Source organism: Acinetobacter tandoii DSM 14970 = CIP 107469 (assembly GCF_000400735.1).
GTDB lineage: Bacteria > Pseudomonadota > Gammaproteobacteria > Pseudomonadales > Moraxellaceae > Acinetobacter > Acinetobacter tandoii.
Map to the genome: position 1 here is coordinate 531356 of NZ_KE007367.1, position 51556 is coordinate 582911.

General features: G+C 40.1%; 64 protein-coding genes and 3 pseudogenes (1 of these 67 only partly in view). 51 read left to right on the forward strand and 16 right to left on the reverse strand.

Features of this window, described 5'->3' with window-relative positions; translation table 11 throughout:
* Positions 1 to 297 carry the 5' end (the start) of a CDP-alcohol phosphatidyltransferase family protein gene (locus tag I593_RS11885; RefSeq protein ID WP_016167823.1) on the reverse strand. It extends 354 nt beyond the left edge of the window, so 297 of the gene's 651 nt are visible here — the first part of the coding sequence; it begins with the start codon at positions 295 to 297; its stop codon lies beyond the left edge, outside the window.
* A 156-nt stretch (positions 298 to 453) separates the two neighbouring features.
* On the opposite strand from I593_RS11885, the gene ybaK reads away from it, so the two are divergent.
* The 4 genes from ybaK (at position 454) to I593_RS11905 (ending at position 2648) form a co-directional block, all read left to right on the forward strand.
* On the forward strand, positions 454 to 921 hold the full coding sequence (gene ybaK / locus I593_RS11890) for a Cys-tRNA(Pro) deacylase (RefSeq protein ID WP_016167824.1): 468 nt from the start codon (positions 454 to 456) through the stop codon (positions 919 to 921).
* A gap of 142 nt (positions 922 to 1063) precedes the next feature.
* On the forward strand, positions 1064 to 1798 hold the full coding sequence (locus I593_RS11895; protein ID WP_154653742.1) for a hypothetical protein: 735 nt from the start codon (positions 1064 to 1066) through the stop codon (positions 1796 to 1798).
* A 248-nt stretch (positions 1799 to 2046) separates the two neighbouring features.
* Positions 2047 to 2268 (forward strand): transposase, encoded by a 222-nt coding sequence (locus I593_RS11900; RefSeq protein WP_154653743.1) that lies wholly within the window; start codon positions 2047 to 2049, stop codon positions 2266 to 2268.
* Positions 2269 to 2438: 170 nt separating this feature from the next.
* Positions 2439 to 2648: a cold-shock protein gene (locus I593_RS11905; protein WP_016167826.1), complete on the forward strand. Its 210-nt coding sequence runs from the start codon at positions 2439 to 2441 to the stop codon at positions 2646 to 2648.
* Between the two features lie 89 nt (positions 2649 to 2737).
* Here I593_RS11905 and I593_RS11910 read toward each other — a convergent pair.
* Positions 2738 to 3156, reverse strand: a pseudogene (locus I593_RS11910) (exodeoxyribonuclease VII large subunit); the annotation flags it as partial.
* 1229 nt (positions 3157 to 4385) lie between these two features.
* On the opposite strand from I593_RS11910, the gene I593_RS11920 reads away from it, so the two are divergent.
* From I593_RS11920 to I593_RS19795, 3 genes are all read left to right on the forward strand, one after another.
* Positions 4386 to 4823, forward strand: coding sequence for a hypothetical protein (locus I593_RS11920; protein WP_016167829.1), 438 nt, complete (start codon positions 4386 to 4388; stop codon positions 4821 to 4823).
* 61 nt (positions 4824 to 4884) lie between these two features.
* The gene (locus I593_RS11925) at positions 4885 to 5400 is read left to right on the forward strand and encodes a glycoside hydrolase family 108 protein (RefSeq protein WP_228130582.1); all 516 of its coding nucleotides are present in this window, start codon (positions 4885 to 4887) and stop codon (positions 5398 to 5400) included.
* Between the two features lie 446 nt (positions 5401 to 5846).
* Positions 5847 to 6308: a hypothetical protein gene (locus I593_RS19795; RefSeq protein ID WP_016167832.1), complete on the forward strand. Its 462-nt coding sequence runs from the start codon at positions 5847 to 5849 to the stop codon at positions 6306 to 6308.
* A 165-nt stretch (positions 6309 to 6473) separates the two neighbouring features.
* Here I593_RS19795 and I593_RS11940 read toward each other — a convergent pair whose 3' ends face one another.
* Entirely contained in the window at positions 6474 to 7055 is a 582-nt protein-coding gene (locus I593_RS11940) for a hypothetical protein (RefSeq protein WP_016167833.1), read from the reverse strand.
* 123 nt (positions 7056 to 7178) lie between these two features.
* On the opposite strand from I593_RS11940, the gene I593_RS11945 reads away from it, so the two are divergent.
* Positions 7179 to 7598, forward strand: a complete 420-nt coding sequence (locus I593_RS11945) for a hypothetical protein (RefSeq protein WP_016167834.1) — start codon at positions 7179 to 7181, stop codon at positions 7596 to 7598.
* A 191-nt stretch (positions 7599 to 7789) separates the two neighbouring features.
* On the opposite strand, the gene I593_RS11950 is transcribed toward I593_RS11945, so the two are convergent.
* The 4 genes and pseudogenes from I593_RS11950 to I593_RS11965 all read right to left on the reverse strand — a co-directional run.
* Entirely contained in the window at positions 7790 to 8344 is a 555-nt protein-coding gene (locus tag I593_RS11950; protein WP_016167835.1) for a hypothetical protein, read from the reverse strand.
* A gap of 126 nt (positions 8345 to 8470) precedes the next feature.
* Positions 8471 to 8950, reverse strand: coding sequence for an SMI1/KNR4 family protein (locus tag I593_RS11955; protein WP_026441141.1), 480 nt, complete (start codon positions 8948 to 8950; stop codon positions 8471 to 8473).
* Between the two features lie 210 nt (positions 8951 to 9160).
* Positions 9161 to 9379 (reverse strand): hypothetical protein, encoded by a 219-nt coding sequence (locus I593_RS11960; RefSeq protein ID WP_016167837.1) that lies wholly within the window; start codon positions 9377 to 9379, stop codon positions 9161 to 9163.
* Between the two features lie 48 nt (positions 9380 to 9427).
* Positions 9428 to 9940, reverse strand: a pseudogene (locus tag I593_RS11965) (DinB/UmuC family translesion DNA polymerase); the annotation flags it as partial.
* 261 nt (positions 9941 to 10201) lie between these two features.
* On the opposite strand from I593_RS11965, the gene I593_RS11970 reads away from it, so the two are divergent.
* Genes I593_RS11970 through I593_RS11985 form a run of 4 tightly spaced genes read left to right on the forward strand, consistent with a single transcriptional unit; the run spans position 10202 to position 12353 of the window.
* Positions 10202 to 10510: a hypothetical protein gene (locus I593_RS11970; protein ID WP_016167839.1), complete on the forward strand. Its 309-nt coding sequence runs from the start codon at positions 10202 to 10204 to the stop codon at positions 10508 to 10510.
* Positions 10507 to 11433 (forward strand): helix-turn-helix domain-containing protein, encoded by a 927-nt coding sequence (locus tag I593_RS11975; protein ID WP_016167840.1) that lies wholly within the window; start codon positions 10507 to 10509, stop codon positions 11431 to 11433. The genes I593_RS11970 and I593_RS11975 overlap by 4 nt, the downstream gene beginning before the upstream one ends.
* The gene (locus I593_RS11980; RefSeq protein WP_016167841.1) at positions 11430 to 11843 is read left to right on the forward strand and encodes a DUF1064 domain-containing protein; all 414 of its coding nucleotides are present in this window, start codon (positions 11430 to 11432) and stop codon (positions 11841 to 11843) included. Before I593_RS11975 ends, I593_RS11980 begins: the two co-directional genes overlap by 4 nt.
* Before the next feature lie 3 nt (positions 11844 to 11846).
* Positions 11847 to 12353: a hypothetical protein gene (locus tag I593_RS11985; protein WP_016167842.1), complete on the forward strand. Its 507-nt coding sequence runs from the start codon at positions 11847 to 11849 to the stop codon at positions 12351 to 12353.
* Positions 12354 to 12412: 59 nt separating this feature from the next.
* Here I593_RS11985 and I593_RS11990 read toward each other — a convergent pair whose 3' ends face one another.
* From I593_RS11990 to xseA, 3 genes are all read right to left on the reverse strand, one after another.
* Positions 12413 to 13258: an HNH endonuclease gene (locus tag I593_RS11990; protein ID WP_016167843.1), complete on the reverse strand. Its 846-nt coding sequence runs from the start codon at positions 13256 to 13258 to the stop codon at positions 12413 to 12415.
* A gap of 77 nt (positions 13259 to 13335) precedes the next feature.
* Entirely contained in the window at positions 13336 to 13530 is a 195-nt protein-coding gene (gene xseB, locus I593_RS11995; RefSeq protein ID WP_016167844.1) for an exodeoxyribonuclease VII small subunit, read from the reverse strand.
* Entirely contained in the window at positions 13523 to 14785 is a 1263-nt protein-coding gene (gene xseA, locus I593_RS12000; RefSeq protein ID WP_016167845.1) for an exodeoxyribonuclease VII large subunit, read from the reverse strand. The genes xseB and xseA overlap by 8 nt, the downstream gene beginning before the upstream one ends.
* Before the next feature lie 224 nt (positions 14786 to 15009).
* On the opposite strand from xseA, the gene I593_RS12005 reads away from it, so the two are divergent.
* From I593_RS12005 to I593_RS12180, 36 genes are all read left to right on the forward strand, one after another.
* On the forward strand, positions 15010 to 15825 hold the full coding sequence (locus tag I593_RS12005) for a hypothetical protein (RefSeq protein WP_016167846.1): 816 nt from the start codon (positions 15010 to 15012) through the stop codon (positions 15823 to 15825).
* Between the two features lie 303 nt (positions 15826 to 16128).
* Positions 16129 to 16311, forward strand: coding sequence for a type II toxin-antitoxin system HicA family toxin (locus I593_RS12010; RefSeq protein ID WP_026441143.1), 183 nt, complete (start codon positions 16129 to 16131; stop codon positions 16309 to 16311).
* Positions 16312 to 16357: 46 nt separating this feature from the next.
* Positions 16358 to 16762 (forward strand): type II toxin-antitoxin system HicB family antitoxin, encoded by a 405-nt coding sequence (locus I593_RS12015; protein WP_016167847.1) that lies wholly within the window; start codon positions 16358 to 16360, stop codon positions 16760 to 16762.
* Positions 16763 to 16895: 133 nt separating this feature from the next.
* Positions 16896 to 17120 carry a YodC family protein gene (locus I593_RS12020; protein ID WP_016167848.1) on the forward strand — a complete coding sequence of 75 codons (225 nt, stop codon included), beginning with the start codon at positions 16896 to 16898 and terminating at the stop codon, positions 17118 to 17120.
* Positions 17110 to 17376 (forward strand): DUF6953 family protein, encoded by a 267-nt coding sequence (locus I593_RS12025; protein WP_016167849.1) that lies wholly within the window; start codon positions 17110 to 17112, stop codon positions 17374 to 17376. The genes I593_RS12020 and I593_RS12025 overlap by 11 nt, the downstream gene beginning before the upstream one ends.
* A gap of 42 nt (positions 17377 to 17418) precedes the next feature.
* Complete coding sequence (locus tag I593_RS12030) at positions 17419 to 17895, forward strand: hypothetical protein (protein WP_016167850.1); 477 nt, start codon at positions 17419 to 17421, stop codon at positions 17893 to 17895.
* Complete coding sequence (locus I593_RS12035) at positions 17855 to 18496, forward strand: putative metallopeptidase (RefSeq protein ID WP_016167851.1); 642 nt, start codon at positions 17855 to 17857, stop codon at positions 18494 to 18496. The genes I593_RS12030 and I593_RS12035 overlap by 41 nt, the downstream gene beginning before the upstream one ends.
* Before the next feature lie 58 nt (positions 18497 to 18554).
* Positions 18555 to 19019 carry a DUF2280 domain-containing protein gene (locus I593_RS12040; protein ID WP_016167852.1) on the forward strand — a complete coding sequence of 155 codons (465 nt, stop codon included), beginning with the start codon at positions 18555 to 18557 and terminating at the stop codon, positions 19017 to 19019.
* Positions 19009 to 20415 carry a phage terminase large subunit gene (terL, locus tag I593_RS12045; protein WP_016167853.1) on the forward strand — a complete coding sequence of 469 codons (1407 nt, stop codon included), beginning with the start codon at positions 19009 to 19011 and terminating at the stop codon, positions 20413 to 20415. The genes I593_RS12040 and terL overlap by 11 nt, the downstream gene beginning before the upstream one ends.
* Positions 20416 to 20426: 11 nt before the next feature.
* The gene (locus I593_RS12050) at positions 20427 to 21896 is read left to right on the forward strand and encodes a phage portal protein family protein (RefSeq protein WP_016167854.1); all 1470 of its coding nucleotides are present in this window, start codon (positions 20427 to 20429) and stop codon (positions 21894 to 21896) included.
* Positions 21893 to 23098 (forward strand): phage head morphogenesis protein, encoded by a 1206-nt coding sequence (locus I593_RS12055; RefSeq protein WP_016166768.1) that lies wholly within the window; start codon positions 21893 to 21895, stop codon positions 23096 to 23098. Before I593_RS12050 ends, I593_RS12055 begins: the two co-directional genes overlap by 4 nt.
* Entirely contained in the window at positions 23099 to 23530 is a 432-nt protein-coding gene (locus tag I593_RS12060) for a hypothetical protein (protein WP_016166767.1), read from the forward strand.
* 55 nt (positions 23531 to 23585) lie between these two features.
* A complete protein-coding gene (locus tag I593_RS12065) occupies positions 23586 to 24566 on the forward strand; it encodes a hypothetical protein (RefSeq protein WP_016167855.1) in 981 nt (326 codons plus the stop codon).
* Positions 24567 to 24569: 3 nt separating this feature from the next.
* A complete protein-coding gene (locus I593_RS12070; protein WP_016167856.1) occupies positions 24570 to 24947 on the forward strand; it encodes a hypothetical protein in 378 nt (125 codons plus the stop codon).
* A 12-nt stretch (positions 24948 to 24959) separates the two neighbouring features.
* Complete coding sequence (locus I593_RS12075; RefSeq protein ID WP_016167857.1) at positions 24960 to 26036, forward strand: major capsid protein; 1077 nt, start codon at positions 24960 to 24962, stop codon at positions 26034 to 26036.
* 10 nt (positions 26037 to 26046) lie between these two features.
* The gene (locus I593_RS12080; RefSeq protein ID WP_016167858.1) at positions 26047 to 26406 is read left to right on the forward strand and encodes a hypothetical protein; all 360 of its coding nucleotides are present in this window, start codon (positions 26047 to 26049) and stop codon (positions 26404 to 26406) included.
* Positions 26407 to 26417: 11 nt separating this feature from the next.
* Entirely contained in the window at positions 26418 to 26855 is a 438-nt protein-coding gene (locus tag I593_RS12085; RefSeq protein ID WP_016167859.1) for a gp436 family protein, read from the forward strand.
* Positions 26856 to 26862: 7 nt separating this feature from the next.
* Complete coding sequence (locus I593_RS12090; RefSeq protein WP_016167860.1) at positions 26863 to 27408, forward strand: phage virion morphogenesis protein; 546 nt, start codon at positions 26863 to 26865, stop codon at positions 27406 to 27408.
* Positions 27401 to 27832 (forward strand): phage tail terminator protein, encoded by a 432-nt coding sequence (locus tag I593_RS12095; RefSeq protein WP_016167861.1) that lies wholly within the window; start codon positions 27401 to 27403, stop codon positions 27830 to 27832. Before I593_RS12090 ends, I593_RS12095 begins: the two co-directional genes overlap by 8 nt.
* A gap of 8 nt (positions 27833 to 27840) precedes the next feature.
* Positions 27841 to 28029: a hypothetical protein gene (locus I593_RS12100; RefSeq protein ID WP_016167862.1), complete on the forward strand. Its 189-nt coding sequence runs from the start codon at positions 27841 to 27843 to the stop codon at positions 28027 to 28029.
* Positions 28022 to 28759 (forward strand): phage tail tube protein, encoded by a 738-nt coding sequence (locus tag I593_RS12105; protein ID WP_016167863.1) that lies wholly within the window; start codon positions 28022 to 28024, stop codon positions 28757 to 28759. The genes I593_RS12100 and I593_RS12105 overlap by 8 nt, the downstream gene beginning before the upstream one ends.
* A 69-nt stretch (positions 28760 to 28828) precedes the next feature.
* Positions 28829 to 29422 (forward strand): hypothetical protein, encoded by a 594-nt coding sequence (locus I593_RS12110; RefSeq protein WP_016167864.1) that lies wholly within the window; start codon positions 28829 to 28831, stop codon positions 29420 to 29422.
* 48 nt (positions 29423 to 29470) lie between these two features.
* The gene (locus I593_RS12115; protein ID WP_016167865.1) at positions 29471 to 29977 is read left to right on the forward strand and encodes a YqaE/Pmp3 family membrane protein; all 507 of its coding nucleotides are present in this window, start codon (positions 29471 to 29473) and stop codon (positions 29975 to 29977) included.
* A gap of 225 nt (positions 29978 to 30202) precedes the next feature.
* Positions 30203 to 34090, forward strand: coding sequence for a tape measure protein (locus I593_RS12120; protein ID WP_016167867.1), 3888 nt, complete (start codon positions 30203 to 30205; stop codon positions 34088 to 34090).
* 5 nt (positions 34091 to 34095) lie between these two features.
* Positions 34096 to 34512 (forward strand): hypothetical protein, encoded by a 417-nt coding sequence (locus I593_RS12125; protein ID WP_016167868.1) that lies wholly within the window; start codon positions 34096 to 34098, stop codon positions 34510 to 34512.
* On the forward strand, positions 34502 to 36469 hold the full coding sequence (locus tag I593_RS12130) for a hypothetical protein (RefSeq protein WP_016167869.1): 1968 nt from the start codon (positions 34502 to 34504) through the stop codon (positions 36467 to 36469). The genes I593_RS12125 and I593_RS12130 overlap by 11 nt, the downstream gene beginning before the upstream one ends.
* Positions 36470 to 36472: 3 nt before the next feature.
* Positions 36473 to 38089, forward strand: coding sequence for a hypothetical protein (locus tag I593_RS12135; RefSeq protein ID WP_016167870.1), 1617 nt, complete (start codon positions 36473 to 36475; stop codon positions 38087 to 38089).
* A gap of 56 nt (positions 38090 to 38145) precedes the next feature.
* Positions 38146 to 39396 (forward strand): hypothetical protein, encoded by a 1251-nt coding sequence (locus I593_RS12140; protein WP_016167871.1) that lies wholly within the window; start codon positions 38146 to 38148, stop codon positions 39394 to 39396.
* Positions 39396 to 39686, forward strand: coding sequence for a hypothetical protein (locus I593_RS12145; RefSeq protein WP_016167872.1), 291 nt, complete (start codon positions 39396 to 39398; stop codon positions 39684 to 39686). The genes I593_RS12140 and I593_RS12145 overlap by 1 nt, the downstream gene beginning before the upstream one ends.
* Complete coding sequence (locus I593_RS12150) at positions 39683 to 40084, forward strand: hypothetical protein (RefSeq protein ID WP_016167873.1); 402 nt, start codon at positions 39683 to 39685, stop codon at positions 40082 to 40084. The genes I593_RS12145 and I593_RS12150 overlap by 4 nt, the downstream gene beginning before the upstream one ends.
* Positions 40085 to 40098: 14 nt before the next feature.
* Positions 40099 to 42078, forward strand: a complete 1980-nt coding sequence (locus tag I593_RS12155; RefSeq protein WP_016167874.1) for a hypothetical protein — start codon at positions 40099 to 40101, stop codon at positions 42076 to 42078.
* Positions 42071 to 42301: a hypothetical protein gene (locus I593_RS12160; protein WP_016167875.1), complete on the forward strand. Its 231-nt coding sequence runs from the start codon at positions 42071 to 42073 to the stop codon at positions 42299 to 42301. The genes I593_RS12155 and I593_RS12160 overlap by 8 nt, the downstream gene beginning before the upstream one ends.
* Positions 42302 to 42361: 60 nt before the next feature.
* Entirely contained in the window at positions 42362 to 42637 is a 276-nt protein-coding gene (locus I593_RS12165) for a hypothetical protein (RefSeq protein ID WP_016167876.1), read from the forward strand.
* Positions 42624 to 43151 (forward strand): lysozyme, encoded by a 528-nt coding sequence (locus I593_RS12170; RefSeq protein ID WP_016167877.1) that lies wholly within the window; start codon positions 42624 to 42626, stop codon positions 43149 to 43151. The genes I593_RS12165 and I593_RS12170 overlap by 14 nt, the downstream gene beginning before the upstream one ends.
* On the forward strand, positions 43152 to 43445 hold the full coding sequence (locus tag I593_RS20875) for a ubiquitination-like system serine protease family protein (RefSeq protein WP_016167878.1): 294 nt from the start codon (positions 43152 to 43154) through the stop codon (positions 43443 to 43445). It abuts the gene before it with no gap.
* Between the two features lie 2 nt (positions 43446 to 43447).
* On the forward strand, positions 43448 to 43825 hold the full coding sequence (locus tag I593_RS12180; protein ID WP_016167879.1) for a hypothetical protein: 378 nt from the start codon (positions 43448 to 43450) through the stop codon (positions 43823 to 43825).
* Between the two features lie 188 nt (positions 43826 to 44013).
* On the opposite strand, the gene I593_RS12185 is transcribed toward I593_RS12180, so the two are convergent.
* Both I593_RS12185 and I593_RS12190 read right to left on the reverse strand, forming a co-directional pair.
* Positions 44014 to 45348 carry an ISNCY family transposase gene (locus tag I593_RS12185; RefSeq protein ID WP_026441242.1) on the reverse strand — a complete coding sequence of 445 codons (1335 nt, stop codon included), beginning with the start codon at positions 45346 to 45348 and terminating at the stop codon, positions 44014 to 44016.
* A gap of 146 nt (positions 45349 to 45494) precedes the next feature.
* A complete protein-coding gene (locus I593_RS12190) occupies positions 45495 to 46820 on the reverse strand; it encodes an ISNCY family transposase (RefSeq protein ID WP_081401269.1) in 1326 nt (441 codons plus the stop codon).
* Between the two features lie 256 nt (positions 46821 to 47076).
* Here I593_RS12190 and I593_RS12195 point away from each other — a divergent pair, with 256 nt between their 5' ends.
* Positions 47077 to 47643, forward strand: a complete 567-nt coding sequence (locus I593_RS12195; protein ID WP_016167882.1) for a hypothetical protein — start codon at positions 47077 to 47079, stop codon at positions 47641 to 47643.
* A 275-nt stretch (positions 47644 to 47918) separates the two neighbouring features.
* On the opposite strand, the gene I593_RS12200 is transcribed toward I593_RS12195, so the two are convergent.
* The 4 genes from I593_RS12200 to I593_RS12215 all read right to left on the reverse strand — a co-directional run bounded on the left by I593_RS12200 (position 47919) and on the right by I593_RS12215 (position 50850).
* Positions 47919 to 48137, reverse strand: a complete 219-nt coding sequence (locus I593_RS12200; RefSeq protein WP_016167883.1) for a hypothetical protein — start codon at positions 48135 to 48137, stop codon at positions 47919 to 47921.
* Positions 48138 to 48140: 3 nt separating this feature from the next.
* Positions 48141 to 49436, reverse strand: coding sequence for a Y-family DNA polymerase (locus tag I593_RS12205; protein WP_016167884.1), 1296 nt, complete (start codon positions 49434 to 49436; stop codon positions 48141 to 48143).
* 14 nt (positions 49437 to 49450) lie between these two features.
* Positions 49451 to 50077 (reverse strand): LexA family protein, encoded by a 627-nt coding sequence (locus I593_RS12210; protein ID WP_016167885.1) that lies wholly within the window; start codon positions 50075 to 50077, stop codon positions 49451 to 49453.
* A gap of 128 nt (positions 50078 to 50205) precedes the next feature.
* Complete coding sequence (locus I593_RS12215; protein WP_016167886.1) at positions 50206 to 50850, reverse strand: SOS response-associated peptidase; 645 nt, start codon at positions 50848 to 50850, stop codon at positions 50206 to 50208.
* 58 nt (positions 50851 to 50908) lie between these two features.
* Here I593_RS12215 and I593_RS12220 point away from each other — a divergent pair, with 58 nt between their 5' ends.
* Together I593_RS12220 and I593_RS12225 are read left to right on the forward strand one after the other, a co-directional pair.
* Entirely contained in the window at positions 50909 to 51178 is a 270-nt protein-coding gene (locus tag I593_RS12220) for a hypothetical protein (RefSeq protein ID WP_016167887.1), read from the forward strand.
* A 105-nt stretch (positions 51179 to 51283) separates the two neighbouring features.
* Positions 51284 to 51556, forward strand: a pseudogene (locus I593_RS12225) (transposase); the annotation flags it as partial.

The following is a 51556-nucleotide window of genomic DNA, read 5'->3' on the forward strand; positions in this document are numbered from 1 at the left end:
CAATTCATTTAGATAAGCACCTAATTGTGATTGTTGATTAAATTCGCGTGCCAACATGCCATCAATTGCATTAAATGCCATCCGTATAAGCATCCAGATTGGAACAAGTAAAAAAAATGCGGCATTTGCCATCGGTTGCGCGTGGAATGTGTAAGCCAAGAAACTTGCGATCAGCAAAGAAATCAACATTGCAAACAAAGTTACCTGATTTGCAGTAATACCATGTTGATATAAGCGACGAACAAAAGGTCGTAAAAAATTCTGAAAAGCTGGTTTAAGCTGATAAATAGAAGGCATTGGCTTTTTTAAGTATCGTATTTTGCTTGGATTGTACCCATTTCAGGAAGTTGAATTCAAGCTAGATGAATTTCGAAACTAATAGCCTAAGTCGAATTCACATTTTGATTATGAAATGCCTATAATTATGCGGTTTATTTCAATTGTAGAAGCAAGATGACGCCAGCCTGCAAATTATTAAAAAGCAAAAAAATTGACTTTTCTATTCATGAATATGAGCATGATGCCAATGCGAAAAGTTTTGGTTTAGAAGCAGCAGAAAAGTTGAACCTAAAAGTAGAGGAAGTGTTTAAAACACTTTTAGTCACGGATGATAAGAGCTATTACGTTGCAATTTTACCCGTACATCATTTACTAAATTTAAAAAAAGTGGCAACAGCAGTTGGGGCAAAAAAACTGCATATGGCCGATCCTAAAGATGCCGAACGCTTAACAGGTTATTTAGTTGGAGGCATTAGTCCTATTGGACAAAAGAAAAGACTTAAAACTGTAATTGATAAAAGTGCTCAAACCCTGACCAAGATTTACGTGAGTGGTGGAAAACGTGGGTTGGATATTGGTTTAGCACCACAAGACCTGAGTGAAGTTTTAGGCGCTATTTTTGCAGATGTTGTTGATGAATAATCATCCTTTAAGGGAGATGTAAATATTATTTAATGATCTGATTTGTTCAGAGAAAGTCAGAATGATAATATGCGCGACCTTAATCAGTAGCGAACAGGGATGAAGTAAGATGGGGAAATTTCGGATTATAGCAACGCTATGCATGAGTCTTTTGCCTTTATGGGGATGTTCTGTAGCACCTGTAACAGCGCCTCCACCACCAGTTGCCATGATACCTATTCATGATTCAGACGTGATGACTCGACAATTTACGACATCATTGGCCGATTTAACGCCTGTTGCCCATAGTACTCGACCTTCCGCCGTGATTTTTTTTAATAAAGGTGTGAATGCAGAAAAATTTAACAAAGCGCTGTGTAAGGGATTTGTACAATTAGAAACAGCTCAAGATGTTGAATCCAATCAAGGTGTCGCTATTGAGAATCAGGTTGTAACAAAAGTTCCTGTAACAACGGATTTGTCACAAAATACTCGTGATTGCGATTTAATTTTAAGAGTATATGACTACAATCTTGCGGAAAGTGAATTGGTTAAGCTTAATCCTAAGTTACTCTATTCAACAGGTCCTTTTATTGCAGTATACAATCCTAACTCTTCTCAGATAGATCAGATTATAGATTTAAGAGGCACTTCTACTGCCGATTTGGAAAAATTCGGAAGAAATTGGAGTGCTATATTTACTCAGGCTGCTCAGCAATATGAGCAGGCGAATTCAAACATAGCAAATTCAGATGAAGCTAAAGAATTTAATATTTGGTTGTTCGTTCGAGATTTATTTCAAGCTTCGGTATGTGCTACAGATCCAAATTTGATCTACATTTTTAATGAGCCTGCAGGAAAAATAGCAGATATTGTTTGTAAAGGAACTAAGGCTTAAGTTGCTAAAAAGCCGCAGCCCATCATTAGATGGGCTTTTTTGTGCTGTTTGCTTCGTATGTCAAGATCGCGTAGTATGTAAGGTCAAAGTTGGATACGTTTTGATATCCATTCTACATGCTTTGCTGATGTAAATATTATAAGTTCATAGGCACAATGCCGCTTTATAGAATAAACTCCAAACTCCCCGAATGGTCTTATTTATGAAATACTTTTTGTTTGCAAAGGCTCAATATATGAGTAATTAAATTGATTTTTTTAAATGGCTGGACGACAGCAAAAGCCATAAATGGCGATGAAATACGTGTGAAAATTATCCCGCTCAAGCGCAAACAGAGTAATTTATCTGGAGTGAGCTGGGTTGAAGTGGGCAAACAAGTTGAATTTGAGTCTGGCGAAAAATGCTCTCTTAATCTCGATGGTAAATCGTTTTATACCGAGTTGAATAAGCTTTACAAGTTAAAGAGTTAAATCTGCTATCATTTCGTCAATAAAACGTATATATTGATACATACTAGAAGAATAATTTTATTGTGTTTACTGATTTTATTGTGTTGTTGATGTTCATCCTTCATTGTATTAAAGGTTTATGTTAAATAAATTATTTTCTATTCTCAGCTTAATCTTATAGGAAATATCTTATGTCTAATTTAACGACTGGTACTGTAAAGTGGTTCAACGAAACTAAAGGTTTTGGTTTTATCGCTGCTGACAATGGTGAAGACGTATTCGCGCATTTCAGCGAAATCCAAACCAACGGTTTTAAAACTTTGCAAGAAGGTCAACGAGTACAATTCACTGTAACTGCAGGGAAAAAAGGTGCTCAAGCTAGCGGCATCACAGCAATCTAAGTCTGACTTGGTTGTTTTTGTCAAAAAAAAGCTCGCATTAAGCGGGCTTTTTTCTTGATTGGCTAAAATACATGAATAACAACTATTTAGTTTACCAATCCATCAACAGTTAGCTTTTCAAGAATTTGATGATATCTCCGTGCAATGTCACCAAAAGTGTAACTTGAATCAATATCTTCGACATTGACTGAAAAAACCGTACTGGGGATCAAAGCGAAGCTTTCACCTTGATCAACACATTGAGATCTTTAGAAAGCTCAACTCCGCTTTCACGTTCAAACTTAAGAACAATTTTAGCTGTGGAGAATTTCCAAATGGTTGCTCTACAGCTGGCGACTACCTTATCCGTATGTTCATCCTTTTCAGCTAGCTCTAAATAATAATGTCCACCTTGGATACTCAAGTTGCGAATCTTAGCTTTTACCCATACTGGTTCATTGAAAGCAACTTGAATGACTTCCTGAACAGTAGATAAATATTCGCTTAAGGAAAATTGAGGTTCTGACATTAAATTTAGGTTTTAGAGCACTTGGTTGGATATTATAAAAGCATCCTTAGAAGTGCAAATTGAGTTTTAATAATTATTGACCTTGTACAAGGCATATGGCATATTTCTGCTATAGTGGAAGAAGTTGTATTGATTCACTAAATATTTAAAAGCTCATCGAAAGATGGTTTTTTTGTATTAGTAACAGAGAAAAGTGATGTTAAGAAAAATATATAATAACCTTCCAGTATTTGTTTTAATTTTAATTGTCTTATTTGTTCCATACCTTATGTACAAGTGGGGGAGATCTCGCCTCAAGTTGGCTATATAAAGGATTGCTCTGGTGTTCCAGTTCCTGAGAACTTAGAAAAAATAAGCTAAATAGCTACTGTGATTGTGTGAAGAATCCAAGCGATTTTAGAGCCAAAAAAGAAAAAATTGTTTCATGCATAGATGAAGTGAAACAAAAACTTTCGATATTTGATATTTTTAAAGACTAAATTTTTAATTCTTCAGAGTCTTAGTACAGTATTTAATACTCCAACACATTCACTTAGTATCTTTTAGAATCAAATGATTAATTACATAAAAAACAATTTTCCTATTATTGTTCTCTTTCTCATTGTAGTTGGTGGGTTTGCATATCCATTTTATTCTGGGAAGTGGTTGGTTGCTAATCGATTGTCAGATATTGACTCGAAATGTTATGGAGTAGATGTTCCTGAAAGTATTCCTTACAACAAGGCAATTTTATTTTGTTCCTGCGTACATGCTAATGGTCATGTAAGTAAGGAAGAGAACTATAAGTATTGTGAAAGGAAATTCGTGGATAAAGAAGATCAAAATTTCCTAAGAAGATAATGTCAAAACACGCCAAGCACTTCTTATACAAACCACTATTAACAGAATGATACTATATAAAAGAAATTGACCAATTCCTGAAGCTTGATCAAGTCTGTAATGGTATGCAATGAAGAGTAGAAACAGAATTGCAAATATATAAAGCATGGCGATTCGTAATTAAATTTAATATTTATGACATGATAAATATTGTACGGAGAATTGAAAACCTTATTTCATCTGTTCAAGATATTGATTGACCATGCCACATCCGTAACATTTACCGAACGCATTACGGCTTATAAAACCCCAGCTCAATTTTAGATATTGGCGGTTTTTTTCTTTTATTTAAACTATTTTTTATCTTTAGCGATATACTTTCTCAATAAAATTACCTTCCTAGAATTTTAATGAATATGAAACTGCATTTAATAATAAGTTTATTGCTTTTGGGACTTGTTTCATCTCAAGCATATCCAAAATCGAAATTAGAGTTTTTAAATGAGTTACATGAGTTATTCAATACACGTGAATATGCCATCAATAGATTTCAAACATTAGGAATATTTTCAGAAGAAAGACAACTTAACTTTAAAGAAGAGTTGGAACTTGCAAATTCAGTTTGTGATCTTGCTAATGCAAATGAGCAGATTAAAAAATTTTATAATGACAATTTTGAACAATCTCAAGAATTTGAAAAAGAGAAAACCACTCGTGAACAAATGAATCTGGAATTTGAAAAAGATAATCAGTCTTATCTTGATATTGCTAAACAATTAAAAGGTACTCCTTACGAATGCGGTAAGCAGAATTACAAAAATTGCTGTGATAGTTTTAATATTAAGTAACCACAGAAAGCTCTTTCTAGTTGAAAGTGGAATGAACATTGAATAATTTTTAAATGAATTAATTCAGCGCGAAGGTGGTTACGTGAATGATCCAACTGACCGTGGTGGTGCGACCAAATATGGCATTACTGAGGCGGTAGCCCGAGCAAATGGCTATAAAGCGCAGATGAAGGACTTACCAGTAGATGTGGCCAAAGCCATTTATAAAAAACAATATTGGACAGCGCCACGCTTTGATCAGGTGAATACCATCAATTCCAAAGTAGCGGAAGAGTTATTAGATACAGGCGTGAACTGTGGTGTTGTCTTTGCAAAGCCATTGTTGCAGCGTGCTCTTAACCTTTTAAACAACCAAGGTAAAGAAGGGTGGTCTGATTTGGCGGTAGATGGCATATATGGTCCAGCAACATTATCAGCGTTAAAAACCTACTTGGCTAAGTGTGGCAAAGACGGTGAGACCGCTTTATTGCGAGTGTTGAATATCTTACAAGGCAACCGCTATATTGAAATTGCTGAACGGAATCCAAGTCAAGAAAAGTACTTTTATGGATGGGTTTTGAATCGGGTGGTGGTTTAAAGAATGCCCTCTAAGAGGGCATTTGCCATAATCGCCAATATGTCAAATGAAGGATTCTTTGATATCTTTAAATCATATGATAATCTATTGATATCTTAATAAAAAATCTCAAGAAATGAGCATATATAACGACTTTAGCATTGATTATTTAAGCGATACTCAATATGAAAAGATTACTATAGAGATCTCGTATAAAGAACAAATACTTTGTCAATTAAATAAAGATAAGGGGAATGATAATATCGAAATTCAGTTTTTTCATGAGTCGAGAATATTACCAGATCAAGTAATATTCAAATTCCCATTAGAAGAATTTATCAGCCTATTAAATGAATTGAAGCAAGACTTAGTTTCTGCTTGATTTATACATACTTTTAAAGGAGTTTTTAGGCTATCAAAACTAGTCATTAGGATTTAATATCTGGATCAATTGACATGTATTTGATATGGAGTTTAATGCTTTGAAAGTAAAAGGTTCTTCAAAAAAACAAAATCCACCTTTTTTTGATGAAAATACAGATATTTTCAAGAACTCTCCAACACTAAAAATAGAAAAGCTCTGGGGGATGTGTAGTAGAAATTTTAGTGATGTTGCTAATAAAAACTACGCTAAAGTAATTCAATCTGTTTTTTCTAAATACAAAGTGAAGGAACAGGTTCGCTCATTTGAGTCCACTGGGAGAATATTAGAGTTTGATATTTCATGCTCTATGTATGACTGTTTGGCATATGAAGAAACCAATGGATTCTTCGATGAGTGCGATTGTCCACCCCCAGAATTCTGGATTGCCTATATTGACGATAAAATATTTGCTTATATTCCAAAAGAATACTTAGATATTGCAAATTTAGGTGTCGAAATATCTATGAGCGGAAGCTTGCAATGGGTCAAAACATTTGTGGATTAATTTTTTATACGTATATAAGCTTTCCTGAAATTCACGGAATACACCTTATATAAAATTATAAATTTATGAACCTTAGTCAGCATCGTAAGTAAAATCTTTGTTTTAGAGTCGCAAGCTTCAACATCGATTAGCTTAAATGGAGAACTTTGCATCCCATCCGAATTTCTACAATGCGAAATAGGTATGTTTAAGGCATTGTGTTGTAGTTTCATCAAGGTTATTTTCTATTTCGTTCCAACTGTCTAGATATTTCTGAAATTGATCATTCATAAAGTTTGGATCTAATGCTACCTGCATATAGTAGCCGTCAACAACCAGAGCTATAAAGCTTAGATTACTTTCAATAATGGCATACCCACCATTTTGCATTTGCAAGAAAGAACGAGAAGCATAGTCTAAATACTTAGTTTCGATTGGAGTCTTAGCAATCATTGCTGGAGTATATGCTGCAAAGGTATTTTTATTTTTTACACTATTTATGGGTAGCCAATAAAGATATCCATCTGTTTGCTTTAGACTCTCACATAGCAGTTGGTATAAATCTTGACTGCACTTTCCATTGTATTTATTTGAGTAGTCTAATAAATTTAATTTTTTATTTTTATGAATTACTGAAGGATCGATATGATTATGATGATTAATCCATAATGTAAATATCTTAGAAATATTGGTATATTCCTGATTACTTAATCTCCCATAGTAGGGCTTTAATGGATCACAATCCTCAATCCAAGGTTCAGTTTTCATACTTGTATAGATGCCTCATTCAAAAAAAACATACTTTACGTCATAAAACTAAATATCAAGTCTGTTTTTGAGTCGATGTTCAAAAAACCACTTAGAAAGTTAGAATATTAGAGTTAAATTTTCATGAATCAAATAGATGTAATTTTAAAACATTTTAAAGAATGGCACCCTTATGCGGGAATAGAATATTTATGGTATAGCTGTGATGGTGAGATAGATGATGAAAATTATCCAGACGTAAAATTTGAATTTAATCCTGATACTGCTTTTTTTATGGCCTTAGAAAGACTCTTAAAAAGAGGTGATGCATGTTTGTTTTACGTTGATTGTATTGAGCATCCGAAACGAGGGGAACGTTTAACAGAATCACCAGATGAGCAGCTAGCTTTACTTAAAGAAATATGGATTGGTAAGGAAAAAATGGACAAATTGGATGAAGAGCATGGTTATTTAGGTTGGTATTTTTTATCAATTTGTCCTTACTCATTAACTCAGAAAATGTTTGATGAAGATGGATATTTTTTAAGGTGGTATGTTAATTAATTTTTGTAGAATGTTCAAAAGATAACACTTTCGGAATTTAATATTTTTTCTATTGAATTGAATAAGTGCTTTAAAGTTTTTCTAAAATTAACATAATGCACGTTATATGAAATTTGAAAATAATATTATCTACTCGATATTTATATAAATTTAAAAATTCCCTATAACCACCATTATGTTAAATGGGAGAATTAGATCCATCCCCCAGTAATAAAATCTCCTGAATCATATCCAATAGAGTACCCAACTTTTCTCTCTGGGTAAGCGGTTTTATAATGATTCATTGACGCTTGTGCCAGTTTAAGTGCATAAGCTAAGAACAAAGGATATTCAGCATAATTATCTAGTTCTGTTTCATCTGCTAAATCTTCAATAGATCGTAAAATTTCAGAACTAAAAGTGCCTAGCTCAGGATAGTATGTTTTGGCCTCAGACATCCAATCAAGGTTATCTTCTTCTGCAATGTATTGATCTGATACTGCAAAATATAGATATCCATTATCAGAAAGACCAAACCAAAACCCTTGCTCAATAAAGGGAGAAGCCTCTTTTTCTAAAGAGTCAATTACGTGGGCTGCTAAACTTTCAACTTCTGTTGCGTAATCTAATGCTTTGAATAGTTCCCAGCTTTTATTTGGCTGCATTTCATGACAATGTTTGATGATCGTTGTCATGAAATTATCAATATCTAGATCATTTTTATGAAGATCAATTTCTTTAAAGATTTTTACGAAGTCAAATGACATAAACAGCCTATATCTTTCCAAAATTTAAATAAGTAAGACACTTTTTAGATCTCCTAAAATTAGCACAATGCACGTTATACGAAATCAAAAATGGGGGGCTTAAGCTTCAATTTTTACAGGAATTTTTTAATATTCAATATATTCATGTAGCGAGTTTATAAAGTGTTCAAATCTATCAGCTAAAAAAAGAATTTTTCTTTTATCTTGATTTGATCCGTAATCGTAGAAATTATCATGTAGAACTAAGACAATTTTAGGTTGATCTTTTGCCCATGGAAATCTGTAATCAAAGCAAATGGAATCGCCATTAGGTGTGCCACCAAATCCGATTAGCTTACCATCATAGTCATCATCACCTTCAGGGAACTGGAAACCTTCTATTCGAGGTGTATGCATATATCCACCAAATTCCACACAAGAAATATTTAGTTCTCCATCAGTGTCAATAAAGTCAAAGCTGCTAATTTTGGGGGTTAAACCATCATGTTGTGAAATAAGTTCTATATATTCAGGAGGAAATTCCACCCCCAAAGTATTAGCAAAATTTTTAATTATTTTCTTGTCAACTTTACCATTAGGGTATAAATCACCAATATCTTGCATTATTCATTACCTTTAATCATATTCACTAGTATTTTCTATATTTTAAATTATTAACATAATACACGTCATACGTAATACTTGAAATTTTCGTATAAGCATCAATATCTTGACCAAAGCCGTTCTAGGGTTCAATGCACTTGAACAGTTTTTTGATTTTGCGCAATTTTCATAGGTCAGAAAGAGGATAGTCTATTTTGAACATATGATAATTATCTAATTCACTGTTCCTAAAACAGGTATCAACTTAGGTCCAGCCATTCTCGCCTTACTGATGATTTCCAACAACTCATCATAAGTCAGCTCAAACTTATCCTCACTATCAAAAACATAAACCATGTTCTTGCCTTCAAGTTCAGGTGGAGTAGGTGGCGCAAAGCGTTTTGGGATAATGATCTGTGCAAGTTGTTCATCAGTTAATTTAAATAAGTGCATGTTTTATCCTACTCTTGGTAAGTCAGACCATTTTGTTAAATACGATGGTTATCTAAGGTTTTGATTCATGTGCCATGTGGCTTCTTGATTGTTAGCAATGCCAAGCGTGACGAGATTCTTTCCAAACCGTTCACTGATGGCTTCAATTGCATCGGATAGTTTTTCGCGCTCTTGCTTATGCGAATAGTCGGTAAATAAGTCGGGCATAAACTTGGATTTATTTGTGATTTCGAGCAGCACAATTCCTGCCTTTTTATACTTAAACCCTTCTTAAATATCTGATCGATGCCTTTCATTGCAGCTTTTGTGATGAGTAATAAATCATCTGTATGCTCATGCATCTGGACCACAATATAGGGCGAATAGCGCTCAGTCTTATCAAATCGACTGGTTTGAATATAAACCCCAATCATCTTGCAGATTAAGCCATCATCTCGCATTCGCTTCACCGCTCTGGCTACATAGAGTCGTACCGAGGTTGAGATCATCCACTTCATACACAGAGCTGCCATACGAACGACTACTGATGATTTGTTTCTTCGCTACTGCATCATCAGTCAAGTAGAATAATACAAATTTAGCACAACAAGTAATTGAGCACAATGAAGATTTTTTAATCGGGGATGTCGTTGTACTTGAGGGTATTCCACTTGATTTTGATGCGCTTTACCACGTGACAGAGGTTTATGAATACACAGTGGATTTTTTTATCGGCATGGGAATTTTGACAATAAATAAAAGATTTGTCCGTAGTGCTTCAACCACGGAACTTATGACAAAACGCCGTCTAACCGAAGCTGAACATTCAATAGCGGAGGTTCCATGATTACCAACAAAGTCCTTAAGAAACAACCTGAGCATAAACACGCTCAAGGTGTCCAGTCATGGTATGAGCCAGCACTTCGCACATTAGAGGGATTGCTAGAGATCCGTAAAGCCAACCTGCGTAGGATTAACAATGACGAATCAAAAGCTGCAGTGATGCGAAGTGAATTCATAGAAATGCTGATGACCGAACATCGAATCTCAGCTTGGTATGCAGGAGAGATCATTGCCAGCCTGTTACGTGCCGAGCGAATCATGATGTTTGGTCGCTTTATACAGATTATTGAAAAGGAAGGTGAAGCGTGAGCCTAGATGCAACGATATGGGCTTGGAAGGCAGATATTGAAAGTGCTACCCAACGCTTAATACTACTCTCACTTGCTGATCGCGCTGGTGAAAATCACAAGTGTTACCCAAGCTTAATGCGTATGGTGAAAGACACAAAAATGAATCGGAAAACCATCATCAAAGGATTGGACGATTTAGAGCAAAAGCAGCTTATCAGGTTCACTGGTGAGATTGTGGGGAATGGCGTAAAAGTCTATCAACTTATCGGCATTGTTGGACGTGAAGAGGAAAATGCCAGTACCAAAAAGGGGACTAGTGGTAAAAACGGTACTAGTTCCAATTTAGGCACAGGTTCCGAAATTGGTACTAGTACCGAAAATGGAACGGGGAGTAGTACCAAAAACGGTACCGAGACCAGTACCGAAATCGGTACACAGAATCTCCCAAGGAATCTCCCAATTGAATCTAAAAATAAAAAAGATTGGCTTTGCTTTAAAAAACTTCGAGAAGAAATTACTTTGGCCGATGACAGCATCGATCCAAAAACCATCCTGACAGCGAAATGGGCAGAACGGGAGAAACGAGCATTCGAGAATTACAACCGCAGTAAATCCCTTTGTGATGAACTCATGAACTTCCACTTTGCAGATTGGCTGCTGAACGCATATCGAAGTAAATATTCCCAAGAGACCAAAGCGGGATACAGCAAAACACCTACAGCCAATAATCCAAAGCACCTGACTGAAAAACAGATAGCCACTTTCGCGCAGAAACTTGCTCACCATCCAGAATTTTCAAGCAAGTACAGCGAACCAGGTGAGTCCTTTGAAAAACTTGCAGCTCGTATCGCCGTAAAACTTGAAGATCCAACACAGGCCAAAAAATGGGAGTCCTACCTGAAGCAGGTTGGTTTTAGTGGCAACTTACTGGAGGTGGCATGAGCTCAATCAGCGTTGCCCAGTATCGTGAAATGTTTCCACAGCCTACTCAACCAAAGGGAAAGAGCAAAGGCAACAAGTTTAAAGCCATGAAGGTTGAACTAGATGGAATGACCTTTGATAGCAAGAAAGAGTTTAAACGGTACATCGAACTTAAAGCGATGCAGCAACGTGGTGAGATTCGAGATCTAGAGCACCACACTAAATTTGAATTGGCACCAAAGACGAAAATTGAGGGGGAGAAACGGGCAAAACCAGCTTTGAGATACTTTGCTGATTTCACGTATTACCGCAGTACTGGAGAGTTTGTAGTGGAGGATGTGAAGTCAGTAGCGACAAGAAAATTAGCGAGTTATCGCCAAAAGAAACACTTGATGAAAACAGTGCACAACATAGACGTAAGAGAGGTATAGGGGATGAATTTAGCGGTAGATCAGCAACACATTATGCAGGTTATAGACTGGTCTCGTTTTGACTTGGAAGGATGGTTATATCAGTTTGGGGCATGGATGTTTTCAGCATCAGGTACATGTGGGAAAAGTATCAATCCAATTGCAGTTGCTATGGATAATGCGGTGAAAGCTCAGAAATACAAGAAGCTTACCAAAGCCCAGCAACAGCAAATTATCGTGGACTATCTTTCTGGTGACTTTGAGCCACCTAAAGCGAAACGTAGCCGTATTGCTTGCCAGATTAGCGATAATGAAGCTCGCGCCGTACAGCGTTTAATTCTGGATATACAGGGGCAATCCGAAATTCTGGACGACTGGATGGATGCAATTATCAGCCGCTACTTTTATGGCAACTCATGGGCTGAAATGGTGACAAATGAACGAAGCCAGATGGATGCACGTATGGATGTAAAGTGTGGTCTGGCTGCGTTGCATTGTAAAAATATGATAATAAAATTTAAAGGTAAATAATCTTTATAAAGTACATGTACTTATGTCTTATTTTTAAACTGGTAGGCTAAATTTCTGCTCTAGATTGATTTACCTGCCTCTTCTAAAAATGATTTTATAAATATTTTTTCACGATGCCATTTCATATATTTTGCATGAGAGGGTTGAAGAGCCACCTTAGTATCTTTCAGAATACCAAGCGTATTACGAACGTCATTAGATAAGGCTTTCGAAATAAGTATTTTGCCGTCATCTTTAAAGGAAATTAATCCTTTATCAAAAAGTGCATCCAAGTTAGGGGAAAGGAGCAACCCATTAAATTTATCAAGACGCTCTTCATTTGTAGAGTCTCTCCAAGGTTTAATATGAGAAGCACGTAAAATATCAACATAGTTACAACTACTCACACAACATTTACCCCACATATGAATTAGTTCTCTCCTAAAACTTCCTTGTCCAATACGAGCATTTATAAGTTGTTGCTTAACAGTTTTATTTAATTCTGGATTACTTCGGATTTCGTTTTCTGCATCAGCTTCAATAATAATTTTAATTTCATCAGTAACCCAATATTTCCTTTTCTTATTATCGGGTTTTACACCATGATTCTTACAAAATTCTAAGAATTGTATTTCTAAAGTAGAATTATGACTAGGAATGGATTTAAAAATTTTGGTTATGGCTACATTAGTTTCTCGTCCATTTTTGCCATCATTTTTAGAGTGAATTTCTAAATTATTGTCGATATATCCTATAAATCTTGAAGGTGCAAAAGCAATTCCTGAATCCGACATGTAAGGTACAAAGCATAGGCCTTTCTGTATTAACTTTAAATACTGACCTAAAGTTGTTTGTGAAGTGTCTTTAGATTTTTCAAATTCTTTAATATTATTTCTTATTTGGTCAGTATTTGTAACAACTTCCATTAATTATTCTCCAGAATAAGTATGATTTATCAATTTGTTATGTGCTCAAAGATGATGCAGTTATAGTAAATTGTACATTAATCCTTAAACGTCTCATTCAAAGCCTGTTGCACTGCATCCACGCGTGACTTACAGGCTTTGTATGCATTCATCGACTCTTCAACGATCTTCATCAAATTATCGATATCTGGCTGTTCTTGGGATTCAAGCAGTTCAGCATTTTTCTGCAGAATATCGAATCCCTCTTTAAAGCTTAATTCTTTCTTAGTCATTTTGAATCACCTGTGTCACATTGGCTTCGATTAGACCATCCTGTAGTTCTATTTGAATGGCTTCAACTGATATTTGTTGGATAGAACGAATAGCTTTTCCTTCACTACGGACAATCCCATAGCCTTTGGCCATTACATTTCTAGGGTTTTGTAAAAGAGTCTCGCGGAGTAAGCCTTCAATTTGAGTAGAGGCAAGCTTCAATTGAGATTGAGCAAAGTACAGGGTATCACTCTTCATTAACTCGAGCGTTCTGTTTGCTTCATTGATTTGGTTTTGAGCAAGCGTCTTAATCACTTTGATGTATTGATCGTTCTGACTCTGATACGCCGTGATTTGATGTTGGGAGAGCACCTTTATCTTCTGTAGTGATTCAAGCACGTTTTGTACTCGCTCTTGGATCAGATTTCGAATCCCGCCAATCACTTTACTTGGTGTATCAAAAGAACGGTTGGCCACTTCATCTAAAATTGTACGGTCTTTTTCGTGGCCAATACCTACCCAAATCGGTACAGAACGTTTACACAGCAGGGCAGCCAAATCATAGTCATTCAAATAGGCCAGATCATTAACTGCTCCACCACCACGAATAATGACGATCAGATCAGGTGGGGAGTCAAAATCATTAGCCCATTGTCTTAAGCCTGTACTTAAAGACTCGATGATACTGGTAGGGGCTGTATTACCTTGGAATGTTGCTGAGTGATAAACAAAGTGGCAAACACCTGCGTGATCTAGTACATCGGCATCTTTGCGGAAGTCTCCCAGACCTGCCGCATTCTCTGGAGCGATGACCAGGACATTTTGAATATCGAAAGGTGATGGTAATGCTTTATTTTTATTTACCAATCCTTCAATGGTTAGCTTTTCAAGAATTTGTTGATATCGCCGTGCAATGTCACCAAGGGTGTAACTGGAATCAATATCTTCGACGTTGACTGAAAAACCATACTGGGGATCAAAGCGAGCTTTAACTTTGATGAGTACGTTGAGATCTTTAGATAGCTCAACTCCGCTTTCACGTTCAAACTTAAGGACCATTTTAGCTGCTGAGAACTTCCAAATGGTTGCTCTACAGCTGGCGACAACCTTATCCGTATGTTCGTCTTTTTCAGCAAGCTCTAAATAATAATGTCCACCTTTGATACTCAAATTGCGAATCTCAGCTTTTACCCATACTGGTTCATTGAAAGCAACTTGAATCACTTCCTGAACAGCAGATAAATATTCACTTAGAGAAAATTGAGGTTCTGACATTAGATTTAGGTTTTAGGATGTATGGTGGGATATTATAAAAGCAGCCTAAGAAGTGCAAATTGAGTTTTAATAATTATTGACCTTGTACAAGGCATATGGCATATTTCTGCTATAGTGGACGAAGTTATAGTGATTCACTAAATATCTTAAAGGCTCATCGAAAGGTGGGCTTTTTCGTTATTTGCCATTATTGAAAGAGCATGCAAGATTTTTAGAGGGTAAATATGGCAGTATCGAATTTAGATGAAATAGATCAGGATATAGAGCTTTGGCGGTATATGGATTTTTCAAAATTCTGTGATCTCATTGTGAACGAAAAAATATACTTGAGTCCTCTAAAGAAATTTGAAGATATATATGAAGGACATTTCAGTAAAGTTTCAAAGCTAAAACAACAACAGTTTGTACAAACAATTGCAAATTGGTTGAATTATGAAAGCTCTGAAGTTGACGAGGAGGAATATGAAGCTACAGCAAAATTAGTATATTTTGCTTATGCAAATTGTTGGCATAGTAATAAATTCGAATCAGCAGCAATGTGGAAGCTTTATGCTCAGACAAATGAAGCTATTGCAATAAAAACAACAGTTGGTAGTTTAATGGAAGCTACGGTACCATTAGATTCTATGCGCGGTGAAGGTCTTTTCTGCGTTAAAAAAATAGATTACGTTGATTATGATGATGTAACAACTTTTCCCGATAATTATAATTTTCTACAACCAATTGCTCCTTTATTTACAAAACGTTTGAGCTTTGAGCATGAAAGAGAAATAAGGCTTTCATTTATACGTGTAAATCATCTTTTTCCTTCTTGCCACCCATCTAATAAATCCAAATTTGAAAATCTGAGCAAGGTTGAACTAGAAGAAATAAGTAAAGTTGGAATTCATGTAAATGTTGATCTTAAAAGGTTAATTGAAAAAGTCTATGTTGCCCCAGATGCACCATATTGGTTCTATGAAATGACAAAAGCTTTTTTGAAAAAAATGGGGCTTGAGCATATAGAATGTGTGAAGTCTTCATTATATGAAATAAAATGATATTCGAAAAAGCCTTCATTAAAGGGGGGCTTTTTTGATTTCTTCTAATACAAGAAAAAAGTACAAGTGATACAAGACATAAAATTTTGCAATACTAGGCTGCACAAGTAGAAAAAGTTAAGTCGATCAGGTTTGACTCGAAATGAGTTGATAGCAATTGATGGCATCATGATTAAGTTGAAAGAGCGGATTAAGAATTTGCGACTGGCTCTATGTGAATAATATAAATTATAACTCTAGGGTTATTGTTATTAAATAACTCTAGAGTTATAATTTCTCCATAACGTTAATATGGGGGGTTGGATGAAGAGTCTGGATTTAATCAAGATGATTGAGGCAGACGGTTGGTATCAAGTTAGATGTAAGGGTGACCACCATCACTTCAAGCATCCTACAAAGAAGGGGTTGGTAACAATTCCTCATCCCAAAAAGGATTTACCGCCGGGCACAGTAAACAGCATTTTGAAACAAGCGGGTCTAAAGTGACCCGCCCACAATCTGGATTATTTAAACCCTTTTTTGGAGTAGTAAAATGTTATATCCAATCGCAGTAGAGAGAGGCTCAGATACAGAAGCCTTCGGTGTGATTGTCCCTGATATTCAAGGGTGTTTTTCAGCAGGAGGAACTTTTGAGGAGGCTCTTGAGAATGTCAAAGAGGCAATTGCAGGGCATTTAGAAATTTTGGCAGAAGATGGTGAGGATATTCCTTTAGCATCTGAGGCTGCTAAATTTCTTGATAATGACGATTATAAAGGCATGATTTGGGCTGTAGTCGATGTTGATGTTAGTCGCTACTTAGGTAAATCTGAAAAGGTTAATGTGACTTTACCAAGTCGCTTAATTCATCTAATTGACGATCGTGTAAAGAAAGATGCACGCTTCAAATCTAGATCAGCATTTTTGGCTGCAAGCGCAGAGAGAATGCTTCATGCTTAATTAATTGATGATAAAGAACCCGTCAATATGGCGGGTTTTTTATTACGAGGGTGATTTAATTCTCTTAACTCTTGAATAGTATGAATTAATCCCAAAATATTAATTTCATTATTATTACTTTAAGAGAAAAAAGATGATTGAAGAGCGTAAAGCAAAATTCCAAGTTGGTGACATTGTTAAGCTAAATGCTGGTGGTCCAGACATGGCTATCAAGCAACTATATGCAGGTAATGTCCCTACGAGCTTTAAAGGGCAATATCGTTGCCAATGGTTTGCTGGGAAGAAATTAGATTTTGGTGATTTCCCGGAAGAGTCACTAATACCAGCGAGCAAACAAGAGGCATCTAGTGAATCTTGATGAAGTTATTAAATGGATGCTAGATAATCTTGAAAAAGATGGTTGTTTATATCAAGAAGATGTTGTCGACTTTCTAGTTAAAAATGATCAAATGGATCTTCTGAAAGAAAATGCAGAAGGTAATTTGGTCTTAAAATTAAGTGTAAATAGCGCATTCAAGAAAAAAACTGAGCACAATGTAGTTTGGGTGAAACCTGATAGATATTGGCGTTACAGAGTTCCTGAAGACGAACTGGGCCGAGAGGCTCAGGGTTAAAAATTAGCTGCCAATGGGCGGCTTTTTTATTAGGTGTAATTTATGGATCCTAAAACATATAAAGCCCTTACTGAAAAACAACCACCCAAAACAAAGCCACGATCTAAACCACTGCCTAAAGCAAAACTGAAATATTTAGAAGCTGAAGAAGATTTTCAGAAGGCTTTAGATGTCTTGGGTATCAAGTACGAGAAGAAATTTCACTTCAAATCTACCAAGCATTGGCGGTTTGATTTTCATTTAATTGAGCATCGAATCTTAGTTGAAATATCTGGTGGTCCTTGGTCAGGTGGTCGCCGTGGAAGATTAGCGAATAAAGCTTGGAGCATGGATCGATATGATCATGCTGCTGAAATGGGTTTTACCGTTGTTCGCTTAGAGTCTGCTAACAGATACAAGATTGATGAATTTGGACCATTACAGATAGAAGCTCAATTTGCATCTCAATGGCTTAAAAACTTAAAGAGAGAATCATTCAATGGACCAGATCAGACCATTCCCGCCAACGGATCTGATTGATCAGGCCGAGGAAGAAGACGCAATACGCTTGGCACCCGCCGTGGAATTAAAAGATTGGGTGATTAAAAACTTCTTAACACTTGGTGGTGAACTTCACAATCCCGACCATGACCATATTGCTGAACTACTTCATGATGACGAAACATTTCTGGCATTTGCTTGGGCATCATCTGCATGTATGGCAAAGAAACGCATGGTGCTTGGTCAATGTGAAAAAGTGATGTTCAACCAAGGTGGCTGGAAGAAAGCACGCCAAGAACAACAGATGCGGGATTGGTTTGGTTATATACCGGTTTATCTAATCACTATCGATGCAAGCTTTTGTGAAAACTCAAATGATCGTGACTTTTGCACATTGATCGAGCATGAGCTTTATCACATTGGTGTTGAGCGTGACGAAGATGGTGAAATCATCTATAGCGACCATACAGGCTTACCTAAACATCACTTGGCCGCTCATGATGTAGAAGAGTTCATTGGTGTGGTCAAACGCTGGGGAGCAAACGAGAATGTACAAAGGCTTGTTGAAGTCGCTAAGCAAGCGCCGTTTGTATCAGAGAAGAATATTGCTGCGTGTTGTGGGACTTGTTTAATTAATTGAGCTTTATGGCTCTTTTTTTTGCCTATCTTGCTATACGTAGCTATACAAAGGGGTGTTTATGGCGGCACTAAAAGAGCCTGTAAAAATGTTTATAGTTCAGTCTCTTGCATGCTTTGAAACCCCTCAACAAGTAGTAGAAGCTGTAAAGCAAGAATATAAGATTGAAATCACAAGGCAGCAGGTAGCTTTATACGATCCAACGAAAGTTGCAGGTCGCAATCTTAGTAAGAAGCTGAAAGATTTGTTTGAGCGTACACGCAAAGATTTTCGTAAGAATATTGAAGATATTGCTATTGCGAATAAAGCATTTCGTTTGAATGAACTCCAGAAAATGTATGAAGATTCTGGAAAAAATAAACGAGCAAAACAAAACCTGCTGAAACAAGCCTTTCAAGAGACAGATGGTCGTGTGACCAAGCAGGAAATTACAGGCAAAGATGGCAAACCAATCGAGACTGTAAATTCCAGCATATCAACAGAAAGCTACCTTAAAGCAAGGGAGCAGGTTTTAGATGAGTACTGATCCAGCACGCGAACTTGCGATTCGTATTGAAGCCAAAGAAGACTTGTACTTCTTTTCTCGATACATGTTTAAAGAGCGGCGAAAATATAAGTGGATGCATAACTGGCACCATCGAGTCGTTTGTGATGCCTTAATGAAGGTATTTCGGGGTGAGACAAAGCGATTAATCATCAACATACCTCCGCGATACTCCAAGACTGAATTGGCTGTAATTAATTTTATGGCCTGGTGTTTTGGCAAAGTGCCTGATTGCGAGTTTATTCATATCAGCTACTCAGCAACGCTGGCAGCAAACAATGCATTTCAGACGCGAAATTTGGTTCAAGAAACAGCTTTTAAGCGAGTGTTTCCAGACTTTGAGCTTAGAGACGACAGTAAAGCAAAGGATGACTGGAGAACTGTTGCTGGTGGTGTCTGCTATGCACAGGGGACAGGCGGTACAATTACGGGTTTTGGTGCGGGTAAGATTCGAAAAGAGTTTGGTGGTGCGATTATCATCGATGATCCACATAAAGCCAGTGAAGCAAGCTCAGACACAATTCGGGGCAATGTAATTGAATGGTTTCAAAACACATTAGAGTCTCGAACCAACTCTCCAGATACGCCGATCATTGTAATCATGCAGCGTCTGCATGAGCAGGACTTAGCAGGTTGGTTACTTGATGGTGGAAACGGTGAAGAATGGGAGCATTTGTGTCTACCTGCAATTCAACCTGATGGCTCAGCATTATGGCCTGAAAAGCATAGCATTGAGCGATTAAACGTCATGGAGGATGCAGCGCCGTATGTATTCTCTGGTCAGTATCGACAATTACCATCACCGCCTGCAGGCGGTTTTTTTAAGCCCGACAGAATTGAAATTGTAGAAGTCCTACCTGCGGAGTTCGTTAAAGAGGTTCGGGCATGGGATCTTGCTGCATCTGAGAATGAAGGGGATTGGACAGCAGGACCAAGAATGCTCAAGACCAAAGACAACATCATCTACATTGTTGATATGGTTCGTGGACGATGGGGACCAGATGGTGTTGAGAATACGATCATTCAGACAGCAAAAATGGATGGTCGATCAGTAGGCATCAGACTTCCTCAAGACCCAGGACAAGCAGGTAAAGCACAAGCTAAGAACTTCATTACAAAGCTCAGCGGATTTAACGTCAAAGCTGAAACGGTATCAGGTGACAAGATTACCAGGGCACAGCCATTTGCAGCACAGGTCAACATAGGCAATGTGAAGATGCTTAGCGGTGACTGGAATAAAGCACTCATTGAAGAATTACGAAACTTTCCAAATGGTACTCATGACGACCAAGTGGATGGTTGCAGTGATGCTTTCAATGATTTGAATGAAGCAAGAATTGGTAAAAAACCTGCAGGTGCAGGTAGTCGTACATATTAAAAGGAAATCACATGGCAAAGCCTAAAAAAGACAAAGCGTCAAAGAAGTCTTTGTCACGCGGTAAACTTTACACTCAAGAAGCTATTTCAAACTTCTTTTCACATTTTGGCAGACAACCAGATAATGATGAAGTGCTTCGTAAGGCGGGTATTACTCGTCATAGACTGCGAGTGCTTCTTGATGATGATGAAATTGCACAAGCTGTAGAGACACGGATTGATGCATTATTGGCTACGCCATATCGAATTGAGCCAAGTGATACGCCTGAGGCTGTTCACTTAAAACAACAGTTGGATGAGTGGTACTTTGAAATTGCATCTGGTGCATTGAATGCATTGTTCTTTGGTTACTCCGTTCAAGAAGCTGTGTATGAGTTAAAGGAAGAAGGTTATATCGGGCTGCAATGGATTGGTGAAAAGCCAATGCAATGGTTTGAGCCTAAGAATGATGGTCGCTTACTTCTACGAAAAGAGGGTAGTTCTCAGGAGTTAGAGGTTGATAAAATTTTTAAATTTTTCCTTACTCGCCGCAAAGCTTCTTATGAACAACCCTATGGCAAAGCATTATTAGCTACACTTTATTGGGTGTTTTTCTTTAAGCAAAATGGGTTCAAGTTTTGGGCTAAATTTCTGGAGCGTTTTGGCACACCAATTCTTCTTGGTAAATGCGAAGATTCAGAAATTGATGATATGAATCAGGCACTGCTTAATGCACATGCTCAGAGTGTCCTATCAATTGATGCTAAAGATGATGTACAGGTTTTAGGTACAACTGGCGCAAGTGGTACTGCTGGATCAGCCTTTGAGACGTTTAATAAGACGCTCGCACAACAAATTCAGAAGATCGTATTGGGACAAACCCTTACCAGTCAATCTGATGGCACCAGTGGCTATGCTTTAGGTAAAGTTCACGAGAACGTTCGCGCTGACAAACTGAAGTCAGATATTCGACTCACCACCCCAACATTACAAGCGGTTGTTAACGCGTTGTGTTGGCTGAATAACTGGCCAGAACATAAAGTCATTATTGGTGAAGAAGCAAAGCCACTTAATAAAGAACAGGCTGAACGAGATGCTCACCTGAAGAACGCAGGCGCCAACCTGACGAATCAGTACTTCATGCGAGAGTATGGATTGCAGGAAGGTGATGTTGCTGAAGTGACACCTCAAGATGCCACCTTGGTGTCACCAACGTTCACTGCCTTGCCAAATCAGGCATTCAGCTTTAAGGCATCTGCAAACAAGTTATCTGCAGAGCAGCAAGAAGTTGAAGAACTTGCCGATGGTCAGCGATCGATTGATTTGCTGGATCAGAAGCAAGTGAATGAGCTGATTCAGTCCAGTGAAACCCCTGAGGCTTTGGCATTTAATATGATGAAGCTTATGCCAGGTGCAAGTGAAAGCCAATTTACGGCCAATCTAGAAATGGCTTTGTATGCAGCCGATGTGCTGGGGTATGTCACGGCAAGTGGGGATAAATGAAACCAATCACTTTTTTAGAGGCTCTGCAATTCGCTCAGTCTCGTAAAATCGTATTGCCTGATGAATTCTATTCAATGGATCTCAATACACGGCAATTGGCAACTACAGTGAGTTTTCTGTCCAGCATTGAGCAGATCGAGACAGTCATTAAATCGCTCAATAAGACCTTGGCAGAGGGTGGAACATTCAACGACTTTCAGAAGTTGGTTGAAGAAAACGAGATTGTGCTGAGTAAGCATTATCTCAAGAATGTATTCCGAACCAATATCCAGACAGCTTATGGCCATGGACGTTGGCAACAACAGCAGAAGAATAAGGCGAAACGACCTTATTTAATGTATTCAGCGATTAATGACACTCGTGTTCGTCCCAGCCATTTGGCTTTGAATCGAATCATCAGACACATCGATGATCCTTTTTGGTTGTTGTATTACCCACCATGGTCTTTCATGTGTCGGTGCACCGTAATTGCCTTGACTGAGAAAGAAGCGAAGAAGCTCGGTATTACTTCTGATGAAGATCTACCACAAATTGCAGAAGATATGGGCTGGTCTACGAGTCCATTAACATTCGGTGAGATGGAGTCAGCTGTTGATCAAAAGATTACTGACTCAATCTTAGATAAGGAATATTTACTGGAGCAGAAACAAGCAATTCAGGCTGAATGGACTGCTAGCAAGAAGTTGATGAGCCTCTTGTCACCGATGACGGATTCGAGTCGAGATCTATTCAATACGATTGCAGATACGGTGGTGCCACTTGATCCAACACTACGACCAAGTGCGATCAGGACGCTGGTGGATTATGTACAGGGCAATGCTACTGCATTAACGGCTTATGTTCAGAAACCTGCTATCTCGTTGGCAGAAGAAGTGCTTAAGCGCTGGGTGAAAGGGGATATGGCTAAGATTCAGGCTGTATCTGCAAACGCCGTGGATGTGGTCAGAGGATCTACAACACTGGCTTATGCGGCTTCGCTTGAAGTGGGTAAAGTCATAACTCTGGATTCGCCGTTACTGCTAACGGGTGCACAGTCAAATATAGTGATTCAAATTGAGAATGCAAAAGGCTTAGGTATTGATCTTGAAAAACTCAATGCAGGGCAAGGCGTGTTGTTTGAGATGGGGTTGTCGTTTGAGGTGGTTTCAGTAGCACCCTCAGATGGGAAGATGATTTATGTGTTAAGAGCATTGGTGAATTAGATGAAATTGATTTTAAAAAATGGAATGAGCGTCTTATATAAAGATGTCATGAGCTTAACGGGGATGAACATTGTTTCAATCGTTGCTGATTCAAAAGAAGACCGATTTAATTTGCGCATGCTTCTCACTGGTGGTCTAAAGGTTGATAAAGATGGATGCCATCCATTGGGTTGCAATTTTGGTTCAAACGCCTTGAATCAAAGCTCCGATATGTCGAACTATAACCAACCATTAAGCTTAGTGCCGAACGGCAGTAATGTGTCAGCGGATGGTGGAGCTTTAACTACGAGCATTAAAAAAAATTATTCACTTGAAGAAAAATTGCGAATTATCGATACGTTGACATCTGTAATACAGCGCAATGAGCCAATGATGTATCAACATACAAGGGAGGCGGAAACAAAACTGCTAGCCTTAGTTCAAAGTAATTAAATAATCACAAGCATACAGAACCGCCGTCAAGGCGGTTTTTTTATGGAGCATGAAAATGCCAGAAGAAGATAAGCCCAATCAGTATTGCTTTCAGCTTGGGCAGCTAAATGTAAATCAGGCTGAAGAGGGTAAGAAAAAACGTACCTTCTCCGGCGTGGCTTACAGCGGAGAAGTTATTACAGACCATTGGTATTGGGATCGAATCGTCTTTGATCTTGATTCAATGCAATTGAAAGGACGCATTCCTGCATTACTTGAGCATCGATCGAGTCAGCGTGCAGGTGCAATCAATACGCACTCAATTAACCACCAAACAGGATTAACTGTCTCTGGTGACTTGATGAGTAATGAGTTTGGTACTCAGGTAGCCCAAGACTCAGATGACGGCTTTCCATGGCAAATGTCAGTACGTATTGAGCCATCTTCAATCGAAGAAATCAAAGCTGATGCATCTGTAATGGTAAATGGGAAGGTTCACCAAGGACCTATCACCGTATTCCGTGGCGGTCGTATTCGCGAAGTGTCTTTCTGTGCTTTAGGTGCGGATGACAATACAAATGCTGTGGCAGCAAGTCATAGCCCTAAATCAAAAACTTTCAACCAAGAGGAAACGGACGTGACCGAACTCGAAAAAGAAAAAGCTGCTCGTGAAAAAGCGGAGCAAGATCGTGATGCTGCGCAAAATGAGCTGAAAAAGTTCAAAGCGGATAAGCGTGAAGAAGACATTAAAGCACTGGAAACCGCCTTGAGTAAGCAGTTCAGCGCTGAAGAAAAAACGTCATATACCAATATGGATGATGCTTCATTTGCCTTCATGTCTCAGCAACTAAAGCAGTTCTCAGGACAGCAACCAGCACCACCTGCAGGTCATCAACAACAGCAAACCAACGTCGTTCCAGCTCACTTGCAGCACTTGTTTAGCCATCAAGCTACTGGTGGTCAGGGTGGACAGCAGGGGCAAGGTGGTAACGGCAATGAACAGCATCGTTTCACATCTGGTGCACAAGCATTCGCATCACAAAATAAAGGGGCTTAAATCATGAGCGGAAAGACATATTTAGGGAGCGTGACCCGCGAAACACGACCATTCATTCTAGATGTCGAAAAGTTGCGCCGTGCTAATGCAAAGATTACCGCTGCCAAGGCTTACAAGACTGGTGATTTGCTGACTTTGTCGGATGCAAATGTGGTTGATCTCGCTGCAGATGAAAAAACTTGGCAAGTGATTTGTGGTCGTGATGTGACAGCAGTCGAAGCTACACAAATGGCAGCTGATGGCGTAGAGCTTCCGATCTACTTTGGCGGTGTTTTTAGCGTGGAAGCGATTTGTCTCTCAGGTGAATATCTTGTAACCGCTAAGTACGATGCTGCACGTGCGAAGGCAACCCTAAACAACATTGAACTTTCAAAAGTATAAGGACTTTAAAACATGCCTCAGTCATTTACAGTTAATGGCGCACCACTTGAGCTACTTAATGTTGGTGAGCTTGCGTTAATTCATACGAATTACAAGCCAATGGATACTTGGCTTTTAGATAAGTTCTTCCCGAATCGCCCATCATTCGATCGCGATGAAGTGCCATTAGCAGAAATCAATACAGTGCACGATTTAGCGCCATTGGTCTCACCACATCAACCCGGTAAGCCTTTTGATACTAAACGTGCTGCCAAAGTAGAATTCGTACAGCCAGCTTATTACAAGCCAAAAAATATGGTGACTCCTGCAACTGCTTTTGATGAAGCACTCATGGAGCGTTTGCGTACTGCGGGTATCATCTCTACTGGCAGTCAGCAATTGTCTGATCAAGAAAAGATGGTGATTGCTCAGATCGCTGTCATGAAACGCAACCATGATGCAATTGATAACTCAGTTTTGTTAATGGCCACTCAGCTTTTACTTAACGGGAAGTATGTTCTTCAATCAGATGATTATGAATACAACTTAGTTGATTATGAGCGCGATGCGTCACTCACATTTACACCGTTGACTCCTTGGAACCAAGCAGGTGCCAAGCCTGTAACTGATATTGAAACAATTGAAAAACTCTTGCTGGATGCTAATGGCGGTAGTTCAAAAGCTTACTTGATGTCTGGAAAGGTTTGGATTGCATTATCTTCAAATGAAGAGTTCAAAGAACGTTTTGTTAAGCCTTATGCGGGTATCGCTGTTCCTTACAAGCCAAGCTTAAATGTTCAAGAGGGCGCATCATTCAAAGGTTACTTGGATGAAAAAGAGTTATGGGTATTCGATGCTACATACCGTTTATCATCTGGTGTACAACGCTTTATTCCTGATGATTATTTTGGGGCGATTTCAGACCTCAATGGTTCTATTGCTCAGTGCAAAATTAAGAACATGTTAGCGAATGGTGCTGTTCAGAAGTACTTTGACCGCCAATGGTATAACGAAGATCCAAGTGGGATTTTCTTAATGACAGAATCTGCTCCACTTGCCGTACCATCAAACAAAAATGGCGTATGTGGTGGTACTGGATTTATTGTTTAAGGAGGCTTAGATGCCAAAGTACATTGCAAAGCAATCCATCGGGCAGTTTATGCCAGGTGATGAAATTAAGGGCTTGAATGAAGAACGTATTCAGGCCCTTTTAGCAACTGGGGCTATTGAAGAATATCAAGAGCCTGAGGAGCCTAAGGCGGATGGTGCTGCAGCACAGTTAGCAAATCTTGCTGCAGAAGTTGCAGAGCTGAAAGCGAATGAACTTAAGCTGATTGAAGCTAAGGGCAAGGCTGAACAAGAAAACGCAGAGCTGAAAGCGAAAGTGGAAGGTTTAGAGAAATCGCTAAATGCTCCAGAAGCGGCTTTGAAAAAGGCTACCGCCGAATCGAAGAAGGCTGCAACGCCAACTGAAAAATAAGTAGGTGATCCATGTATGCAACCCGTGAGGATTTAATAGCTCGGTTTGGTAATGAGATTGATCAGTTGGAATCCATGCTATCAACCACGAATTCAATTGACGAAGCCATTCGTGATGCTACTGAGGAGATTGATAGTTATGTGGCGGTGAAATACAAGCTGCCATTACCTAACATCCCAAGTACGTTAAAGCGAGTCGCATGCAATATTGTGCGATATCGTTTGTATTTTCAGCATCCTACCGAAGAAGTTGAAAATCGCTATGAAGCAGAGATTAACTATCTCAAGCGAATCGCTGATGGAAAGGCTGTTCTCAATATTCTTAACGACCAAAACCAAGTCACTGAAGAAAAGCCAGCGAATGCACCAGCAACGATGCCGATCGGTAGTACATATCGTGGAGGTGTATTTGGGGATGCAACTTTAGACAAGATGCCTAGCATCAAGTGAGGTGCTTATGTCTGGTGTGGGTATCACCATTCAGGCAAATGGTGAATCTTTAATAGTTCAAGCGCTGGAGCGATTCTCAGGGCTTGATCAAACTAAGCAGCAATTGTTTGAGGCTATAGGCTATACAGTCTCAAACAACATTCGACGCCGTTGGATGGTGGGCGAAGGCTTAGAGGGTAAGTGGCGTATTTCAGGTCGGGTGGCTCGTCAAGGCGGGACCACGCTTCGAGATACATCACGCTTGATGAATTCAATTACTCATAACGTTCTGCCGAATGGTGTTGAGATTGGAACAGATGTTGAATATGCCGCAATTCATCATTTCGGTGGTGAGATCCATCATGAAGCCCGTATGAGAAGGACCTACTTTCGACAAGGGCGTGACGGTACTGTTGGGAATCGATTTGTACGCCAATCGAGATCCAACTTCATGCAGGAAACTATGGGCAAGCCGTACAAGGTCAATATGCCTCGCCGTCCTTTCTTAGGTCTCACGGAATCCGATGAAAATGAGGTGATGGATATTATTGTGGAGCATTTAACCCATGAGTGATGCAGAAAACTTCTTTGCTGTTCGTTCTGAAATTGCCGAAAAGCTCAGTGAAATTGCAGACTTTAAGATGATTTATACACCTGCTAATTCAGCCAAAATCACTGAAATGACACAGGTAACTCCAAACACCCAGGTGTATTACCGCCGTGTACGTAAAGTAGATGATGCGGGACGATCATCGATCAACATGCTAGCCAAGCAATGGGAAGTAACTGTTGTTGAGCGGCATGCTGCATCACAGTTGAGTAATGGAGCTGAAGCACTGGACCGAGCTGGGATATTGACGCAAAAGGTTCTAGAGCTTCTATGTGGTTGGAAACCAGATTCAAGTGTAAGACCACTGGATTTAGTCGCCATAGAGGAAGACTACTCGACCACCTGTGTGTATATCACTTTGGTGTTTGAATCAAAAACATTCGTATAGGAAATTATATGACCAAGCAATATAAAGCCAGGCAACCTGTCGGGCGTTTTCGTACTGGGGATATCGTGGGTGGTTTGACCGCTGCGCAAATCCAAGACTTACTGCAGCGTGGTGTGATTGAAGAAGTGAAGGAAGCTTCTGAGACTAAGCCTGCTGTACAAACCAAAACTACAAAAGAGGCTAAAGTAGATGGCTAAACCTGATCTAATTTCACTGCAAGGTGAGATGCTTGCCGCATTAATTACTAATGGTGTAGTGGGGCCTTATTTGACGATGGGTAATGCACCCAATATGCAAATTGCGATTTCATCCGATTCAACTGACCACTTCACAGCTAAAGATGGAACACGCGCAAAAGATGCTATTTTGCGTAAAGCAACTGGTGTGACCTTTAGTGGCTCGCTTGAGGAGCTTAATAAGCAAAATAAGAATATTTTGTTTAGCGGCGAAACAACTAAAACTACTGCTCAAGCTCTTACCGATCAAACATTGGGTACTGTGCAGGCTGGTCAAATGATCAACCTTGGTTATCGCAATCTAACTGGGGTTGCTTTCAAAACTGGCAGTACGGATATTGATCCATCCACTTACAGCTTGGATTCGGTATTTGGCACAGTCGAATTTCTTGTAGAACCTGCAGGGCCTGTAACTTGGTCTGGTAGTGCTGGTGTGGTAGAGCGAACCACTATGGCAACCCATTTTGGGCGTGAGTACGCCTTACTGTTCAAAGGGATTGATACCTACTCGGGTGACAAGCTTTCTGTTGAATTGTGGAGAGTACAGTTCTCACCTGATACTGAATTTAACTTGATCAATGAAGACTTTGCATCATTCGATGTTGAAGGTGAGTGTTTAGCTGATTCATCCAAAGCGAATGATCCGCAAGCAGGTCCATTTGGTTGTATTGATCGATTTTTCGTAGCATAAGTTTACAGGCACAAAAAAATACCAGGCGCATGAGCGTCTTTTTTTGTGCCTGTTTTTTAGGATTACATCATGAATGATTTCTTCATTGCAGCGAACCGTAGCTTAAACCTTGAGATAGATGATGTTTCGCTTGAGGTACGTCAGATCCTTATGCGCCAGTTTGATTTATGGGTAGGTGCTGCTGATCCTATTAAGAATACACTTAGCAATGTGAGTGATTATTCAGATGAAATTCTTAAGAAGGTGATTCAAAAGCATTTGATTGAATGCGTAGTGATGCTTCAACTCATCACTGATCTAGACCATCAAGCGATCTTAAAAACGACTGAAGATCAAGATGTGTTTCGACAACTTCTCAAAACTGGCTTAAAAGTCAATCAGGCGTATTTCATCGATAAAGAGCAGAAATCGAAACGCCGCAAGAAGCGTACGGAAGTAAATGATCATGAATCAACTTGGTTTGATTCATTCCAGTTGCTGGTATCAAATGGCCATAGCCATGACAGCATCATGAATATGACCTATGGAGCATTTAAGCTTTACTCTGAAGCAGTGGTAAAACGTGAAAAGCAGAATATTGCTACTCAATCTAATATTATTCGTATGGCGCATCACGCAGCAGCGAAGCAATTTAAAAGTTTTGTTGATGAATTAAATGGTTGATACATGGTGTTAAGATACTGGGAAATATAAAAATCTGAGGGTAACTAAGTGGCAAATAAGTGTGTAAGTTGCAACAACTGTGGCCACACAGGATGGTCTAAGAATCGTGGCAACTTTCTAATTACTATTGTTCTGCTTATTTTCTTTTTTGTTCCTGGTGTGATCTATGAAATCTGGCGTAGAACTGGATTAGGTGTTTGTTCAAACTGTGGAAGTGATCGAGTGGTTCCATTATTGGCTTGTGATACCAAGGATCGGAATTTTCAGCTTGATGTGATGGGGATTGTGATTGTGACTGGCAGCATCGTTGTCGGAATCATGGCGGTAATATTTTTATGCATGATCGTTTATGTTGGTGTTGAGAGATTTATAAAAACAGGTAGTTTTTTACCACCTAAAAGCTCAGAAGACCTATATTCTGAATGCTTTAAAGATGGCATGGAGCACTACCAATCATTAAAACAATTTCCAATGATGCCTGATGGAAAGACCCTGACAATGGATAGGATTGAGATCTATTGTAAAGGCTCTATCAACGGAAAATACCCAAGGTAGAGTAGCTATGGTTATCACTAAAGATTTTTCAGCAGAGACACTTAGAGAAGCTATGCAATTAATGGATGAGTTTTTTATTGAAAATCCGTACTACAGATTGCTTCATCATGAAATTGTAGAAGACCGGACAGTGAGAGTTGAATATACAGTTCTACAATAATCTTTAGTTTTATAACCATCAACCACCGAAAGGTGGTTTTTTTATGCCTGTAATTTGAGGTTTCTATGTCTGGAAAAAATTTAACGTTTAAGTTGGTGATGGATGCAGACACCAAGGATTATGTATCAAATACCAAGCAAGCCCAAGATGTAACCATTAAAGTCTTCGATACCATTAAAAGCGAAGCTCAAAAGGTAAAAGTCACTGAGCTTGTGCAGGGTCTGCATGAGGCAACCAAAGAGATTACAGATTTAGGTGATAAGAGCACCATTAGTGGTACGAAGATCCGTGAAATGTCGATGCAAAGTCAGCAAATGGTTGCATCACTCAATAATGAATTGGTTGAGGCTCAAGCTGAATTAGTTCGCTTATCGCAATCAAAAGCATCTCCGACGGATATCAGTAATGCCATTAATCGAGTAGCAGATCTTAAAAGCTCTATTCAAGATGTTCAGGCCGCATTTGGTTCATACCAGTCTGTCGCAACCAATGCTATGACAGGTTTAGACAAAGCAACCAGTGAAGTAATTGCTGAATTACAGAGATTCACCACTGTAGATTTAACAGAAATAACGACAGAGGTTCAGAATGTTACACGTGCTATTGAAAGCATGGGTGATGGGGCTGTTATATCAACCAAGGAAGTAGAGCGAATCTCTACGGTTGGTGCGGCTGCGATTGATTCTTTAGAGCGTGAGTTATTATCTGCACGCAATGCATGGCAGGCGCTAATTGATGCTGGTGATAACGTTACTCTTGAGGAGTTAAATGCTGCAAAAGAGCGTGTAACTAGCTTAGAGCGTGCACTAAACTTAGCTGATAATTCAATGAGTGATTTCAGGGCTGCAACTCAGCAAGCAGTCCCTATTATTGATAGCTTAGATCATGCTTTAGAAGGGACAAATCAAGAGCTTGCTGAGACAGGAACAACTTCCGAAGCTGTAGCTCACAACATTGAAGGCCTTAAGACTGGATTTACAGCGCTAACTGGTGCTTTAGCTGCATTAGGAATCGGAGTTACCGCGCAAGAAATGGCGCAAACAACCGATAACTATAAAAACCTGATAGCGACATTAAAAATTGCAGTAGGAGAGTATGGGAATCTAGAGCAGGCTCTAGATGATGTCATTGCAGTCGCAATTCGAACAAACTCAAATCTTGAAGCAACAGCTAATCTTTATGCCAAATTATTAAAAGCTGGTAAGGAGTTCGAATTAACCCAGAAAGATGCACTTCAACTTACCGAAGTCATCAATATGGCGATCCAAGTCAGCGGCACTTCGGCTGAATCGGCGGAGGCTGCACTTTTTCAACTGAATCAGGCTATAGGATCTGGGGTTCTCAGAGGGGAGGAATACGCCTCTGTACTCGAACAAGCACCTCGACTCGCAGAGGCAATGGCGGATGGTTTAGGTGTAACGATTGGTAAGCTGAAAGAGTTTGCTGATAATGGAAAGTTGACAACTGATGTAGTGACTAAGGCATTACTTAGTCAAACAAGGACCATTAGCGCGGAGTTTGAGAAGTTCCCATTAACGATTGGTAAATCAACTGAGAATTTAAAAACTTCATGGATGGTTTATCTTGGTGAACTTGATCGCACACATGGCATCAGTCAACGTGTAGCAGAGGCGATTAAATATATCGCTGAGAATCTCGACCAACTGGTTTCAACACTTACCTTTGCAGCTCAAGCATTCATTGCTTACAAAGCTCTAGGCATGGCTGCTGTATTCCTTGATAAAGCAAATAGTGTTCGTGCTGCAAGTTTAGCTGTTCAGCAAGAAACCGTTGCAGTCGTTGCCAACACTCAAGCACAGTTAGCTAATGCAAATGCGGCCAGAGCAAATGCTGTAGCGCATACAGGTATCAAAGCATCAGTTGAAACAGCACTTCCGACATTCTCTCGAATGTCATCTGGTTTAACTGGTGTGATTTCACGATTTGGCGCTTATGGTGCCGCTACAGCAGCCGTGATTGTTACTGGATCAATGGTAAAAGATCTATTTGTTGATACTGGTGAGGCAATAGGTGAATTAGTTGCTAAAGGATGGTTATTAATAAATGGTAATAAAACTTTAGAGCAATCAGAAAAGGAACTAGCTGCTCAAGAAGAGCTATCCAAGAAAAAGGTGGAAGAGGCTGCTGAGGCTCATAAGCGTAAAGCCGCCGCAACTGAACTTGCAAAAAATGCTGCACTCGGCTTAAACGAAGCATCGAAGCAGATGGTCGATGAATTCGATAAGCAGGTTAAGGCGGGTGAGAGTGTTGTTAATGTCTTAGAGAACATCGCCAAGAGTTTTAACTTTGATACGGCCACTGGTATCAATAATGGCATTACAGCTCTTATTGCCTTGCAAACACAGGGTAAAGCTACTGGAGAGCAAATCCAAGCTGCTTTATCTGGCATTCTTAAAGATGAGGATCTGGTTGCTTTTCAAGGTAAGTTGGCTGCTATCCCGGTTAACATTGAGAAGCAGATTGAAGCAACGAATGCCAAGGTTAAAGCCAAGCAACTTGAGCTGGATAACTGGAAGAAAGCTAATCAAGATATGGAGTATCAAGCTTGGTTAAAAAGTGTTGCAAAGTATCAAGACGATATAACCAAGTTGCAAGCCGAAGCAAGTTCTCTTCATGTTCAATATGCCAACTCTGTTAAATCTGCCGCCATGGTCCAAGGGGCAGTACTGGATGAGGCAATTCGCCGTACTGGGCTAAGTTACGAGGAGTTAAAGGGGGAGTCGACTGAGGCCTTTAACAAAGCTAATAACGATGTGCGTATCTTGGTTCAAAACTTGGGGGAGTTGGAAAGTGAAGGCGTTGATGTTAGTCGTGCTTTGGGCTCAAGTATCTCGAATGCCATTGATACTTCAACCAATCAGCAAGAGATTGAGGAATTAAAAAAACGCATTGAAAGCCTACGATCTAAATTAGGTGAAAAGGTTGCTGATGGTCTACTTAGACAAGCTGAACAGCAACTAATTGACTTAAAAAAGCGTACGGATGAAGCAACTGCGGGGGTTAATTCAGTTGCGGAAGCATTTTCTGTATTCGGAATGGAAACACCTGAGCAGTTAAAGGTGGTTGCAGCCAAATATAAGGAGGCATTTGAAACACTTAAAAGTAGCGGATCAGCAACGTTAAATCAGCAGCAAGAAGCATTTAAGCAATATGCTGAAAAAGCTATTGCAGCAAATAAAGGGGTTGCTGACAGTATGATACTTTCACAAGCTAGAATGGTGGATATGAAAGTTGAAGTGGATTCAACAGGTAAGGCTTCTGTCACTGCAATGAATGACCTTACTTCGGCGAATGAGCGCGTCGGAGACTCTGCTCGATCAGCGATCAGTGGATACCGTGAACTCGGTGATGCTGTTAAACAGGAGGCCAAAAGCTCAATCGAAGCGTGGAATGAGATGATGGATGCTCGATCCAAGGCCGAGAAGGAGAATAAGACGCAGCGTGTAGGTGCTGATTTCACGACTTACAACGTTATGGATATCCAATCTAAGCTTTCTGGTATGGGTTACGACGAAGCTGAAGCAGTCAAGATTGCCAAGAATATTTTGAATCAAGGTTTAGAGATTGATAAGAATAAGGCGAGGGATGCACGTGCACGCGGTGATGAATACACCGCTAAGGCATTTGAGAAGTTGTTAAACAATGGTCAAACCTCTGCATTCGGTACCCAAAAAGTGAATGAGTTACTGGCGCGATATATGTCAGGTCAAGGATCTGCAACAGCAGGTACCAAGAGTGCAGCTGTTAATGCTCTGGCACCCGAAGTGAATGTTGCGGTACCGACAACCAACGTAGAGCAATCTAAGGAGAGAGTCGTACAGAACAATATCACCATTAATGGCAAAACCATAAGTGTGCCTGTCACTGAAAGCAGCCAAGGAAGTTTTGATGAATTTTTGAGTGAGCTTGAACAACTTAAACGAGCGATGTGAATGCAATGAAACTAACACGTAAATCAACAAACGAAACCGTCACCTTGAGTGACGGTTTTTTATGGTCAGATGAATTTGATTGGAATGGCATTGAGCAAATCATTGAACCTGCTTTAGATGGCACTCCAATTATTCAAGAAGGGAAGTGGAAATCTGGTCGGCCAATCTCTTTAACGGCTGACAAGAATATGGCTTGGTTAAAACGACATGTTGTGAGTCGCTTAAAAGAATGGTCTCTACTGCAAGATGAATTCTTTACTTTGAAATTTGAGTATTTACATGATGCTCGAGAGTTTGATGTGAAGTTTCGGCATAAAGATACCGCGATAGAAGCCCAACCTGTTAAAGAGATTCCCTCTGTGTCAGAAGACGAGTATTACAACGTCACTTTAAGATTTGTGGAGTTAAGCGATGCCAATTGAAACCAATAATCTCGTCATCTATAAGTCGCAGCGTTTGACTGACACAGAAGATGGTGGAGGAAAATACTCTGGTCAGATTGTGGTGGATGGGGAGAGCAATAACCTATTCCCCGATATCTCCGAACTTGACCGTACCATGGGCGATGTATCGATGCGTAAGATCTTTCCTGGTCTGACCAATGAAGATACGGATCCACTGATGGGTGCTACAGCATTCATTTCCGAAAACCCAGCAGATCCGAATGTATCGGCTTTGCTGTTCAGCACAGAATCGTGGACAGATGAACGAGTAGCTGCTCAAAACCGTGTAGAAAATTATTTAGCCAAAGGTGCACAGGCGGTTGGATCGTTACTTGATGAAGCCTACATTGGCATGAAGTCAATTCAAGTGGTCATGGATAAGTCTGAAACTGAAAACAACATTGGTGACTCGATCGTATTGGTTGTGAATGAAGGTACAGCAAATGAAGTCACTCAGTTTCTACGCCTAACTGCAGTTGAAACGCGCATTGGCACGGTCCGAGTGAATAACAGCAATGTTGAGTTCAAGATCGCAACTTATTCATTTAATGATCCACTCAGCCGAGATTTCATTGGTGTGTCCGCGACACAGTGGTACAACAATACCAAGCCAGCAACCATCATTCGGGACACGATTGTGGCTGATAGTGGTCGTTACTATGCCAGTGTGAATCTGGTTGAAGATGTCAATGTGGGCAGCTTTACCGTCAATGCTGAAAGTATCTATGCTCAGCTCATCCCATCTTCCCAAGTTGAAACCCCATTAATGGACCTGAATGCAGTCAGTGAAAATACCGCCCTGGTTGCAGGCAGTGATGGAACGATTACAGTTCAATTCACAACAAACGTGAATACAGCACAAAGTCTGTTTCTTGGCTCTAGCGTTATGCCAGGTAGCATGTCGTTTAGCTTGTTCAGTCAATCAATCACGGACAATGGCGGTACGCTTCGCACGGCAACGGGTACCCAAGTGGGAAGTATTGATTATCAAACGGGTCAGATTGTGTGGACCAATGCCATCGGTACAGGTAATCAGGTATTGAATATTACCTTTACACCTGCTACAGCACCAAACCAACCTTTTGAGTCCTATGCTTTGCCCGTGACTCAGAATAACCAAGGAACCAACTGGACAGGAGTACTACTTCCGATTCCTGCACCTGGCGCACTTTCGATTTCTTATATGGCGCAAGGTAAGTTCTACGTGTTGAAAGACAATGGCACAGGGCGTTTGGTTGGGGCAAACAGTGCAGTCGGTAGCGGTACAGTCAACTATCAGACAGGCTCATGGCTCTTAACCACAGGTGCTTTACCAGATGTGGGGACACCGATTCTATTGCAATGGGGTTCGCCGATTACCACTTTTGCTCGATCAAATCTTGCTGTATTACCTGCAGCGATTGAATTTGATTTAGGGCAAGAAGGAGTTAAGTCTGGCAGTGTCACTGCCACATGGTTACTCGATGGGGTGACTAAAACTGCAACCAGCAATGCGCAAGGGCAATTCACAGGGGATGCGATCGGAAGCATCAACTATGCCGCAGGTACTGGAAAGTTGATACCGAATAAGCTTCCGCAGAAAGGCACCGTATTTAACTTCGTGTTTGATTATGGTGAACCTGAGTCGCAAGTGGTTACTGATGTTGTTCCTGATGCGAATAACAAGCTGATTTTTAGCATAGGCACAGGTGCAGCCATTCAACCTAACAGTGTTGAACTCGATATTCCATTAACCAATCAGCTTTTGCAGGCGGGTGGTTCGGTCTTAGTAACAGATGTACCAGTAAGTGGAACCTTGGGGAATTTGGTCGATCGATTGGGCAATGTCATGGGTACGATCAACTACAGCACAGGTGCTGTGGAGATCACGCCACATTCAACCTACACACGCTACACGCAAAATTTCAAATCTCAATCTTACTATTTAGCGGGGTAAAAGATGGGCTTCTATTTACCACAGACTGACAAAGTTATTGCGACACAAGAAACCTATAAAGCCTATGGCACGACTGATATCACTGTGCGTTACCGAGATACTGCAAGTGCAACTGCAGGCTCTAAACAAGTGACCGCATCAAACCTTAAGTTTGATCTGACCAATGACTTTGATGAACAGATTCTTACTGGTTCAGTACGCTTTAAAGCGGGTGCAGACACCTTTATTGACCGCAGTGGTTTAATTTATCGTAATGTAGATCCGACCACAGGCAGTGCAACACAGAGTGGATCTATTCAATATGGTACAGGTGTTGTCACTATTGATAGCTGGACACCAGGAGCGGATAACACGCTCACACTCCAATCGCTCACGACTACAACTGATCTTTTGCCCATTCATCATGTCAGTTTTAGAACACCAACGATTCCGATTCGTCCTGGCTCTTTGACCGTTGTGGTTGGGGCAATTAGCGGAGGGCAGTTAACCCTGACTGCGAATGAAGCTGGTCTGATTAAGACGACACAAGCGCATGGCTCGATTAACTATGAAACTGGTTTTGTAGATCTTTATTTTTATACCAAAACCAAGATTACCGAAGCCAATCGCGCGGAAATCGAAGCTGAAGAATGGTATTTGCCTGAACTGGAGTTTATCGAAGGTACAGATCATTATATCAATGTGCCATTCTGGATTGCTGCGGATAGCGTGCGTTTCAATGCAGTGGCATATACATATATTCCATTGGATGCTGATATTTTAGGACTCTCTGCAACTCGATTGCCGCCAGATGGACGAGTACCGATTTTCCGTATTGGTGATCTCGGCATTATCAGCGCAACAAAGTTACAGGAACTACCTAGTCATGTCGCAGGGCAAACTTACAACTTGAATGATCAGCGTATTTCATGGTGTGAGCTTGAAGATAGTGCTGGAACTAAGGTTCCTTATGACATGTATGTGGTGGACTATGACTATGGCAAATTTACCTTGAATGGTGATTTCGCATTAGGAGCATTGGTAGTACCACTCAAAGCTAAATATCGCTATCAGGATATGGGCTTGATTAATGATGTGCAGATTAATGGCCAAGTGACATTTACCAAGCCCTTGACGCACAACTATCAAGCAGAGAATACAGTGGTTGGATCTGCTTTAGTCATCAATGATATGCAGTCGCGCTATACCAGTAAATTTGTCCAGTCTATGTGGAATAACACATGGACCGATACAGCCTCAGGCGCAAGTCTTTCAGCCAATTACAATGATGCGCTTTATCCGATTCAAGTCACCAATAAAGGTGCGATTCAGGAACGTTGGGCGATTGTGTTTACCGACACCACTAACTTCAGAATTATTGGTGAGGATGCGGGTCAAATTGGAACGGGTTCAATTAATGTAGATTGCTCTCCGATCAACCCAGTTACTGGTTCTCCTTATTTCACCATCAAGAAAGAAGGTTGGGGAACGGGGTGGGCATCAGGCAATGTACTTCGCTTCAATACCAAAGCTGCCACATTCCCAGTCTGGTGCATCCGAACAGTGAAGCAGTCAGAGCCAACAACCATCTCGGATCAATTTCAGATCATGTTCCGAGGCGATATTAATCGCAATATATAAAGTGAATTAAACGAATATGACCGCTTTAAGCGGTCTTTTTTTATGAGTAATAGAAAATGGTCGCAAGTACAGATCTTAAGTTCTATGTGCATACTAATAACAATGCACCACAGTTGATCAATAATTTTGGCTGCATGATCGATGTGCTCGATGCGTGTTTAGTCAATGGGTTTGGCGCTCAGACGATAGCCACACTAACAGCCAGTGGAACGACAGTGACTGCAACATTTGGTGCAGCGCATAATTTTATGCAGTATCAAGTGATTAAAATTGCTGGAGCAAATCAAACGGAGTTTAATGGTGAACATCGAATTCTCACTGTGCCGAATGCGAATACCATTACATTCCAACTTGTCTCTGTACCTAGCGTAAATACACCAACGGGTGCTATGACGTGTTCACTACCGCCTCTGGGTTGGTCAAAGCCGTTTAGTGCTGCTGGAAAAGCTGCGTATCGCTCTAATAACACATTGCTGCCGAGCAGACCATATTTACGTGTCGTGGATGCTCTTGATCCTGCATATACATCAACATTCGCTAAATATGCAAAAGTGGGCATTGTTGAAGATATGACGGATATCGATGCGATGCTTGGAGTTCAAGCACCATATGACACTACAGCACCAACTAAGAACTGGGTTGGTACAGGATCTGGTACTTCAGCTGTGAATGGTTGGGCTAAATGGTACTATGCAGCATCAACTCATAATTACGACTACAGTTCTGATGATGCTACTGCTATAAGTGGAAACAGACAGTGGATTTTGATTGGGAATAGAGACTATTTTTATATACTACCAAGCTCAATTCCATCGAATAATGCTGCATTAATTTATGGGTTTGGCGCTTTTGATACGCTGTTAAATGTTGATAGTGCTAACACATTTTTATCTGCAACTTGGCTATATCAGACAGCTGGTACGGCTTATTATAGATCGCAAGGTTCAGCAGGATCTAGCAATGTAGGAAGTATCAAGCTAATTTTGCAAAGATCATATAACCAGTCTGCAAACTACAGTTCTGCATCCACTGTATCGTTAGGGGTAATGCCAGATAATGCTGGAACAGGCATTCAAAATTATATAGCTGATAAAAGCGTAGCTAATGTTATTCCATTCTCACCTGTATTTTTGCGTGAAACAGTTATTAGAGGACAACTGCCAAATTTATTTTGGCTTTTTCAAAATCTTCCATACTCGCATTATTCAATATTTGAGAAATCGAATGAGTTATTTATTGCTGTGAATATTGCATCATTATCATCATCCCAATCTGGTCAAGCAGTTTTTAAAATTGGAGATATGTAGTGCGATTAAATCTAAATGTCATCTCCATTCATAATTCTGACAATGATTCTGTTTTAACCAAAAATAAAGGTCTTACAATTAAAGGTGTGATAAAAGAGAGAGGTATGTCAATTCCATGCAGGCTTCGTTTATTTGAAAAAACTTCAGGGCGTATGGTTGCAGAAGTGGCCACTGATCAGAACGGATTTTACGAGTTTGATCATCTGGCGGAGACGAAGTTTTTCATCGTTGCTCATCATCCTACTTCTGAATTCAATGCAGTGATTCAAGATAATGTGGTGCCAAAATGACAGTACAAATATCAAAAAAAGCAGGAATTTTAGCCCTGCAAGCACATGCTGATTTTTTGGATACAGGTAGTGGTTCCGCATATTTCGTGTATTACAGTGACACTAAACCTGAGAGCACTGGAATTGCAGCAAATCCTGCAAATGCATTATGTACATTGTCATTACCCGAGCCTTGCATTAAACAAGTATTGGTAGATGGGATTGAGCTCTATCCAACTGACACAGCTCTGGCAGCTAAAGCGGGAACTGCTATCTGGGCTCGTTTATACAATGGAGATGATGAACCTTATGCAGATTTCACAATTGGTATGTCAGGCACAGATATTGTTTTAAATAGCGCTGATATAGCACTGGGTTCTCATCAAAAGCTCGACAGCATCATTCTAAAACCCTACTGATTTAGGGGTGGTCAATGTCTTATACACCACCAGACGCGCTTAACGTCATACTTGATTTTGAGCAACCAGCTACACCAGTCGATAGTCATAACGTTGTATTAAATTTTGCTGATGTTGAGCCGCAATTAGGTGTTTTAGAAGCGGCGATTGACACTCGCATTCAAGTATTGATTCAGGGTTCAAATGCCGAAATCGTCATTAATCATGGTGATTTACTCGCTACGATTAATACCAATATTCAAGCTACAATCAGTGGTAGAAATTGGGGGAATATCGATAATCGAGGCGCCTTGCTTGCTGTTATTGATACGTCTATTCAATCCAGGATATCTGGCATCAATGATATTAATCATACACGTGGTATTGAAACTTACTGGGCTGCTGAATACCAGACAGCAATTCCATATTTGACTACACCTGAAATATCATGGTCAAAACCAACCTTTAAGGCACATCACAGTGCCTTTTTTTATGATTCAGGGTTGACCATTAGTCATTCTGCTGAGAGTAACTTTCAAGCAGGACTTGCTCTTAGAACAGCGGTGCAAAAAGCCTTTGAACAAGGCACAAGGTTAAGTAGTTCAGGTTATTTGTATTGGCAAGAGAATCAAAAGTCCTTCATCAATCAAAGCTTGGTTTTTGAAGAATCAGCCAAGCTAAGGATTCAGCATCTTACAGAATGGGATGAGCTTATTCGCAAGCGCAAGCAATTGACATTCAGTCATGAGGTTGCTGAAGTTTTTGAGCACCGATTGGTATTTGACTGGGATAAAGGTTTAGAGCTTGTCACTCAGGATTCTATTCCCTGGGAAAAGGCACGACCCACTTATTACCGCAAACATGTAATTGAGCCTTGGCCAGAACCTGAGATTCCTGAATACGTTGGTAATACGGATCTGGTTTTCAATTGTCTCTGCACAGATGTGGACTCACATAACGTCATTCTGAATTTTGGCGTAGACGACTGTATTCCTACATTTGAATCAAAACCATGGTTGTATATCGTGAATGAAATTAGCGTAACGCGCCTTGATAATGGGCAAAACATTAATGTGCTAAGCGGGAACTACCGTACCGATCGGCAAAGCTGGTGCTGGTCCTATACCTTAGTGATTCCAGCATATGAACTGTCGAAGTTAGATCCAGTCGCCGGACAACCCGTCATCTTGAAAATTGTAGTGAATGGTTTTGAGCACTTGATGCTGCTTGAGAACCGTACTCGATCACGGCAGTTTGCTCAAGAAACATATACTTTAACGGGGCGTAGTCCATCAGCTTTGCTAGATTCACCATCTTCACCACCTCGGGCATTCCTTCAAGAGAATGAGCGTACGTCAGTGCAACTGGTTCAGGCGGAGATTGATCGTTCAGCTTATCCTGATCTGGCGCTGAATTGGCAATTGATCGATGCATTGGGTTGGATTGTACCTACTGAAAGTTTTAGTTATTCAGGATTGACGCCGATCAAAGCCATTCAAGAAATTGCTGCAGCTGCAGGTGGTTTTGTATATAGCGAAGCGAATAGTCAGGCGATTACGATCAAGCCGCTTTATAAGAGAACCTTCTGGGATTCGATGCGTATTGATGACTACGACATTCTGCTGCCTGAGTCGATTGTCACTGAGCAATCCACTGACTATGAGACTTACCCAGACTATAACGGCACCAGCCTAACCAATGACAAAACAGGTGCTACTGGACTAGTCAAACGCACTGGTACCAGTGGTGATGTATTGCTAGAGACGGTTAACAATAATCTGTTCACCTCCGCATCGGTGATGGGGGCTTATGCTAAGTCGGTATTGGCCAAAGCAGGAATGGTAGAGATACATACTTTTACCATGCCCCTAACTCAAGAAATCGGGCTGTGCAAACCTGCAGATATTCTGGCATTCAACGCTGAGTGGTGGGGCATTGTCGATTCTATCAGTGGTTCATTTACTTATAGCAAAGTCACGCAGACTGTCACTGTGGAGCGAGTCAATCATGAGTAATGCATATAAGCGTCTGCTAGACCTCATCCCGAAAGAGCCTGAGTTTGTAGGAACTGTTCAGAGTGTTGAGCATCCCAACTACAAGGTATTGGTAGTTGATGGCTCTGGTTTGGTGGCCTGTACAGCTTCGACCACTTTTGTGGTTGGTAATCGGGTGTTTGTGCGTGGGCAATTAATTGTAAGGAGTGCACCTGCAGGTGAAGTCATGAATATTGAAGTTTAAGTGAAAAGAAGTGAGTGCCGCGTGAAGCGGTTTTTTTATGTCAAAAATTTGGGGAAGAACATGTCTGAAACAACAACTGCAGTTGCTGAAACTTCAGCAGCGATTGCAGGAAAAGTCACTACAGCAACAGGCACAGGGGTAACACTTGTGTCCTGGGCAGCAACATGGGACTGGGGTTTTTTAATTGGTGTTGGAATTGGTTTGGCTGGTTTGATTATTAGCTTCATGAATTTCCTATCGAATCGCCAATTTCAGAAACGTAAAGATCAACGTGAGCAAGAAATACATGAATTAGAAAAGCGCAAATTAAACGGGGAGTGCAATGTCAAAGACTAAATATTGGGTGATGGGATTAGCAGCTTCGGCTGCTTTTTTTACGTCTTTAGAAGTGAAAGAGGGCTATTCAGCTAAGCCATATAAAGACACTGGCGGGGTAGTAACTCAAGGCATTGGATCAGCTACTAAACCCGACGGCTCAAAGATCAAAATGACAGATCCACCCATCACGCGAAAAACTGCACAGGAATGGGCAAAAGCCCATGTGGTCAAAGATGAAATTGCATTCCGAAAATCTATGCCGGGAGTGAAATTGTCGCAGGATGAATATGACGTGTATCTCGACTTTACTTACAACTTTGGCCAAGCCAATTGGAATCAATCTTCCATGCTTCGTAATTTGAAATCGGGGCAGTATGTCCAGGCGTGCAAGTCGCTTTTGAAGTGGAAGTATGTGACTAAGTATCAAGGTATCAAAAAAACTCATCTTGATTGTTCAATTCGATCTAACAAATGTTATGGCGTTTGGGTTCGTCAGCAAGAGCGTTATCAAAAATGTATGGGGGTGCAGTAAATGGGTGAATTTAAGAAGGTAAGCAATGTCTTGCTGGTATCAAACGGCATTTATTTTATTGAATGTCCCGGATGTAAAACCTTACATCCCTTTCATGTTGATCAAAAGCACAAAGTTCATTGGAGCTTTAACGGGAATCTAGAAAAGCCAACGTTTAGTCCTAGTTTAATGGTGAATCAAGGACATCCAAGTCAATGCCACTCATTTGTGACAGATGGAAAGATTCAATTCCTATCCGATTGTCATCATAGCCTGGCTGGGCAGACCGTCGATCTACCATCAGTAGAGGAATAATCATGCCAATACTCATAGCCTTATGGAAGTTCAAAACTGGGATCGCAATAGCGGTCTTTTTTGTTTTATGGATCTGCCAAATTGCATACAGCAATCATTTGGCGGGGCAATTAAAAGAAGCCGATTCCAAGTGCATCGCCAAAATCCAAGTGATAGAACAGAAGCACTTAAAAGCCCTGGCAGCCAAACAAGATCAAATCAATAAAGTGAGTGCAGATTATGAAGCTGAAAAATCAAAGCAACGAGTGCAAGTCGAAACGGTTACACGTGAAGTGCAAAAGATCATTGATCGTCCTGTGTATCAGCAGCATTGTTTTGATGATGATGGGGTGTCAGCAATCAACTCACTTATCGCCAACGATTCCAGCGAACCTCCTTGAGCCTTGTGCAGATTTACAAAAGCTAGAGTCAGGGCATGGTAAAGACGTTATGCTTTGGTCGATTGATACAGTTGCTAAATATAACGACTGTAAGGCGAAACACAGTGCTATTGCGGATGCTCTCAAGTGAGGGCTGTTATTCACCAATTAAAATGTCTATGCGATAAACCATTTAAAATGTCCTGTTTTTAATTACAACAGTCAAGCACAGGATTTAAATTTCTTTGTTCAATCACAGCTTTCTGAGCTTTACGACTTGGCATACTTTTCTTGGCACGAGTACGTTTATTCTGTTTTTCCAACTCTTCATGTTGTTGCTGAATATGGGCCAGAACTGAGCCTAATCTTTTATTCTCAACCACTTCATTCTGCTGTAATCCAGACAACTTGTTAAAAATACTGTAGTTGATCTTCTGTCCTTCATGCGTTATCGCCACAGTACCATCTGGATATTCCATGAAAGTAATGTATTGCCCAACGAGCTTATGATTCAGCGCTGTTGGCTCAAGCAGATAAATACATTTGTCATAAGTAATGGTCAGGCTCCTCGTGACCTTACGCGGCTCCTGCCAGGTAAACACATCATCCAGCTCAGCATCAGACTCTATTAAGGGACGATGCAAATTCTTTGAGTTTCTCGCACACTTGGCGAACTTCTGGTTAAACTGCTCAATAAAGCTGGGTAACCATGCGTTTGCTTCCGCAATCGAACTGATGCCTTCCAGGCGCATTTCCTTAATCAAACGGTCTTGTAGTGTTCTATTCGCTCGTTCCACACGCCCTTTGGCCTGTGGTGAGTTGGCAAAGATAATATCAATGTTTAACTCGCTGAGAATTCGTCCAAATTGCGTGATCTGGCTGTCCTGACTGGATTTCTGGTTCACTCTGAATACCGAATGTTTGTCACTATAAAAGGCCAGCGGCTTGCCATATTGCTCAATGTAGGCTCTGGTCGAAAGCATATAGTCAAAGGTGGTTTCAGCCTCACAAAAGCGCAGATGCAGCAGCTTTCCAGTGGCATCATCAATATAGACCAGCAAGCAGCATCTGGCAGCTCGACCTTCAAACCAGTCATGATATGAGCCATCGATCTGGATCAGTTCACCGAAGCAATCACGGTTATATCTAGGCTGATATGGACGTTTCAGGCGTTTGGATCGCGGAATCCAGAGTTCATTGGCTGTCATCCAGCGTCGAACCGTTTCTACAGGAATATTCAGACCGAATATGCTGCTGAGCTTCTCATGAGCCAAGGTTGGACCAAAGCCCAGCAGATGTTCAGAAATAATGGAAAGGCATTCAGACTTTACGGCTTCATCATGGCGACGATGGCCAGGTTGACCACGACTGGCATGTGTCAGGCCTGAAACACCGTCTTTCTTTAGCTTCTGCAATAACCGGGTAATTTGACGGGTTGAAAGATTCAGAATTTCAGCAGCACGGACTTGTGTAATACGTTGATCTCGAACATCTTGCAGGACTGCAAGACGTTGTATTTCCTTGTCAGACATAGTGATCAGCATCTCAAGTTTTATCCAGTCCATGATGTTGATGTGCATCATAGACCAGACATTTTTATTGGTGAGAATATAGACACTTTAAATGGGTTCTAACATTGTTTGTTATTCCCAAGTAGAAATGTCCTACCTAATAACTAAATAGAAATGTCCTATACAGACATTTCCAAGTCAAGCACAGGATTCAGATTTCTCTGTTGAATTGCAGCTTTCTGTGCTCGTCTGCTTGGCATCTTTTGAGAACGATTTCGTTGGTTATGCTGTTCTAATTCTTCATGTTGTTGCTGGATATGGGCTAGCACAGAACCCAAACGTTTATTCTCAACAATCTCTCGTTGGTTCAGCTGACTTAATTTATCAAAGATGCTGTAAGTGACTTTTCTCCCTTGATATTCAATCGCTACAGTTCCGTCTGGATATTCTAGAAACTCAACATATTTGCCAACCAACCTTTGATTTTCTTCAGTGGTTTCCAGAATATATACGCATTTATCATACGTAATGGTCAGGCTGTTGGTGACTCTACGTGGCTCACGCCAAGTAAAAATATCATCTAATTTCTCAGGGGTTTCAGTGACACTTCGGTGTAGATCCTTGGGATTAAAGGCTGTCTTCGCAAATTTTAGATTGAACTGCTCAATAAAGCGGGGTAGCCATGCATTGGCTTGCTCAATTGAACAGATCCCTTCCAGTCGCATCTCTTTGATCAAACGATCCTGTAGTGTTCTATTGGCGCGTTCTACACGGCCTTTGGCCTGTGGTGAGTTGGCGAAGATGATGTCGATATTGAGCGTGTTGAGTACGCGCCCAAATTGCGTAATCTTGGTGTCTTTCTTACTGCTTTGATTCACTCTAAAGACTGAATGTTTGTCACTGTAAAATGCCAATGGTTTACCGTGTTGTTCAATATAGGCTCTAGTTGAAAGCATATAGTCAAAGGTTGATTCTGATTCACAGAAACGTAGGTGCTGTAAGCTTCCTGTGGCATCATCGATAAACACCAGTAGACAGCATTTAGGAGCACGTCCTTCGAACCAGTCATGGTGTGAGCCATCAATTTGGATCAGTTCACCATAACAATCTCGGTTATATCGAGGCCGATAGGGTCGTTTCAGGCGTTTAGAGCGAGGAATCCACAAATTGGCTGCAATCATCCAGGAACGCAATGTTTCCACGGAAATATCAAAGCCATGAATGCTGGTCAGCTTTTCATGGGCTAAGGTGGGTCCGAAACCATGAAATTGATCAGAGACAATATTGAGGCACTTCAGTCTGAGTTCTTCAGGAATCTTAGAGTTGCTGGTTTGGCCACGTGCCGCATGGGCTAACGCAGCTGGACCTTGAGCTTTGTATTTTTGCAATAAGCGTCTGATTTGACGCTCTGAAATATGAAGTAGCTGAGCAGCCTGAGACTGGCTAATGCGTTGATCACAAATTTCTTGCAAGACCGACAATCGTTTAAGTTCTTTATCCGACATAGACACCAACATATCAAACAGTCCGCTAAGAAAATTGCAAATACACATATTCTAAAAGCGGACATTTTTACTTTGGAGAAACCGGACATTTCTATTTTGGGCTTACAAAGGGCAGTTCGAATAATCGCCATTATGTTAAATGGTTTTAATTAAAGATATAAAACATAAATTTTTTTGAATAATTTTCAGTCTTTTAAAAGCCAACTCAAGTTACTATAGGCAAATTTTACAATTATTAATTTTATGGGGGAATTCCATGTTTAAAAAGTTGATTGCTGGCATTCTAATTAGCAGTTTTTCATTAGGTTCAACTTATGCTTCTGAGTTGTCTGAGAAAACTAACATTGTTCGAATTATGAATAATTACATAACTTCGATTTCTTGTATGAATGATAAAGTTCAACTAAAAGATATTTTTACGATTGATAAGCCTTCTGAAAATGGTTCAACTTACTATGTCCTTTGGAATGGAGATATAGGATGCAATGGGGGAACAGGAACTCATTCTTATTATGTTTCTGAGGTTTCACGATTTTCACCAAATAGACCATTATTAGTAACAACAAATGATGCTTTTGGTGATAACAACGAAGCTTTCTGGAATGCTGATAAAGCTTCAATAAACTACCGTTTTATTCAATCAATGAAACAAATTAGCCCAAGTGAGTTTGAAATAGTCTCATATGCTTATGCTGATGATAAGTTCGGTGGTGTGGATCAAGGAAATATGGGGCCAGCTAATAAGTTTCGTTATACAGTTAGCTTTATTGAAGATGAAGGATGGAAAATAACTAAGCAAGTTTTATTGGAACAAAATAAATAAAAAAGGTTTACTTATTTTTATGGAAATACTTATAAGAACTAGTAAGTATTTCTAAAATTAACATAATGCACGTTATGCGAAATACTGAAAGTATTCTATTTAGCATCAATATGTTAGTCAAAGCCGTTCTAGGGTTCAGCGCACTAGAACGGTCTTTTAGTGATTTTTCACGTTCCACGTATAAATTACAATGGTTCAAGCATGAAATAGTTAAGTTGATCTGAATTATATCGTCTAGACCAAAAGTGAAATACACATCAAAAATACTTCAATATTTAATTCACGGTTCCAAGCACTGGTATCAACTTAGGTCCAGCCATCCTCGCTTTGCTGATGATTTCCACTAACTCTTCGTAAGTCAGTTCAAACTTATCCTCACTATCAAAAACATAAACCATGTTCTTACCTTCAAGTTCAGGTGGAGTAGGTGGCACAAAGCGTTTCGGGATAAGGATCTGTGCAAGTTGTTCATCAGTTAATTTAAATAAGTGCATGTTTTATCCTACTCTTGGCAAGTCAGACCATTTTGTTAAATACGATGGTGATCTAAGGTTTTGATTCATGTGCCATGTGGCTTCTTGATTGTTAGCAATGCCAAGCGTGACGAGGTTCTTCCCAAACCGTTCACTGATGGCTTCAATTGCATCTGAAAGTCTTTCGCGCTCTTGCTTATGCGAATAGTCCGTAAAGAGATCGGGAACAAACTTAGATTTATCTGTAATTTCGAGCAGTACGATTCCTGCCTTTTTATACTTAAAACCCTTCTTAAATATCTGATCGATACCTTTCATCGCGGCCTTGGTGATGAGCAGTAGATCATCCGTATGCTCATGCATTTGAACGACGATGTAAGGCGAGTAGCGCTCTGTCTTATCAAAGCGACCGGTTTGGATATACACGCCGATCATCTTGCAGATTGAGCCATCTTCCCGCATTCGTTTCACGGCTCTGGCCACATAAAGCCGAACCGAAGCTTTAATGTCATCCATTTCATACACTGGGTTGCCATATGAACGGCTGCTGATGATTTGCTTCTTCGCTACAGTATCATCACTAAGGTCAATACAAGAAAGGCCCTGTAGCTCAAGCACCGTCTTTTCCATCACGATACTAAACTGCTTTTTGATTTCTTTAGGATTGGCATTGATCAGATCCAGCACAGATTGAACACCCATAGTATTGAGCTTCTTACAGTTCTGTCTGCCTACGCCCCAAACCTCAGACACATCAACCTGCGCGAGTAGCGTTTCTGTAGAGCATGGGTCCATATGGGCCAGATTACAGACCCCATTGAAGAACTTGTTTTTCTTGGCGAGATGATTGACAATCTTGGCTTCGGTTTTAGAGCGACCAATTCCAATACAGCAGGGTAGGCCTAACCAACGCCAAGCCTTAGCCCTCATGTCTTGAGCATATACAGTCAGGTCAAATAGATGCTCGTAAGCTGTGAGCTTCAGAAAGCATTCATCAATGGAATAGACCTCTTGATCTCCTGGTGCAACATAGTCCCCAAGCAGCTCCATAAAGCGCTTGGACATTTCGCCATATAAGGAGAAATTACTGGATAGCACCTGAATGTTATGTTGTTTGATCAGCTCTTTAATTTGGAATACAGGAACACCCATCTTGATGCCTAAGTCTTTCGCTTCCTGGCTTCTGGCCACGGCACAGCCGTCATTGTTGCTGAGCACAATGGTCGGACGATCATTCAAGGCAGGATTAAACACACGTTCACACGAGACGTAGCAATTATTCACGTCGACTAACGCGAATATTTCATTTTCACTTTTCATTGTTATTCTTCTTTTTATGAACGGTGATAGATACGCTTTAAATTGAAAGTCACTACACCCCAGACAGATATTGTCTGACTGTCATCTGGGATAATGTGATTGTAATTAGGATTTTCAGCCTTCAACCAAAGTTCTGGAAGCGGATAATCCTCATCTCCAAAAATCTCTTTGATTTCAGACTTAGACATCTTACTTGTAATCATTAATCGTTTAATTGTCGAAGCACTATTATCGATTAAGGCAATTACGATGTCGTAATGTTTGGCCTCAATGCTGCGATCGACAATAAAGGCATCATTGATCTCAAAACCCGCATCAAGCATGGATTCACTGTCTACATAAGCAATGAATGTTGAGATAGGGTTATGAATCAGGAATTCATTCAGATCGAGTGCTTTGTCTTGTTCATCCTTGGTGCTGAATGCAGGACCAGCAGGAATGCGCTCTAAAGAGACTGGAATGGAGACTTTTGATTTTGGTAGTACTGCAGTAAGCCCTAATTTCTCAACAAGTTCATTTTGAACAGCGATTTGTTCTAGAACAGTATTGATGGTGGGGCTTGGTTTCCCGTCTTGACCCATGAGAGCTTGTAAGCTCAACCATGCATCATCCGAGAAGTAGATAGGTAACTTCTTAGACATGTGATACTCCTACGCTACGAGGCGTGTTTGGAAGTAGAATTTGTCTAAATAGGATATTACTAACAGGGATTAAAATTCAAATTTAAAAAGCTGTGGATAAACAGCAACAAGTCAAAACTTGTCGTCACTCATAGTGCATTTGGTCGAAAATCTTTCATTGAAGACTTAGGCATTGCATCAAACTCACCTAAAGGCATATCCAAGAAAAAGTCAGGTGCATCTTCATGATTGCATTGTAGCCAGTCTTTTCTTAGCTGTTTTGGGATTACAATGATTGACCGTTTTTCATCTTCTGGTGCATGGAACTGATTCATAAATGGATGTTGATCTGAATTGATTGTCAGCATACTCATCGATCTAATTTCCTGACCATTTATAACAGCGTACTCATAAATCCCTGCAATCGTAAAAGGCATTTCATCCTTTCGATAGATTCCCCACCATGCAGGCTTACCATTAATATATTTAGGCTCAAAAATTACATCAGCCGGGATAAGACAAAATTGATTCTTCTTCCATGCATTTCGAAAACTAGGCTTTTCATGCACTGTTTCAGTTCGGGCATTAAAAGTATTGTGGACTTTTTTTAAATCTTTAACCCATGGAGCAACCAAACCGAATCGCGCAAGTCTCCATTCCAATTGCTCTTCTTTCGAGAAAAGCAGAGGTGCATCATAATTCGGGTAAGTGTGAGTTTTATAGTCAAAAGTTGGTTCCAATAACTCCAACAGGTGAACTCTGTCTTTTCGGATAGGAAGGTAGTTGGAACACATAGAAAAGTCCCTTTATTTTCATTATTATGCTTAAACAATACATCATGATAAAGACAAAATGAATATTACAAGAATTATTACCGGGATTATTATCGCATTCATAGTGACAGGATTATGGGCTGCGAATGCGTCACAAGCTCGAAATATTGATCCTGAGTGTGGCTTTGAAGATGGAAGTGAACAATGCCATGGCTATTTGTATGCAAAGTACAATCAGCTAAAAAGCATTGATCAATGCGATGATGACAAAGACGATCCAGAGATGCAGATCAATAAGGTATTCATACAAGGCTGTGAAAGCTATTTTGTAAGAAAGCCCTCAAGGTAGGGCTCTTCGTATAGGCTCGACTATATTTAACGTGATCCTAGCCAAAATAATGGACAGCACGTCCCTCTAAAGATAACGTAACTTTAATCTTTGGAGATTCAAGAAATGGCTAAACGTTTTAGTCCTGAATTTAAACAGCAAGCGATTGATTATGCACTTTCAAACTCCCACGAACCTATAGCTGCAATCGCCCAGAAATTAGGTGTGGGTTATTCAACTTTAGACAAATGGATTCGTGAAGCCAATCCAGTAGGTTCAAGCAAACGTCAACTTTCACCAGAACAACAGCGGATCTTAGAATTAGAGAAAGAAGTCAAACAGCTCAGGGAAGCCAATGACATCTTAAAAAAAGCGCATGTGTACTTTCTGACAGATCAT

What these genes read in the sequence shown, in the direction of transcription:
- I593_RS12155 (WP_016167874.1), top strand. Translation starts at nt 40,099, where the DNA reads ATGTCTTATACACCACCAGACGCGCTTAACGTCATACTTGATTTTGAG.
- I593_RS12170 (WP_016167877.1), top strand. Translation starts at nt 42,624, where the DNA reads ATGTCAAAGACTAAATATTGGGTGATGGGATTAGCAGCTTCGGCTGCT.
- I593_RS12180 (WP_016167879.1), top strand. Translation starts at nt 43,448, where the DNA reads ATGCCAATACTCATAGCCTTATGGAAGTTCAAAACTGGGATCGCAATA.
- I593_RS11940 (WP_016167833.1), bottom strand. Translation starts at nt 7,055, where the DNA reads ATGAAAACTGAACCTTGGATTGAGGATTGTGATCCATTAAAGCCCTAC.
- I593_RS12015 (WP_016167847.1), top strand. Translation starts at nt 16,358, where the DNA reads ATGTTATATCCAATCGCAGTAGAGAGAGGCTCAGATACAGAAGCCTTC.
- I593_RS12160 (WP_016167875.1), top strand. Translation starts at nt 42,071, where the DNA reads ATGAGTAATGCATATAAGCGTCTGCTAGACCTCATCCCGAAAGAGCCT.
- I593_RS11950 (WP_016167835.1), bottom strand. Translation starts at nt 8,344, where the DNA reads ATGTCATTTGACTTCGTAAAAATCTTTAAAGAAATTGATCTTCATAAA.
- I593_RS12200 (WP_016167883.1), bottom strand. Translation starts at nt 48,137, where the DNA reads ATGCACTTATTTAAATTAACTGATGAACAACTTGCACAGATCCTTATC.
- I593_RS12110 (WP_016167864.1), top strand. Translation starts at nt 28,829, where the DNA reads ATGAATGATTTCTTCATTGCAGCGAACCGTAGCTTAAACCTTGAGATA.
- I593_RS12120 (WP_016167867.1), top strand. Translation starts at nt 30,203, where the DNA reads ATGTCTGGAAAAAATTTAACGTTTAAGTTGGTGATGGATGCAGACACC.
- I593_RS12195 (WP_016167882.1), top strand. Translation starts at nt 47,077, where the DNA reads ATGTTTAAAAAGTTGATTGCTGGCATTCTAATTAGCAGTTTTTCATTA.
- I593_RS12080 (WP_016167858.1), top strand. Translation starts at nt 26,047, where the DNA reads ATGCCAAAGTACATTGCAAAGCAATCCATCGGGCAGTTTATGCCAGGT.
- I593_RS12035 (WP_016167851.1), top strand. Translation starts at nt 17,855, where the DNA reads ATGGACCAGATCAGACCATTCCCGCCAACGGATCTGATTGATCAGGCC.
- I593_RS12005 (WP_016167846.1), top strand. Translation starts at nt 15,010, where the DNA reads ATGGCAGTATCGAATTTAGATGAAATAGATCAGGATATAGAGCTTTGG.
- I593_RS12085 (WP_016167859.1), top strand. Translation starts at nt 26,418, where the DNA reads ATGTATGCAACCCGTGAGGATTTAATAGCTCGGTTTGGTAATGAGATT.
- I593_RS11970 (WP_016167839.1), top strand. Translation starts at nt 10,202, where the DNA reads ATGATTACCAACAAAGTCCTTAAGAAACAACCTGAGCATAAACACGCT.
- I593_RS12105 (WP_016167863.1), top strand. Translation starts at nt 28,022, where the DNA reads ATGGCTAAACCTGATCTAATTTCACTGCAAGGTGAGATGCTTGCCGCA.
- I593_RS12215 (WP_016167886.1), bottom strand. Translation starts at nt 50,850, where the DNA reads ATGTGTTCCAACTACCTTCCTATCCGAAAAGACAGAGTTCACCTGTTG.
- I593_RS12165 (WP_016167876.1), top strand. Translation starts at nt 42,362, where the DNA reads ATGTCTGAAACAACAACTGCAGTTGCTGAAACTTCAGCAGCGATTGCA.
- I593_RS12075 (WP_016167857.1), top strand. Translation starts at nt 24,960, where the DNA reads ATGCCTCAGTCATTTACAGTTAATGGCGCACCACTTGAGCTACTTAAT.
- I593_RS11945 (WP_016167834.1), top strand. Translation starts at nt 7,179, where the DNA reads ATGAATCAAATAGATGTAATTTTAAAACATTTTAAAGAATGGCACCCT.
- I593_RS11895 (WP_154653742.1), top strand. Translation starts at nt 1,064, where the DNA reads ATGAGTCTTTTGCCTTTATGGGGATGTTCTGTAGCACCTGTAACAGCG.
- I593_RS12050 (WP_016167854.1), top strand. Translation starts at nt 20,427, where the DNA reads ATGGCAAAGCCTAAAAAAGACAAAGCGTCAAAGAAGTCTTTGTCACGC.
- I593_RS19795 (WP_016167832.1), top strand. Translation starts at nt 5,847, where the DNA reads ATGGAGTTTAATGCTTTGAAAGTAAAAGGTTCTTCAAAAAAACAAAAT.
- I593_RS11920 (WP_016167829.1), top strand. Translation starts at nt 4,386, where the DNA reads ATGAATATGAAACTGCATTTAATAATAAGTTTATTGCTTTTGGGACTT.
- I593_RS11990 (WP_016167843.1), bottom strand. Translation starts at nt 13,258, where the DNA reads ATGGAAGTTGTTACAAATACTGACCAAATAAGAAATAATATTAAAGAA.
- I593_RS12030 (WP_016167850.1), top strand. Translation starts at nt 17,419, where the DNA reads ATGGATCCTAAAACATATAAAGCCCTTACTGAAAAACAACCACCCAAA.
- I593_RS12135 (WP_016167870.1), top strand. Translation starts at nt 36,473, where the DNA reads ATGGGCTTCTATTTACCACAGACTGACAAAGTTATTGCGACACAAGAA.
- I593_RS12205 (WP_016167884.1), bottom strand. Translation starts at nt 49,436, where the DNA reads ATGAAAAGTGAAAATGAAATATTCGCGTTAGTCGACGTGAATAATTGC.
- ybaK (WP_016167824.1), top strand. Translation starts at nt 454, where the DNA reads ATGACGCCAGCCTGCAAATTATTAAAAAGCAAAAAAATTGACTTTTCT.
- I593_RS12070 (WP_016167856.1), top strand. Translation starts at nt 24,570, where the DNA reads ATGAGCGGAAAGACATATTTAGGGAGCGTGACCCGCGAAACACGACCA.
- I593_RS12010 (WP_026441143.1), top strand. Translation starts at nt 16,129, where the DNA reads ATGAAGAGTCTGGATTTAATCAAGATGATTGAGGCAGACGGTTGGTAT.
- I593_RS12210 (WP_016167885.1), bottom strand. Translation starts at nt 50,077, where the DNA reads ATGTCTAAGAAGTTACCTATCTACTTCTCGGATGATGCATGGTTGAGC.
- I593_RS12020 (WP_016167848.1), top strand. Translation starts at nt 16,896, where the DNA reads ATGATTGAAGAGCGTAAAGCAAAATTCCAAGTTGGTGACATTGTTAAG.
- I593_RS12130 (WP_016167869.1), top strand. Translation starts at nt 34,502, where the DNA reads ATGCCAATTGAAACCAATAATCTCGTCATCTATAAGTCGCAGCGTTTG.
- I593_RS12220 (WP_016167887.1), top strand. Translation starts at nt 50,909, where the DNA reads ATGAATATTACAAGAATTATTACCGGGATTATTATCGCATTCATAGTG.
- I593_RS11980 (WP_016167841.1), top strand. Translation starts at nt 11,430, where the DNA reads ATGAGCTCAATCAGCGTTGCCCAGTATCGTGAAATGTTTCCACAGCCT.
- I593_RS12040 (WP_016167852.1), top strand. Translation starts at nt 18,555, where the DNA reads ATGGCGGCACTAAAAGAGCCTGTAAAAATGTTTATAGTTCAGTCTCTT.
- xseA (WP_016167845.1), bottom strand. Translation starts at nt 14,785, where the DNA reads ATGTCAGAACCTCAATTTTCTCTAAGTGAATATTTATCTGCTGTTCAG.
- I593_RS12185 (WP_026441242.1), bottom strand. Translation starts at nt 45,348, where the DNA reads ATGCTGATCACTATGTCTGACAAGGAAATACAACGTCTTGCAGTCCTG.
- I593_RS12065 (WP_016167855.1), top strand. Translation starts at nt 23,586, where the DNA reads ATGCCAGAAGAAGATAAGCCCAATCAGTATTGCTTTCAGCTTGGGCAG.
- I593_RS12140 (WP_016167871.1), top strand. Translation starts at nt 38,146, where the DNA reads ATGGTCGCAAGTACAGATCTTAAGTTCTATGTGCATACTAATAACAAT.
- I593_RS12055 (WP_016166768.1), top strand. Translation starts at nt 21,893, where the DNA reads ATGAAACCAATCACTTTTTTAGAGGCTCTGCAATTCGCTCAGTCTCGT.
- I593_RS12125 (WP_016167868.1), top strand. Translation starts at nt 34,096, where the DNA reads ATGAAACTAACACGTAAATCAACAAACGAAACCGTCACCTTGAGTGAC.
- I593_RS12190 (WP_081401269.1), bottom strand. Translation starts at nt 46,820, where the DNA reads ATGTCGGATAAAGAACTTAAACGATTGTCGGTCTTGCAAGAAATTTGT.
- I593_RS12095 (WP_016167861.1), top strand. Translation starts at nt 27,401, where the DNA reads ATGAGTGATGCAGAAAACTTCTTTGCTGTTCGTTCTGAAATTGCCGAA.
- I593_RS11985 (WP_016167842.1), top strand. Translation starts at nt 11,847, where the DNA reads ATGAATTTAGCGGTAGATCAGCAACACATTATGCAGGTTATAGACTGG.
- xseB (WP_016167844.1), bottom strand. Translation starts at nt 13,530, where the DNA reads ATGACTAAGAAAGAATTAAGCTTTAAAGAGGGATTCGATATTCTGCAG.
- I593_RS12150 (WP_016167873.1), top strand. Translation starts at nt 39,683, where the DNA reads ATGACAGTACAAATATCAAAAAAAGCAGGAATTTTAGCCCTGCAAGCA.
- I593_RS12090 (WP_016167860.1), top strand. Translation starts at nt 26,863, where the DNA reads ATGTCTGGTGTGGGTATCACCATTCAGGCAAATGGTGAATCTTTAATA.
- I593_RS12100 (WP_016167862.1), top strand. Translation starts at nt 27,841, where the DNA reads ATGACCAAGCAATATAAAGCCAGGCAACCTGTCGGGCGTTTTCGTACT.
- I593_RS11960 (WP_016167837.1), bottom strand. Translation starts at nt 9,379, where the DNA reads ATGCACTTATTTAAATTAACTGATGAACAACTTGCACAGATCATTATC.
- I593_RS12060 (WP_016166767.1), top strand. Translation starts at nt 23,099, where the DNA reads ATGAAATTGATTTTAAAAAATGGAATGAGCGTCTTATATAAAGATGTC.
- terL (WP_016167853.1), top strand. Translation starts at nt 19,009, where the DNA reads ATGAGTACTGATCCAGCACGCGAACTTGCGATTCGTATTGAAGCCAAA.
- I593_RS11905 (WP_016167826.1), top strand. Translation starts at nt 2,439, where the DNA reads ATGTCTAATTTAACGACTGGTACTGTAAAGTGGTTCAACGAAACTAAA.
- I593_RS20875 (WP_016167878.1), top strand. Translation starts at nt 43,152, where the DNA reads ATGGGTGAATTTAAGAAGGTAAGCAATGTCTTGCTGGTATCAAACGGC.